Genomic DNA, 56,296 nt, shown 5'->3' with positions numbered 1-56,296 from the left:
TACCCGAGCAATTGAGTGGAATTCTTTCATGGAAATACAGCGTTTTAACGGGAACAGCAGGAACGGGAAAAACAACACTTGTAAGACAATTAAAAGACAGCAAATTAAAAGTAATTTTTACAGCCACAACAGGAAAGGCAGCGAAAAGAATAGATGAGTCAGCTACCACGATACATGATTTGCTTGGATTTGGGCCTAAAGGATTCAGGAAAGACAGAATTAACGCAGACGTTGTGGTTATAGATGAAGCAAGCATGCTTACATGGCAGATTCTTTATCATGCATTAACAAAGATTGACGGGCATATAATTTTTGTTGGTGATCCTGAACAGACTTCCCCTGTACAGGGTTCAGCAGTTTTTCAGGAGTTAATTAATGCAATGCCTGAAGGCTCTGTTAAAAAGCTTAATGTGGTTTACAGAACGCAGAGAAATGAAAGAGTGCTTATGAAATTGAATAAGTACAGTGCTATCCAGAAAATAGTGAGTTTGTCTTCTTACATGGAAAGAAAAAATTACAACTGGCAAATAATTACACCACTTAAAAGGACAGCTTATGACATCAACTTAAGACTTCAACATAAATTCAGAGGGAATGGTGATGATAGTATTTTTAAGGTTGGAGACAGGGTAATGTTTTTAAAAAATCTCAGAGTTGATGGAGAGTTTATAGTCAGCAATGGGCAGGTTGGTACTGTTGCTGGCAGGGATGACGGATATTACGTCGTTAAATTTGGCGATAAACTCGTTAACTGTTTACCTGAAGAAATTGACCTTTCTTATGCGATAACCATCCATAAAGCAACAGGTTCTGAGTATGATTATGTAATCTGTTATATCCCTTATGGTGTAAATGGAGAATTTTTGACTGATGATTTAATAAAAGTTGCTTTAACCCGTTCAAAAGTAAGAACCTACGTAATATGTGAAGATGTCAATACTTTGCAAAAGTTAAAAAACTATCTCAGTTTAGAAAAAAAACTATGTCATGACATAGTTTTTTAAGGGTAATAAAAAGATATGCAAAAGTTTAATTCAAAATTTAAGCACAATTTTTATTCAGGTAGTAGAAATTTTCACAAATACAGGATAGATAATTTTCCAAATCATCATCAGAGTACTATTCACAGTAACAGTCGTGAAAACTATAATGAAGAGGAAATTCAATGGGACAGAATAATTGATGGCGATCACATAAGAAAACAAATAGAAAAAGTTAAAAAAGGGGAGTTATGAATGTAGAACAGGTTTCAGAAATAACATATCAGGAAATTTTTCAGAAAGCATTATCTCTGATAAGTCGCTCTGAAAAGGCAAGGAAAGATTTAATCGTAGCCAACTTTGAACTTGGTGGGCTCGTATCACAAATTCAGGACAATGCTCAATATGGAGATGGTTCGGTAGTTAAACTTGCAGAAGACCTTACGAAAGTTAAAGGTTATCAGGTAACTCCCGTTTTTCTGTGGGAATGTGCAAGAGTTTATAGAACATTTAAGGGGAATTTACAGAGAGTATGGCAACTTGAAAAGGAATTACAGTTAAGAGGAATACAGATAAGCTGGAGATTTCTTGTCAGAAATTGCACTCCTTTACCTGATCCTGAGAAAGTGCTTGAGGCAGAGGCATACTGGGAAAAACAGATGACGGAGTGGGAGACTGCAATAAGTGAAGTTGAAGAAACCATAGAAAAAAAAGATGAAATTATTGAAAAAATGCCACCGAAGGCAAAAGAGGCTTTTGAAAGTTTTGTTATGAGAGTTTCCAGGGGTAATGCAATAAAGGTCAATTTAAATTCCTCTGATAAACTTGAAGAAGCTTTAAAAAGGCTTGAAAAGGCAATAGACATTTTAAGTGAGATAGAGCCTGAAAATTATGATGAGAGAGTAAGAAAAATTCTTTTTGTCATAAAAGAGAAAATTGAAAAAATTATTGAGAAAATTTGACAAAAGAATTAATAATCAAAATTTCTTTCAGTCTGTACTGCATTACCTGTTCAGACACTTGAAAAAAATTGCAAAGACCTTTCATTGATGGGTTTAATTTCAATACCGATTTCAATTTATCTTTAGGTACAAGCAGCTCTGAGGCAAAAATATTGGCTTCTCTTTCAAGTTGAGAGCTGTTCAGAATAAAATCATCACTATCGTATAGAATTTTGAATTTTTTGAAATGATTTAAAAGTATATGCCCGATTTCATGGGCTATTGTGAATCTTCTATGGTAAAATGATTTTTCAACATTAACACCAATTATATATGGAAAATCCTTATGATCTCCCCTCAGTAAAACCCCTGAAATTTTTGGAAGTTTCTGGAAAATGACCATGGCACCTACAATTTCTGCTGCTTTCTTTACATCCACGGGGAAAGAGTTAAGATCATTCTTCTTCAGAAATTTTCTTGCCAGAGCTCTTATGCTTTCTTCTGTCATGTTCGGAAGTTTTCTTTTTGTAAGCCTGAATTATGTTTATTATACCATCCATGAGTTCATCAAGATTTTCATCCGAAAGGTCTTCCAGATTTCTGAGCAGTAATTCAATCTTATTATTTTCAAGTAGTTTTTTTATGTTATCAGGGATGTAATTGGCAAGTAGCAGGTATTCGTAAACAGATTGCCCGAGAGCCTGAGCCAGAGATATAACTTCCTTTCTTGAGAGAATTCCCCTGTAATTCAGTATAGCATTAAGAGATTTTTCTTCAATTCCTGTTTTTTTGATTATATCGTTTAGTTTGACGTTTTGAATATCTTTTTTTAATCTTTCCACAAAAGCAGCAGGCATACTTTCATCTGAGATGTATTTTTCAACTTTGTCCATCTGAAGAAGTAAATCCCTCGCTTCCGGTGGAATTTTTATCAGTGTCCTGTAAGTGAGAAGTTTTTTCAGTATTTCACTTTCCTCTTCAGCATTTGAAGCGAGAGCCCTTGCAAGTTTTCTGATTATATCATCGCTTGGTATTTGAGGTTTTTCGGGATGTTCAATGGCGTAGATATACATATCAGAGACGCCAACAAGCTTTGCAAGCTGTCTCTGGGTTAAACCCTTCTTAAGTCTTAACTCTTTAACCAGATTTTTAAATTCCAGCAAATTTTTCATATAGGTTAATTATAATTTTTTTTTGCTTAATTGTAAATATAAAAATTTTGTTGTAAAAAATTATTGACATAAATATAAATATTATGTTAATATCTCTTTAAACATATTAAAACAAAAAAGTTTTAAAAAGGAGGTAAAGGATGGATCAGATGATTATTGAAATTAACAAAAGTGATGGAAGAATAGAGGAATTGCTGGAAGAGGCAGGAGAAATTGCCCTGAAGTATTTTAAAGAGATGAAGTTCATAATAAACAAAATAATAAACCAGATAAAGAGATACAACAGGGTGTGTGAAGAGGAGGATTACTGGGAAGAGGCATATATTGCGATTCATACGGGAGTAATAAAATATAATAAGTTCAGAAAATTTTCAGTAGAATTTGACGAACAGGAAGATTTTGAGATTTTTCAATTACTTCAAAATAATCCCACCATGAAATTTGAGACGTTTGCTTACTGGTATCTCCAGAAGAGACTTTACAGGCTTGCTGATATGGGAGACGTTGAGTTTGTTGTTGAGAACGAAAACGGAGAAAAAACAATGATAACTGCTGAAGAGTATCATAAAAATCGCAAAAAGTACAATGGAAATGCAAGATCGGTGCAGAAAGTTTATAGTTTTTCAGAGTTATCTTGCTTAAATGGAGGTGAGGAAGAAAGAAAATATGAACCCATAAATTATGATGATTTTATTAACATAAAAAACAACAGAAAGGAGGAATTTGATGCTAACTATTGATGAATTTATAAAAAATAATGGTATGGTCAAAACCAGAGCTGACGTATATTCACTGATAAAACTTGGAGCTCTTAAAACGGTAAAGAAAGGTAAAAAAAGATATATAATCACTGATAATGATACTAATATTAAAAATATTGAAGAAATTAAAGAAAAAAGAAATCGGAATTTTTCTTTTTGCGTTTCTGAAATTCTCTATAAGAAACTTGCTCTAATTGGACATATAAAAAAATGTAATGTAATAGACGTAGCATTAAAGACATTGGAATCTATAATTGAAAGAAATTGTAAAGATACTAATAAGATGACTTTGAGATTTAATAAAGAGCAAATAATGAAAACAATTGAGCTGGAAGAAAAAATAAAAGAAATAGAAAAAACAATGAAAATGGTAAAGACATTTAAAATAGATGGCAAATATATAAAGAGAAACTTTTTCTTTATTTTCTTTTTTTTAATGTGTTTTGCCGATATACTGGAATATGAAAATTTTATTTACGATAAAGAAAATCAAGAAAAAAAAGGAGGAGTAAAAAATGAAAATCATGGAATTAAAACTTGATGAAATTAAGGTTGACAGGCAGGTATTTGAAGAAAATATAGACCTGGAAGCTCTTAAAAAAAGCATTCAGGATGCAGGAATGGTTTATAACCTTGTAGTGGAAGAAGAAAATGGGGAATACTATTTGAGAGATGGTTACGGGAGATATAAAGTTTTAAAAGAACTGGGATATGATAGGGCAAATTGCATAATTATAAGTGATAACATAAAAGCAATTGCTCTGGCGTATGATTTGAATCTACTCAGAAGACACCTTCCAGATGAAAGAATCAGATACTACAAACTTCAAAAGAAAGCGAAAATTCAGGAAAAACTGAATGCACTTAAAGAAAAGATTGCAGAAAAAATTGATTTACAGTCAGACAGTATTGATTTAGAAGAAGATGAGCTTAAAGTTATTTTCAGGCTTTCAGAAAAAGAAACAGAGATTTTCTGGAATGCGGTTGAAAAGATATACAGGAAAAAATATGAAAACGAAATAAACAGCTTGATTTCTCAAAGAGATGAAAAGGAAAGAAAAATAAAAGAACTGGAAAATAAGACTGTTGATATAGAGAAATTACAGAGGATGGTTCAGGAAAAACTTGCAGAAAAAGAAAAAGAACTTGAACAAAAAATCAAAAAACAACTTGCTTCTGAATCTGAACAGGAGAGAATTGCTTACGAAGAAGAGATTGAAAGACTGAAAGAAATCATTGAGTCATACAAAAGTGATATTGCGGAGTTGAACAGAAATCTAATTGAAACAACAAAAATAATTGATCAACTCAAAAAAGAAAAAGAGGCTTTTGAAGAGGAAAAGAGAAAGATACAGGAAAAAGAAAAAATCGCAGAAGATTTTGCGATGAAGTACAGAAGCGAAATTGAGTACCTGAAGAAAATTGAGATTAAGAACTTGCAAAATAAAATTAAACAGCAGGAAGATTTCTTAAAATCCATATCAAGACCCGAATCAATTATTCTGCAACTTAATGCGTCCAAAAACATGATAAATTCTGCTCTGGAAATCGTTGTTAGGATATATGATGCAATACCTGAGGAAGAGAGAAAGAAAATCGTCAAGGAAGTTAGCGAGATTACAGAACTTCTTAAGGTAATTGAAGAAACGATTAAGAACGGTGAACCTGTTGATACAGTTGAAATTGCAAAACAGAATAATTAAAATAAAAAATTTAATTTAATAAAATCCAGAAGGAGGTATTTGTATGCAAAAACCACTATTCAAAGTTTTATCAGTTCTGGTTCTGTTTGTTTTTATGGTTTCTCTTACAGGTTGCGGACAGATGATTAACGCTATTGAGCATTCAGACATGCAGGTAAAACTGAAAATGTCAGATACCATTTTTCTTGACCCTGTCGTAAAAGCAAAAAACAGAACTGTATATGTGGCAGTTAACAACACATCAGACATGCAGGAAGTTGATACGGGGATGCTACAGAACCTGATTGCAAGCAGGCTCACGGCAAAAGGTTATCAGGTAGTAAGTGATCCATCTCAGGCAGGGTACATCATTCAGGCAAATGTTCTTTATATGGATTATTACAGAGAGACTGGAACCAGGGAAGGAGCAGTAGAGGGAGCACTGGTTGGTGCAGGCTCTGGAGCACTGATAGGGCAGAGCAGAGACACGTCCATAGCATTAGGACTTATTGGTGGCCTTGTCGGTGGTGTTGGAGGAGCATTACTTGGCAAAGCACTCAAGGTTGAAACCTATGCAGGCGTGGTTGACGTTCAGATACAGGAAAAAACGGACAAACCTGTAGTAGGACAGATCGTAACGAACGCACAGCAGGGATCATCTACAACAATACAGACAAAGCAAGAAATTAGTTCAAATTATCAGATTTATAGAACTAAGATTGCTTGTACAGCGCAACAAACCAATATTGATAAAAACGAAGCCGCAAGGGCAATATTAGAACGCATTGCTAACCAGATTGGTGGAATGTTCTAATGTAAAGGGAGGGGAGTCCCTCCCTTTTTTTAAATTTTCATCAAAAAAAGGGGAGAAAAAATGAGAATAAATAAGATATTTGTATTATTTCTTTTTAGCGTGTTTTTGCTTTATGGTTGTGGTATTCGTGCAACTCATCAGGTTGGCACGTGGGAAACAGGCAAGGTAGTCAATCTTCAATTTGCAGACAAAGTGGTGGTTGTGCATACACATAATTTTTCAGAGTATTTAAGACATGAATTTGGTTATAAGTTACCGTTTGATGATATAAAAATTGAAGGAGAAGCTTCAACATGTTTGATTGTGGGCTTAAAGGGAATTTTACCGGGCTATGCAATTATAAATGATAGTGAAATTAACAATGTTAACCCTAATGCTAAAGTAGTGGATATAAGTGTTAAGGAATTAATTTTTAAAAAGAATTTCAGTCATACCGGTTATATAGCAAAAATGAAACTTGAAGTTAAGAATGGTGATAAAGTTGAAGAGATTTCCGCAAGTGGTAATGCTCCTTTATTTAGGACGGCAATGGAAAAAGCATGTGAGGAAGCGGGACAAAAAATAGCAGAGTTGATAGAAAAAAGAAAATCTTCTATGTAGGTGAATTAAAAGGGGGAAGCTTTTTAAAGGGCTTCTCCTTTTTTTTGTTTCAATGCAATATTAAGAAGTAATATCAATACATGCTTGATAAAATTCTTGAACTTAACAAGCAAGGCAAAATAAGAAAAACCTCTGAAATTTATCTTGGAGAGGGAGTAAGTTTAAACAGCGACAATTTTGAAGACTTTAAAATAAGAAAAATTTCTATTCCTCACAGCAAAAGAAACCAGCATTTTGGATGCATAGGAACCACCCGTATTGGAAAGTCAAAACTTATATCTCACATGGCATGTCAGGATATTCTTTCTGGTTTCAGCGTTGGAATATTTGATCCAAAGGGGGATGAAGAACTTTTAAGTTACATTATTTCAGCGTGTGTTCAGGCAGGAAGACTTGAGGAGTTTATTTTTATATCGCCGATACATCCTGATTTTTCTTTAAAAATTAACCCATTGCATTACTACTACATAATGGATGAGCTTATTTATCACGTTATAGCAGGCATACAGACAAAGGAAAAGTTCTTTTTTGACGTTGCAAGAGAAATTACGACCGTTATCGTTAGTTATTACGTTTTACAGGCACTTGCAAAAGGTGAAAAGAAAGCCTCTATAAACTTTTTTGACATAAAACAAAAAACAGATTACGAAGCCTTACAGCAGATAGTTGAAAACGTGAAATTTTATAAAAACCATTCCAACCCTGAAGTGAGAGACCTTGCCGAAGAGGTCATAATACACGCCGAAGAGGCATTAAGGTCAGGAACGCAGTATTTCAGCGAAGTTGCAGGTTCTTTAAGAACGGTACTTACATCATTAACTTCATCGGTTACAGGAAGAATAATTGGAAAGGCAAAAACAAATGAAATAATTAAAAAGCTTGAAACCAATCAACCTGTTATTTTTTATGTCTGCACGGGTGATCAGGTAACCCGATTTACTGCACATTCTATTGCAAGGATATTTGTTTCATCAATACAATCAGCGGTTGGTAGAATCCTTTTGAGTGGGAAAAAACTTAATCCCCCTCTTGCTCTTTATTTTGATGAGGGAGACACAATTCTTTACTGGGGGATTGAGTCTTTGTTTAACAAAGGTGGTGGTGCTAACCTCTGGATACATTTCTTCACGCAGAGTTTTTCTCAGATGATAGATGCAATTGGAGAACAAAAAGCAAGGTCAATTATAGATAATATTTCAACGTGGGTTTACATGAGAGTTAATGATAATGCCACAGCTCAATATATAGAGGAAAGTTCGCCTTATAGAATTATCTGGAAAGTAATTCCAAGTGTTGGTGATGCGAAAGCAAGTTTTTCATTGAGGGAAGAGGAAGAACGAGTGGTTCTTGCAGAGAGGGTTAAAAAACTTAAGCCACGTTATTATTATCTCAGATACGAAGGAGAATTTTATAAAGGGATTGTTCCTTTTATGTCTGAACCATTTATAAAAATTCAATTACCAGATGTGAGGGCTGTGTCAAGTGAAAGCCTTGAAAACATGGAATCTGCTGGTTAAAATTATATTTTTACCTGTTATTATTGGAGCAGCATTTTTATTTTACAAGCTCATCTCCAACCCGCATGAATTCTGGCTTTACATTGAGTCAAATAAATTGTTCCCCCGTATTATAGCATGGATTTCTCTTTTATTAGGGCTTTATGGAATAGCAAGCAGAAGATTTGCGGTATCAACTGCTATATTTTTGTTTTCTATTGCGTTTTTCTTTGCCTACATCGGAAGATTTATTTTTAAAAACATGTATTAATAATTTTAAGGGGAGAATGCAATGGGAAAAGATAGCTCTGTAGTAATAGCCCAACCTTCCGATATAAGGGCAAAGGGTTTGCTTCATGCGTTAAGTGAGATTCAACAGTTTTCTGCTGTTGAATACAGAACCAGCCTGCCAGAGGGAGTTGTTCCTATCCAGCCAAGAATGTCATTCTGGAGTCTTGCAGGTAAAGAGGCTTTTGTTTCAACTTTTTATACGTTTGTTACGGCACCATTTAGTTTTGCAGTTTTTGATAAAATACTCCCTGTATTTGGTAGTTATAACCCTAATATTACGGATAAGATTTTTTCCTATTTGCTATCAGCAGCTCCAACTCTTGCTTTAACAATGCTTATCATGTTTATTTTGACCACAAGAACTTATCTTGGCAAAACCACAGAGAATATAGTTACTCATTTTTTGCTCTCTTATATAGTTGTGAAACTAACTGTTACTCTGATTTTAGCAATGACGTTTATGTTGATTTACGAAAGACAACTTATGGAAAAGTTTTTCATAGAGGAGTGTATAAAACTTGTAAAAAGTAGATTTATTTCCCCTGAAACAAAACTGTTAGTTTATAAATTTGTTGATTGGTTATTAGAATTTAGAGAAATTATCCCTAAAGCGATTAAATTTTCTGTTGCATTGCACGTTGGAGTTGCAGTTGTGCTTTATTGTTCCTTTTTAAGGGCAAAATACAATGCTAAGAAATTAGCCAGGTTAAGACGGGAGTGGGAATAATGGAGATGCATTATTTTTATTTTATAATCGCTTTTTTAGTTCTGGTAACAATCATATACCTGCTAAAAGACATTTTGGTAGATAAATTAAAAAAAACTTTTACGGCCAAACAACAATGTCCTGCATTGACAGTTCCTCTTGAATCTCTCTCTCCATTATGGCTTAAGTATAACAAAGAGTTTAAAGATGAATCGGATAATTATACTGTAGATTTGCTTATCAATAGTTCTACTTCAAGCGTTACGTCAGAAAAACAAACAGAAAATACAGAAAATGACGTCAAGGTTGAAGAAAACGAAATTACAACTGCTAAACTTCATATGGTGAATGAATTTGCTCAGATTGATACCATTGGTTCTTTTTACAATGAAGTTATAAAGCCTTATGAGGAAATTTTTAAACAGCAGAACGTTTATGATATTTTGATAAATGTTTTAAAAATGCTTGAAAAACACGGCAATACTCCAAGTGTCGTGATAGACGTAAAGGACAACGAATCAGTTGATTTGATTTCAGTTAGAGAGAATCTTGCTCAAGTAAGTTTAAAAGAACATACTTTAACAGTTACAAGAGTTATGATTGATTTAATCAAGCAGAATTATTCAGAACCTGAAAACTTTGTCCCTCAGGGAGTGATAATAGCACTTGCTCATGATATAGGAAAAATTCCTGAACTCAGGTTGAGTGGAGTTTACAACTCTTATGACCACGCAATAGTGAGTAGCAACTGGCTTGCGGAACAGTTTACAGGAAAAGATGTTTTCTGGATGAAGCAGGCAATAATGGCAGTAAGAGACCATCACTTTAAAAGCAGAGATCCATTAACTCAAATGCTCAGGGATGCAGATAAACAGGCAAGACAGATGGAGCTTGTACAGTTCAGCAAAAACTACAGGATAGAAAGCATTGATAACTGGTTAGATGTGGATAAGTTGCTTGAACTTTTGTTGCCCAAAATCAATTTGACAGCAAAAGGGAAATGGGATGCTTTTACTCATAAAGGAATTATCTATGTTAAACCTGATTTGCTTTACGAATTAAGCAAGGAGTACATGTTTAACGAAAAAATACTTGACGTTACTATGCTTTATGAATCAGAAAAAGAGAGTGTGTTAAAGAAAATAGTTGATAAAATGAGAGAGAAAAATCTTATCCCTGATTTCATTGCACAGGGGTATGTTTCAAGAAAGTTTGAGATAAAATCAAAGATGCAAATAAAAAAGCAACAGATGGTACTTACGGCAATAAAAGCTGAACCTTTCCTTGATAGAATTGACGAAATAGAGAGAAGAAAATCAGGAACTGCACTTGAATTAATTGAAACAGTTGTACCTGTATGAAAAATGTCAAAAACAATGGGTAGTAAGAGAAAAAAATCAAAGAAAAATAACAAAGAAAATTTAAAACAAGAAAAACAATCATTGAAATTTTTTTTGAGTAAAGGTTTTACGCTTAATCTTCCTTATGAAAGTAAAGAGATAGCTAAAAAAGCAGGATTTAAGTATTTCCCTGATTTAAAAGTATGGATGACATGGGATTACAAGAAAGCATATCAGGTTTTCAGTAATGAACCAGAGATAAAAATATCAAAACAGTTATCGAATTTTTTCAACTTTTGGAAAGAAAATCTCTGGAAAAATGTAAGAGTTATACGAAAGGCAATATTTTACTTAAAAGAAAAATGTGATTTTGCTCAGATGAAAGATAGGCATGGTTTTAGTACAGTAGATAAGAAAACGGGATGGGAACTTGCACGCAAAACAAAATGGGATAAAAAAGACCTTGTGCAGGCAGCATGGATTGTTTACACTCATAGAAAGCAAGTGAAGCATATAATTAGATAGAAAGGAGGGATTTTATTATGGTTGAAGGTTTTGTGAGAGACAATTTTTTATTTTTCTATATTGACAAAGAAACAATTGGATTGGAAATGAAACTTCTTAGTCAAATTGTTCAGCAATATGGGGAACCTATAATTCTAGGACCAATGATAGCCTTGAAACCATTGAGTGGTGATCCCCAGGAAATCTTATCTTCTGTTATTAAAGAATTTCAAATTTTGTGGGATGAATATAAAAAGATTCGCAGCAAAATGGATTGGTAACAAAGAGTGAAAATCCTCCACCCCCGCCATCCCCTTTTTTCGGGTTAGGCGGGGGTTTATCCTCTTATATTCAACGAACAGGTGAAGCATAAAGAATAAAAAGGGAAAAATGATAGAAAATAAATGGTTAAGAAGGTTAAGTTAATAAGGTTGATAACAAACTGTCTGTAATTGACCTCAGCGTGAGCGTCTGTATAAGAGTTTGAACCCTGACCAATTCCAAATAAAGTTGATACAAATAAAGCAGCAAAAAGGCTGCTAATTCTTGTTACTTGTGTTTTCATCGTATCCCCTCCTTTATTGTTTATTGTTTTTTTTTGTTTTTATTGTTAAGCAGAGAGCTGGTAGCCAGCCCTCTGCTTTAAAGTTTTAAGCTACAAATTTTAAAAAAATTCTTTTCTTCAACATAGTTATTGTAAAGGTTATAATTTGGAATAAAAAAAGACTTTTTCATAAAAAAATATTAAGTTAAAACCATAAAAAAGGGGGACTGGATTTTCCAGCCCCTTTTGAATTTTTTGAGCTTTATAAAATTTATAAAAAACGCCACCTTACAAACTCGAAAATGCTAATTTTTTCACCATTTTCTTTTTCTATAACTTTTCTTTCGGTAGTCGGTATAGCTATTGGGAATTTATTTCTAATTTTCTGATAAAGTAAATAACAATATGTAAATTCTCCTTGTAACATAATAAATATAGATGCATTTGAATTTTTGTCTGTTATTTCTTTAGCTATTTTGTCAATTTCTAAAAAATTAATCATAGCAATTGTATCCACTTCTTCTGTTGTTGCCTTTGGATCTATACTTGGAAATGGTAAGTCTATTATCTCACTCCAATATTCTTTTTGTTTTTCATCCCATTTCTGAGATGGATGATTGGTATGATTAATAAGTATTCTCATTTTTCCCTCCTTTTTTTGCTTGTTTCTTATTTTTAAACAGAGGACTGATTCTCCAGCCCTCTGTTTAAGTGTGTTATTACGCTACAAGTTTTAATTCCAAATATTTTCTGTCTTTAAACTCTTCTTTTTTTCCTTGATTCCAACTACTCACAGGTCGCAAATAACCTACTACACGAGAATAAACTTCACATTCATTTCCACATTTTGGACAACTTTGATGTTCTCCTTCTATATATCCACATTCAGGGCAAATACTAAATGTGGGAGTAATGCTTATATAAGGAAGTTTATATCTTTCAAAAACTGCCTTTATAAAGTTTTTCAGCCTTTCAGGGTCTGGTTGTTCCCCTAAAAATAGATGAATAACTGTTCCACCTGTATATTTACTCTGAAGTTCATCCTGATGATCAAGAATATAAGTTATTGACTCTGTAAAGTTTACAGGTAACCATGTTGAGTTTGTGTAATAGGGATTTTCCCTGCCCTGTGTAATTATATCAGGATACTTCTGTTTATCAATTTTTGCAAGCCTGTAACTTGTTCCTTCCGCCGGTGTTGCTTCAAGATTGTAAAGGTTACCTGTTTCTTCTTGAAATTTTACTAACATTTCACGCATGAAATCCATTACCTTCAATGCAAATGCTTTCCCTCCCTCTGTCCATATTCCTTTTGAATTTAACCATTTTGCGTTTGCTATGGATTCATTCATCCCAATTATACCTATCGTTGAAAAGTGATTTGCCCAATATTTGCCTGTTTTTTCTTTTACACTTCTTAAATAAAATTTGGCATAAGGATATAATCCATTTTCTGTAAGTCTTTCAATTACTTTGCGTTTAATTTCAAGAGATGTTTTAGCAATATTCATCATTTTTTCAAGTCTTTCAAAGAAGTCTTCTTCAGAACTACTTAAATATCCAATTCTTGGGAGATTTATGGTAACAACGCCTATACTTCCTGTTAAAGCATTTGCACCAAACAGACCCCCTCCTTTTTTAAGTAATTCCTTTTTATTTAAACGAAGCCTGCAACACATACTATATGTATCCTCGGGGTTCATGTCTGAGTTTACGAAGTTTGCAAAATAGAATGTTCCATATTTTGCAGTTAATTTAAGCATTTTCTGAACAACAGGATTTTCCCAATCAAAATCTTTTGTTATATTGATTGTCGGAATAGGAAATGAAAAAACTCTACCAGACGCATCCCCTTCTTCCATTACTTCAAATAATGCTTCGTTAAACATATTTAAATACTCTTGAAACTCTCCATAAGTTTTATCCTGATATTCGCCCCCAATTATTACAGCTTGATCCCTTAAGTGCGGTGGTACTGTTAAATCTAAAGTTATATTTGTAAATGGTACCTGCCCCGCAGTTCTTGTAGGAACATTGATATTAAATAAAAATTCTTGAATACATTGTTTAACCTGTTTATAGTTGAGATTATCATAGTAAATAAAAGGAGCTAATAATGTATCAAAGTTGCTAAAAGCGGATGCTCCTGCGGTCTCGTTCTGTAATGTATATAAGAAATTGACTGCCTGCATAAGTGCTACTCTGAAATGCTTTGGTGGTTTTGACTCCACTCTGCCTTTTAAACCTCTAAAACCTACTCTCAATAAATCTTGCAAATCCCAACCTACACAGTAAGCACTAATTAACCCAAGATCATGGATATGTATATCTCCATTCTTATATGCATCTCTTACTTCTGGTGGATAAATCTTGTTTAGCCAATAGGTTTTGCTTATTTCACTTGATATATAGTTATTAAGTCCCTGTAGAGAATAATGCACATTAGCATTCTCATTAACCCGCCAATCTACTTTACTGAGATAACTATCAATAAGTTCAATACTATTCTGTGATGCTATTTCACGCATTTTTGCATGCTGATCACGATAAATGATATATGCTTTTGCAGTTTTTCTATAAGGGCTACTTAAAAGAATTTCTTCTACAATGTCCTGTATTTCCTCTACATGAGGATCACGATTCTGTATTAATTCCTCAGCAAGAAGTAAAACTTTAATAGTTAGCCTTCTTGCAGTTTCATAGTCAAACTCCCCTGTTGCTGTACCAGCTTTTGATATGGCTATTGTAATTTTTTCAGGGTCAAAAGGAACTATACGACCATCACGCTTTATTATGTTTTTAAACATTTATAACACCTCCTTTATCTATCATCTCCATTACCATGTAATTTGTTTCTCTCTTTTCTTGATAAAAGTTTTTCAATATTTTTTTCTGCTATTTCTTCTAATGAAATTTCAAATTCATAAGCAAGATTTGCAATATACCATAAAACATCTCCTAATTCTTTAATAAGTTCTTCTCTTACTTCAGAACAAGTTTTTCCATCACGAATGTATTTTTTTAATTTTTCCGCCACCTCCCCTGCTTCCCCACAAAGTCCTAAAGCAGGATAAACCCAGCCCTCAGGATAAATAGCAGTTCGTCTCGCTTTTTCTTGATACTCATTAAAAGTCATACTGAACCTCCTTTGTGTAGTTTTTAATTATTGAATTTTTTTTGTTTTTAAATTTTCTGCATTCTTCTTTACTTAACTGCCTTTTTTTGTTACCTACAACTTTGTGTGCTTTACGCATAAAAAGTACAACTTCTACAGGAATTCTTGGTTTGATGATTTTCATGTTACCTCCTTTTGTTGAATATTTTTTTAAAAAGAAATAAAAAAAGGGAGAGTAAAAAACTCTCCCTTTTTTTCGTAATTCTACTGAGGGATCACTTTATATTTATATTACTTTGCAAATCTGAATTTGAAACAGCAGGGAGTCCAAGATGGCTTATAATTCCTCCATCTTGTGTTTTCTTGTAAGGACCGCAACAGGCATTTTTCATGTCAGACTGTATAAAAGCACATCCCTCTTTTTCATTCATTATTTCACAGACAAAAGGATGTATACATTGTTCTGTATTTTTGGGGTACATTATTGTAAATCCATTTTTAGTTAAAAATTCTGCCGTTGTATCTGGAAGGTTTACTATTTGCCCTTGTTGATAAAAACGGGTTTTGTCTTTTATTTTTATGTTAATTGATTTAAGAAATTTTACAATCATAAAACCTCCTATGTTAAAAAAAGCCACCCACAAGGGGTGGCTTTAAATTTTTTAAAAAGGTTCCTGAGTAGTTACTTCCTCAGGCACTTCCACTTCTTCAACATCGAGTTCTGCGATGAATTTATCAAGTAAGGTGAAATCACCTTTGCCAAAAGTGGTTATGATGTTACTTGCATCTTTTATTGATGCAACCTGAGATAAGAAAGTTTCTATTATCCCTTCATCATAACCATTTCTTAATGCGATATTTCTTATCGCATTGAGTTGTACATCTGTTGGTGGTTTTACCTCTGGTGCAGGTTTCTGTACAGGAGATTTTGGTGCTGTTGCAACTTTTTTTGCAGGGACAGGGGTAACAGTTGTTGTTTGAGAATTTTCATTTACTGATTCATCTTCGTTTTCACCATTTTCAACCACCACTACCGCTTCAGGATCATGTTTCGGGTTAATATCCTCAGGTGCAGGTAATGCAAGATTTTCAGTTGCCATGATGATTCTTTTATTATCTTCCCTGAGGGCATTGATGAGATTTATATCTCCCTCAAAAAATATTTGAAGGGGATAATGCGTTCTTAATTTCCCCTCATAAGGGATTTCTTTTGGAACTCTTCTCAATTTTAAGGGAACCATTGCGAATCTACCAATAAGAGCCTCTATGTACTCTAAAGCACTGTTGATATTTATAATCGAGTTGTAAGACCCGACATCTATCTGATAAACCCCACCCATGTTTACTCTGGGAAGAATTACTAACAAATGACCTCTTAACATGCATCCGCCATTGTTACTTAAAATTTCGCATGGACATTCCCTCTCAATCATTTCCCCTGTTTTTTCATCAAGTCTATATGCAATCTGTCCATTGCCTATACACTTCAGTCCCTTGGTGTCTCCGTACCACTTGTAAGCTTGAGGAAATATTACTTCAATGTTATTGATTGGGAACATAATATCAAGCTCTTTTGGTTTTTCACCGTAAACCTTTGCAACTTCCGGTGGAACAACAAAGTAATCAACTTCCTTAGGATATTCGTTCCCTGTTTTTGGATTAATTGCTTTGACTCCAAGACGAATCTTTCCTAATCTTGGGAGTCTTCTTTTCTCTGAAATTCCTGCAACTTTTGTTATTTTTTGTGTTACTATCATAGTTTATACCTCCTTTTTATTTAGTTTTTTATTTTGAGTTTTTATTGTTTTTTAATAGTTAAAGTTTCAAACAATTTTTCCTCATAAATTACAGGGATAAGTTCTGGTGGAATTTTGTCTTTGTTTATTTGCTTTCTCAACTGTATATTTCTCGTAATCGTAAAAGCTCCGATTTTTCCTGCTTTTGCATTTGCATTCAAAAGGATTTTTTTTAATTCTTCCTTTATTTCTTCTAATCTCTGTTCAGCTATTTTCTTTTGTTCATTTAAAACCTCATACTCCTCAAGTAAACTCTGATAGTCTTCAGACAGCTGAATCGCCTCCAGTTGATTGAATTCTTCCTGATAATTTTCATAGCAGATTTCATTGTATGGACAGTAATTACATTGCCAATCGTTTAAAGTGTACTGTCTTGGTGGGAGATCGTTAACATTACAATAATGCTCAATCTGATTCAGTCTTTCAATCGCAGAGTTATAGAGATTTTTAAAAATCGTTCCTTCTCTTCTGTATCCATTTGAGCCACACACTTCAGGTACGTAGAGGATGTCGTTCTTTGAATCGTAATGAAGTCTAAACTCTAAGTACTGCGATGTATTTTTGTTTTTGATCAGTAGAATCCCTTCGTTAATTTCAGGATTCAGTTTTTGTAACCCTACAATGTAAAGACAGCATTGGGTAAGGTAGTCTAACGGATAGTCTTTTTCTAAATATCTTTGAAAACTGAAATGATTTATTGCCTTGTGTTCCAGCAGGTAATCTTTTCCCTGTACGTCTGTAATTATTCCATCAATGTGTCCTTTTAGAGGGAAGTCTCTACCTTTCCATTTTACTGTACCACATTCAATTTCTAATTGTTCGGAATGTACTTTAAATGCGGATTTTCTCAACCAATCTAATGTCAATTCTTCGTGCCAGCTGGAGTCATCAAGAATCAGGTGGAATCTGTCTTCTTTCTTTTTCCCAGGTATTCCTTTGGCCATATAAACAAGCTGTCTCAAGCAGCGTTCTGGTCCTGCAAGGGATGGTCTTGGATAGTATTGACTTCCCTTTGCTTCAAAACCTGCTATTTTTTCGATAATTTCTGCCAGCATAACTCCTCCTTTTCTGCTTTAATTTTTATTAGTTGATATAAATCTTTTACTCCTGCTCTTACATGGTCTTTTTTTATAAAAGTGTCTATCTCATTGGGTATTAGTTCTATTGCTTTTTGTGTGGCAATTTTCCCGGGTTCATCGTTATCTAATGCAAGATGAACAGTTGTAAGATTATATTTGTGAATGACGTCAGGGAGAAGTTTTACGTTGCCCACACCGTTAAGAGCTACAAGCGTTAAGTGATTTCCATAGATTAATTCTCCTGCAAGACAGTCAAAGATTGATTCAGTTACAATAGCTTCTGACGTTCTGTAAAAAACCCAAGGGTACTTGTTGCCAATGGTGCGTTTGATTTTCTTTCCATATTCGTCTCTTACTTCTTCAATATAACCATTAATCGTTTTAATTGCTCTACATTCAAGACTGATAATGTTAGTTTTATCAGGACATGGAAATACTACGAATTGTTCCCCTTTAATGCTTGTGTATTCTGCTACTCCGAATTCTGTGTAAAAAGGTAAACCGAATGTTTTAAAGTATCTTCTTATGAGTATTTCATTTGAAGTTTTAACGATTGTTCTGTAAAAACTTTGAGCATGTTGAGCTTTATCAAGATTGTTTTTCTTTAAAATTTTCTCAACTTTCCGATTTTTCATTTCAGGGACTATTCCAAGAAAATTTTTTAATCTTTCGTAAGCTTCCATGAATGTGCAGTTTTCAAGTTTCTGTACCAGTTTGAATATATCTCCACCTTCTCCAATGCCAAAATCATACCAGAAGTTTTCTTCTGGCATTTTCACAGAGAATGATGGATTGTTTTCAGCCCTCAGAGGGCTTAAACAAAACCATGAGTTACCAACTCTTTTAAATTCACATCCGTATACTGTTTCAAGATAATCTTTGATTGAAATTTGTTTAATTTTGTCTTTTATTTCGTCAAAAAACATAAGTTACCTCCTTTCTTTTGGTATTGTGTTTTTTTTAAGATGAGAAAATTTTCGGTAGGTTCTACTGAACTTTTTCTTAAAGATATATTACTTTTTGGTGAAGCAATGACTTATCTATAACAAAAGTTCAGTTTTGTTATAGATAGCATCTGTTTTGTATCACTTTACATTTTGATTTTTTATTTTTTGTTGACTTATCTATAACATTTCCTTTAGCATAATGTTATGCTTGTGCAAAAAAATAATTTTAACCCTTTACAAAGTGTTTCTATTCAAGAGGAAATATATCATCTTACAGAAGATGAACTTAACAGGCTCACCTTTGAGTTTCAGAAGTGGTTTGAAGAAAAAAGAAGTATCGTAAGAGGTAGATACTGGCTGGTATTTTTATTCTTACGCTACACAGGGGCAAGAGTGTCTGAGGTTTTAAATATTGACGAAACGAGAGACTTAGATTTTAGAAACTCAACAGTAAGACTTATTACACTTAAAAGAAGTGAGAAGAAAAAGAATCAATACAGAATCGTTCCCGTGCCCGATCGGGTTATTTCTGAATACCTGCGTTTTACGAAACTGCATCCTAAAATGGAGGGTAAGGTTTTTAAACTCAAAAGAAACAATTTTTTCGTAGTGTTCAGGCAACTCTGTAAAAAAGCAGGTATTCCTGACGAAATTGCACACCCACATGTTTTAAGGCACACCCGTGCAATAGAACTTCTCCGTGCAGGAATTCCTGTAACTGCGGTCCAGCAATTACTTGGGCATGCATCACTAAATACCACTGCTATGTATTTAAGATACAGCAATATTGAAATTCAGGAAATGTTAAAAACAAAAGGTTTGCTATAAATAATTAAAAGGAGAATGCAAAATAAAAAAAATAGAAACAAAAGACGGTTTATTCTTTTATATATCTCAAAAGAAAGATAGAATTCTGGTTGTATCAAACGAGAAAGATTATCCGTGGGATTGCCTTTACGAACTTTTTACAGAAATAGAATGTTTTCTTAATCAAATGGGAAAACTTTCAGTTGAGGTTATATTTGACTTATCACGCTATCACAATACAAACGAAAACTTTGTATTCAAAATAGTTTATAGAAAAGAAAGCCAGAACAAACATGGAAATTTTGACATTTCCACCCTGGAATTTGTTTTAAAAGAGGAGGTAAATATTGACTAAATCAGATTTTGATAAAGATCAAATGAAACAGATCAGATTAGGATTTGAATACGGTTTATCAGTAGAACAAGTAAAAATTTACGCAAAGCCAGAATTTGATATACTTCAAATGGAACAGATCAGGTTGGGATTTCAAAATGGATTATCCATGGAACAGGTTTTATTCTATGCAAAACCAGAATTTAATGCCTGGCAGATGCACCAAATAAAACTTGGTTTTAGAAATAGTTTGTCCATAGAACAAGTAAAAATCTTTGCAGAACCAAATTTTACCTTGGATCAAATGGAACAAATAAGAAAAGGATTTGAAGATGGATTGACCATGGAACAGGTGTTACTGTACACAAAACCTGAATTTGATAGTAATCAAATGGTAGAAATAAGATCGGGATTTAAATATAAATTATCTATGGAACAAGTAAAATTATATGCAAAATTTGATTTTAACCATAAACAGATGGAGCAAATAAAAAATTTTTTAGTAGAAAACAAAGGCAAGTCAATAGATAAATTGTATAAACAAATAAAAAATAAAACAGACAAAACAAAAGAAGAACATTTATTTATGAAAGCTTACGAATTACATATAAAAGAAAAAATGTGTAAAAAAATCGTAGAAAATATTGAACAAACATTGCCCAAAAGACCAAAAATAAAAATGAAACTATAAAAAGTTTTATTGAATGAATCAACAAACTGTAAGAACTATGTTATTTAACTGTAAGAACTATGTTATTTAAAAAATATTAGAAAATACCTAAAAACATCTAAAGAAACATCTAAAGGAGAAACTCTTATGAAGAAACTTTTATCGGTTTTAATCCTATTCACATTTTTTATCACTGCCTGTGGACAGTTGCAACAGTCTCACTATGAAGGAGCAGGTATAGGTGCAGCCGTTGGTGGGGTTGCAGGAGCGTTGCTTGATAAGAAAAACTCATGGCGTGGTGGAGTTATTGGTGCTACTTTGGGTGCAGTATTTGGTGCAACTTTAGCAGACATATCTCAGCGTGGTTTAAAAGAAGCATATTAGAGTGGAGAGGTAGTTGAATACAGAACCGAAGACGGTAAAGGCTACTACAGAGCAGAGCCTCTGACTGGTAATTATTATGTAGTACCTCATACGAAATGCAAAAAAGTTAACGAAAAAGTATGGGAAGATGGCATTCTTATAAAAAATGTAGTAAAAGAAGTCTGTGAGTCTGAAAAGCAGGAAAAAGTGTATTAAAAAGCACAGAAGGAGGTATAAACTATGCTTAAATCAGTCGTTTGTATTATTTTAGTAACCATTTTGGCTTTTTCTACTCTTGCCTACTCTGAATACATCCCAACACCAACACCTGTAGTAGACTGTAAAGCTACCCTTAAGGCATGGGGTAATCCACCGAACTGTTACTGTCCCTGCGATACATGTCATCCTGTATGTCAGCAACCACAACAACCGCAGCCTCAGCAGTCAGACAAAGAACAGGAGAAGCAGTAATATGTTTAAAAAAGCAATATTTATTTTATTCATCACAGTTGTGTCGTTTTCTTTATCAGAAGCTCAATACATGCAACCGCCTACACCAACGGATTGTTATGGAACCCTTAAAGAATGGGGTAATCCTCCTAATTGCAAGTGTCAATGTTTGACTTGCACGCCTGTTTGCGAGCCACGAGTTAAACCAGAGAAGGAAGAATCAAGACTGTTCAACTGCTATTGGATGGCAGAATGTATTAGTTCCTCAGGGGGTTATGCTATAACTGATGGAACATTTTCAGGGAAATACACATCGCAGTCTCAAGCGGTAGAAGAATGCTTAAGAGATGCTAAACGAAGCACAAGAGGTTGGAAGTGTAGATATAATTGCCATTGTCAATAAATGGTGGAGGGTTTTCAAAATAAAGCAATTTTAGCTATAACAATAATTCTGACAATAATCTTTTTCAGTACTTTTAGCATTGCAGAAGACGATAGTACTAGAATTATTAACCCGATTGGTATTGAGAAACCAATCAAAAATCCAATAGAGAGTAATATGTTGAAAAAATTTTTATCGCCAATGGTTATTGCAATTTATTTTTCAACAACTGTGTTAGCAATGGACCCAGTCTGTTTTTGAAAAATTTTATTCAAATATTAGAGACATAATAAACGCATCATTAAATATAGCTAAAGTAGGGATGACCAGCCTGAATTTATGCCTTTAGAGAGAACCATCAAGGTTTTTCTATAAGAGAGGGCGAACAAATGGAGTCGGTGAAGCAGGAAGCGATGCATGAGATTGTCCCCCCCCCTATAAGCAAGTTACAACAAAAAGGTAATATTTTATCAAAGATATTCAAGTAGACTCACCGAATAAATCATATCTTTAAATCAAACCAAAAAATTTAAAAGGAGGTATTTTATGCGTTTAGCAGGACAAGCAAAGTGTGGGTATTATCCCACACCATGGGAAGTTTTTAAATATTTTGAAAAATTAATGGATTGGGATTTAGGAAGAAAAAAACAAATTTATTTACTTGATCCCTGTTGTGGTGATGGTAGAATATTAGAGTTTTTCAAAACCAATGGTTTTGTAACAAAAAGCTATGGAATTGAACTTGATACAAATAGGGCAAGACAGGCAGGATACTGTGGAAAAGTAATAAATTGCGATATTTTTGACGCTATAATAAGACCTCTGGAAGCTTTTTCAATACTGTATCTTAATCCGCCATACGACAATGACAAAGAAGGTAAAAGAATGGAGATAACTTTTTTTAAACATGCTCACAAATGGCTCAAAGTCGGTGGTTTATTGATTTATATCGTTCCAGAACACATAATGCAGAGAAAAGATTTAAGAACATGGTTATCGTTTCACTATAAGGATATTCAATGTTACAGATTCCCAGAAGGAGAACTTTATAATCAATTTAAGCAAGTTATATTGTTTGGAATCAAAAAAGATAAAAATGATCTAAAATCATCAGAAATCCCTGAGAATTTTGAATACATTGATAAAGTAAAAGAATTTCCCTTCAGATACAATAATCTTCCTGAGTCGGATAAAATAGTTGTATTTGAGGCTCAGGGTTTGTCTGATGAAGAAATTTCAAAATATTTTCCTACAGCAATTCAAAACATTAAAAAATTCACAGGACTTGAAGTTCCTGATGTGCAAAAACATTTTTCTCCGATATTCCCCTTAAGAAAAGGGCATTTACTTGCATATATAACAAGTGGTGCCTTAAATGGTGTTCTAGTCGGAGACAAAGTTCTGAAAGCCTTTACAGTAAGAAACAGAATTCAAATAGAAACAGATGAGGAAATCATAGAAAAAGATATCTATCAAACAGTATTAAGAGTTTTAGACATAACAAAGGAGGAATGGTATGATGTTAAATAACAATAATAAAATTTTTAACATAGAATTTAGTGGATTAACCTTGAAAGGAGACATGGCAATAATAGATGGCGAAAGTATTATACTTTTAAGTTGTTACGGCTCCGAAAGTGCTATTAATAGTTTATTTGCAACTTTAGGGATGGGAAATAAAATAAAAATAGATGGTATAGAAGCTCACAAAACTTATTGGAATCATATAAGATTGAAAAAAACAAGAATAGGATATGGAAAATACCATGGTGTAATTCACATAGAGAATATTCATTGGTATCTAATTGTTTTTCCCGATGAAACGCTGATAGATGGCTATAAGAGATACTTGTATAATAGACCTATTCCTATTCTTGACGAATGGATACCTGAACTTCATCAATACTTTTTAAGCAGAAAGATATTTACCCCAATAAAGACAACAATAAATGTTCAAGCCTATGAGACTAATTTTGATAGTAATTCCATTTGTGATGAAATCGTAAACTATTTAAAATTCAAGAAATTAGCATACCGGCAAGCAAGCAATCAATAATTAGCCTACCTATCATAACAAATTAGGAGGGAATAAATGTCAAATAATAGAGTTATATCTTTAAAAAGTTTTATTGAAGAAAACAGTAAAATTCTTGGAGAAACCATTGAGAAAAATCTTACTCCTGTATGGAATCCCGGCGAAAAAATATATGAAAAAGAAATTGTATCTCTTTTAAGAAAACCTTTTCCTGTTCAAAAAGAATTGATTAAAGGTTTATCAAAAGCACTCTACAAAGAAAACAGGAACAAACTTTTTGTGTGTGGAGAGATGGGAACAGGCAAGACTACCATTGCTCTTTCAGTGGTTGCTTGTTCACCTAAACCAATGAGAACTTTAGTAGTTTGTCCGACCCATCTTGTAGAAAAATGGATAAGGGAAACAAAAATGATAATCCCAAATGTTACTGTAGTTGACCTTGCAGTAAAAGATGCAATAACAATATTGAATTTTCTTAAACATGCACCAAAACCTCAGAAACATGAAGTATGGGTTATAAGCAAGGAAAGGGCAAAACTCAGTTATTCATGGAAACCTGCATATATAACAAAACCTAAAAGTGATTACTTGTATTGTCCAAAATGTGGTAGTGCATTGGTAGATACAATTTCATTTAGACCTTATACAAAAAGTATGCTTGAATCCAGAAAATGCACATGCCCCGTTTGTCGTGAACCTTTGTGGCAGGCAATACCAAAACCAAGGAGATATTCAGTTGCAGAGTATATCAAAAAATATTTTAAGCACAAATTTAATATGCTTATTCTTGATGAAATTCACGACTATAAAGGGGGAGATACTCTTCAAGGGAATGTGATGGGAATGCTTATTGGTACTACAAAGTATTTTCTTGGATTAACAGGCACGCTAAGTGGGGGGGTATGCAACTGATACCTTCTATCTTCTTTACAGGATTGCACCACATGAACTTAAAGAATTTGGCTACAAAGGAGTAGAAAGTTTTTTGAAAAAATATGGAGTGATTGAAACAATCCAAAAACTTGATGAAGATGGGGGGAAATCGTATAGGTATGGTAGAGGTAAAAAAAGGAATGTTATAGTTAAAAAACGACCAGGGATAAGTCCAGAAGCAGTAGGAAAGTATTTGTTGCATCGTAGTTGCTTTATTAGACTTGCAGATGTAATTGATGGTTTACCTCCTTATGATGAGATTGTGATTACTTTCAAAATGGATGATATGCAAAAAGAGTTTTATTTAAATCTTCAGGATTCACTTGCACAGGCAATGAAAACTCATAAAATTAGAGCAATGTCTGCGATGTTACAGAGCCTCTTGTGTTATCCCGATAGTTGTGTGGTATTTCCTGAGAAAGCAGTTATAAGAGTAAAAAATAAGGAAACAGGCGAATACAAAGTTATTGATGTTATTACTGCTCCTATGTTACCAATTGCATTACTGCCCAAAGAACAAGAACTTATAAAACTCTGTCAAGAAGAAAAAAGTCAAGGCAGAAAAGTTTTAGTTTATGTTACCTTTACAGGCAATAGAGATATTAGACTAAGATTGAAAAAAATTTTGGAAGAAAAAGGGTTTAAGGTTGGTATACTGCAAGAAACTATTGAACCAAAAAAGAGAGAAGAATGGATAAACAAACACAGCCATGAGTTTGATGTTCTCATAACAAATCCTGAACTTGTGAAACTTGGTTTAGACTTATATGAGTACCCAACCATAGTTTTCTTTGAGGTTGGATATAACATTTTCACATTAAGACAGGCAGCAAGAAGAAGCTGGAGGATTGGTCAGAAACAGCCTGTTAAAGTTTATTATTTTTGCTACGAAAACACCATGCAGGAGGCAGCCCTTGTTTTAACTGCAAAGAAAGTTGAACAGGCACTTCTTCTTGAGGGTGATCTCCCTGAGGGACTTGCAACAGAGTTTTCTGATTCTGGTTCTATTATAGAAGAAATGGCAAAAGCACTTGTTGAAGGCAGAACCTATTCAGGGGCCGAGACCTCATGGGCTCAAATGAGGAAGAAGGAGATAGAATCAAGTCTTGGACTGAATAGTGATGAAACTATCTTTACAGTATCAGCAGTTGCAGGAAAACAGGATAAAGCAGTAAAACTAAAACCAGAAAAAATCTCCAAAATAGACAATGTTACTATATCCATTGTTACAACTAAAGGCAAGAAAAAATCTGTATCCAGAATGACTGTTAAATATGAAGAAATAGACAATTTAGTTAAAAAGTACGGTTTAGTTCAGTTTGGCATGTTTTAATTTAAGGGAGAGGTTTCCTCTCCCTTTTTTAATCAAAAAAAATAAAAGGAGAAGGAGAATATGATAACAATAACATTGGATAGAAAAAATTTATATGAAAAAATAAAGGGAATACAAGGAGTAGCTTGGATAGATACTCAAGAAAGTTGCCTCATTGATGTAAAACAGGATTTAATAGGGTTTGCATCAACGAATTTGGAACTTTTCATAAAAACATATCTCCCTATAGAAAATAACTGTCAAGATTTTAAAACCTGTGTTAATGCAAAGAAATTTTATGAAATTATTAAAAATTTACCTGATGATACTGTAACACTTGATTTTGATAATGGATATTGTTTAATCCAATCGGGTAAGTCAAAGTTTAAAATCCTAACAGGGAAAGAAGAGTATTTCCCGAAGTTTGAAATGGATGATGGTGGATGTGATTACAGTATTTTTATGCCAGCAGATAAACTAATAAAAGCTCTAGATAAAGTTTTGTATGCTTTAAGTGATCAAGGGAGCATTAATCATGCATTAGATAATCTTCTTATAAAAGATAACCCAATGGCAACAACTTTAGAATTTGTAGCAAGCGATGGTCATAGACTGGCAATATATACGATATACATGCCAAGTTCTAAATATGATTTTGAAACAGACGAGGAAAATGTTTACAGTTATTTAATTACTAAAAAGTCTGCATTGGAGTTGAAAAAATTCATTACATTTAAAAACCACCTACAGATGATTGTTTTTAAAAATACTATCTGCTTTAAAGAGACAGATGAGTTTTATACGAGGCTTGCTAGTGGAACTTATCCTAACTATGAACCAATTATAGCTCAAATTATACAGGGAAATAATAAAGTTGCAGTAGTTGATAAAGAAAGCTTTATCAATGCTGTAAAAAGAGTATCCATTGTGTCTCATGAAATAAATAAAACAGTAATTTTAAAGTTTACTAAAGACCAGCTTGAAATAAAAGCTAATTCAGATATAGGAGATGCAGCAGAAAAACTTGATATTAAGTACAACGATGACGAACTTATAATAGCTTTTAATGCAAAATATCTAATAGAAGGAATCAGTAGATGCGAAAAAAATGAAATTGAGTTAAAACTGGATACTCCAGAATCAGCGTTGTATTTAGAAGAAAAGTATGAAGATGGTAAGTATCAGTACTTTTTAATGCCTATCAGGTTGTAAAAAATTAACCCCTGCTCATCGTAGCAGGGGTTTTTTGTTTTTGCTATATTGATAAAACTAAAAATTGAATTCACAGTTTTTAATGCAAAAAAAAAGAGAGGGACAATGCCCTCTCTAATTAAATTTTCATTTTGCACAGATATAATAAAATGCAATAAGTATACAGCAAAATATGAATAAAAATGGAGTCGCAATTACAAGTAAAACCGTGCATATGTTAAGTACTGTTTCAATTGTGTTCATTAATTGAAATAATTCTGTCATTTCCATTTTTACCTCCTTTTTTAATATTTTAATTTTTATAAAGATTGCAGGTTATTTAAATAGCCTGCAACTAAAAATTCTTAAGATAAGTGTATCCTAGAATGGATTTTTCGGTAAGTCCTACTTAACTTACATCTGTTATTAGATTACTCATTTTTCAGGTAATATTTTTATGGGCATAAAACAAAAACTATGTCATGACATAGTTTTCATCAAGGGAGCAGTATGACTTTGGATGAGTTTCATAGAATTCTTTTGTGCATAGTTTATGGTAGTGGTGAAGTTTTTAACAAAGAATTCACGGTTTATAACATCAACTGTCTGAATTGCCCTTATAAAGAGATTTGCGACAAAGTGGTGGAAATCTATTTTGAAAATAAATCAAGGTTGTTTTTACCATTCACTCCAGAGAAGTAATATCTTTCTATGAAAATTTACTGGGTATGTTTACAGAATACATACAACAAGAGGAAGGAGAACCTCCCACAGGGGTTTGAAATAATTTTTATCTCCCCACAGGGCTCAAACAACCACAGCGAAAAAAATCGTTTCTGCGTTGTTGAATCAGAAAGGTTTGACGATGAAGCTATACGAACAGCTATTGAGCTAAAGGGAGTGCTTTTCTGTGAAAATTTGCAAATAAACAGTTTAAATTTCTCCCTTGTTGAGCATCTTGCTCTCTCCGGTATCCCTGTTTTTTGGCTTATGAGTGATCTCGTCAAATTTTTAGAAATCATCGGAAAGAACAACAAAAATTTTGTAAATTTCATAGTGAACCTTTTCCCTAATTCCAATGGGGATTTTTCTCACGCATTCAAGGTTGGAGAACTATCAGAGTTAATCGCACGAAAACTTGGATGCGATGAGGTCTCAGTATATTGCATAAGAACAGCGGGGATATTGCACGACGTCGGTAAATTCTACTTGCCACACAGTTTTTTGAACTCACCCAAAAGACTTACAGACCTTGAAAAACGCTTTGTATCGTTACACACAGTTCATGGTGTCAATTTTGTAAAAGAGTATCTTTTTCCCCTGTCAGATACTGAACTTTACCGTGTTATTCTGGACGTCGTTCAAAATCATCACGAAAGACTTGACGGTTCAGGATACAGAAAAGGGCTTACAGCCAGAGATATTTCTATCGCCAGTAAGATTGTATCAGTAACGGACGTTTATTCAGCCTTAATGTGTGATAGACCTTACAGAACAGCCTGCGATAAAGATTTAGCATTGAGTTATATCCAGAATAAAACTCCTCAATGGTTTGATTCTGATGTGGTGAAAGTTTTGATTGAAGTGGAAAAAGAAAAAAAGAAATTTAAAACTTTCTCTGAAGAGTGCTATGTCAGACAAAGAACTTAAAGAACTCAAACAAAGCGTTGACGAACTCAAAGAACTCGTAAAAGCCATATACAACCACCTCGTACCCAATCAAACTGTTTCAAATGCTAAAGTGTACCAACTGAAAGAGAGAGCAAGACGCAAAGCACTTGAAATTAAACAAAAGCTTGATGTAGAGTAACCAATATGTCTGTTAGACCCTACAAACCAGAACAGAACAAGTGGCTTATTGACGTTAGACTTGGCAGAAAAAAACGATACTATGAAGTATTTCAGGGAACTTACGATGAGGCTGTTATATACGAACAGGAACTTAAAAAACATCTTTCTAAGAGAGAACAGAAAACCACAAAAACCATATCAGACATTGCCTTTGAATATCTTGACTTTGTAAGAATCCATCAATCAGAAAAGACTTTTAAAGAAAAACAAAGAATACTTATAAAAAATCTTATCCCTTTCTTTGGTAATTTTTCTTTTGAACTTATCACCCCAAAACTTGTTGAAGCCTACAAACTTAAAAGACTTAAACAGATGAAAGAAAAAAGCATTAAAGGATACAGGGCTGTTAACGTTGAACTGAATACTCTATGTGCAATGTCAAGATTTGCTTTCGAACATGGATACACCCTTGAACCACTTAAAAATGTTAAACGACTTCCTCATAGATACAGGCTACCTGAACCGCTTGATTTTCAAACCGCTGTAAATTTTATCAACGCTGCTAAAACAGAACCATTCTACTATGCATTGTTTTTATGTCTTTACCACGCAGGTATGAGAAAGAATGAGGCTTTCAACCTGAGATGGGCAGACATTTTCTTCGAATACAACCTGATAAAAGTTACGAAAGGCAAAGGCAACAAGGAAAGATTTATACCAATGAGCAGTCACCTAAAACAGGCACTCATTACCCTTAAAAGCATTAAAACCGACGCCAATCCCCTTGTATTTCCATCACCTGTTACGGGTAAACCTTTAACTGATATTAGAAAGGCTATTAAGAGAATAGCTAAAAAAGCAGGCATTGACAGACCCATTAAGCCACATCAACTGAGACACACCTTCGCAACCCACCTGTTAGAACAGGGAATAGACATAAGAGCCATACAGGCATTGTTAGGGCACGAACAGATAACAACCACCATGATCTATACAAAAGTGGCTTTACCAGTGCTTCAGAACGCTATTCAAGCTCTTGAGTCTATATGTGGTGAACGTGTGGTTAATGATGTGGTTAATGCAAATTTAAAAACCCTTGAAAATCCTATCGGGGCGAGTGGATTTGAACCACCGACCCCCTGCTCCCAAGGCAGGTGCGCTATCCAAGCTGCGCTACGCCCCGATAACTATTTAATCTAATAAAAAAAATTGAAAAAAGTCAAATTGTGAAGTTCAAACAAAATTTAGTATTATATATCAAATATCTTTTAGGAGGTATAAAATGTTGGAGAATATTAAATGGCTTGGACACGATAGTTTTAAAATCATAGGAGAAAAAGTTATTTACACTGATCCGTTTCAGATTAAAAAACCTGACAGAGCTGACATTATTCTTGTTACTCACGAACATTATGATCACTTCAGCCCTGATGACATTAAAAAACTTTTAACTCCTGATACAGTTGTTGTTCTTCCAGAGGATTGTTCAGGTAAGATCAAGGCAAAGGAAGTTATTGTTAAACCTGGAGACAGAATTACTGTAGAAGGTATAGAAATAGAAGCTGTTCCATCTTACAATACAAACAAAAAGTTTCATCCAAAGGAGAAAGGATGGGTTGGATATATTTTTAAAGTAATGGGTAAAAGAATTTATATTGCTGGAGATACGGATTATATTCCAGAGATGAAAACTTTTAAAGATGTTGATATTGCTTTACTTCCAGTTTCAGGAACCTATGTTATGACTGCAGAGGAAGCTGTTCAGGCTGCACTGGATATTAAGCCTAAAATAGCAATTCCCATGCACTATGGAAGTATTGTTGGTTCTGAAAAAGATGCTCAAGAGTTTGCTAAAAAACTTAAAGGGAAAATAGAAGTAATAATACTTAAACCAGAGGAGTAAGAGCATGGAATTTACAGCTGAAGATCTAAAGAAGTCATTACCTTCTGGATTGGAAATCGGAAAAGAGATTGTGATCTATAATGAGGTTGAATCAACCAATTCTAAGGCAAATGAGCTTTTAAAACAGGGTTATCCTTCTGGAACCGTTGTGGTTGCAGACAGACAAACAAAAGGCAAAGGAAGATTGGGCAGAAAATGGATTTCACCTTCAGGGAAAAATCTTTATATGAGCATTGCTCTGAAACCTGATATCCCTCCAAAATATGCTACACTGCTTACTTTAACAAGTGTTGTGGCTTGTACAACAGCCTTAAGAAGATATACTGACATACCTGTGATGATTAAATGGCCTAATGACATGCTGATTGACGATAAAAAGATTGGCGGGATTCTTACAGAAATGAAGATTGAAGGAGAAAAAATAAAGTCCGCTATTGTTGGTATTGGTATTAATGTAAATATGACAGAAGAAGATATACCAGAAGAGATTAAAGAGATAGCTTCTTCTCTTAAAATATACAGGGGAGAAGATTTTTCAAGGGAGATTCTTACAGTGGAGATAATTAAAGAGTTTGATAAATGGTATCAATTACTTGAAAAAAGACAGAGAAAAACAATTATTGACCGCTGGATGCAACTCAGTGGCACCATCGGAAGACAGGTTAAAATAGTTTTAGCAGATAGAGAAATCGTTGCTACAGCAGAAGCAATAGATGAAGAGGGTAGACTCATAGTAAAACTGAATGATGGAACTTATGAAAAAATCTGTGCAGGAGATGTCACCTTACTCAGGGCAAAGTGAACTCGTGGCGATTAAAATAGGAAATTCCACTGTGAATTTCGCTTTTTTTAGAACGCCTTACAGTTCTGACTTTAATCTGATTTCTTTTGATACAGAGGAAGTATTAAATTGGGAATACGAGAATTTTTCCCATCTATTCAGTAACCATCAAAGTTGTGATTGCATAGTTTGTTCTGTTGTGCCCGAGCTTACAAAGAAAATTTTTTCTTTTTTAAAAAGAGTTTACAATAAAGTAATTGTCATTACCTCCAAAACTCCTTCAGGACTGGCTTTAAGGATTCGTAATCCAGAGTCTTTTGGAGTTGACAGACTTGCTGCTACGGTGGCTGCCTATGAATTATTCAGAAAAAATGTGGCAGTTGTAGATGCTGGAACAGCTACCACAATAACAGTTGTTACTCAGGAAGGAGAAGTTCTTGGAGGAGCAATAATGCCTGGAGTAGGCACGATGAACTATTCTCTTAAAGAAAAAACAGCCAGCTTACCATTGGTGGACCTGGAAAAAGATTTTGATGTTCCTGGAATAGATACTCATTCAGCAATTCTTAGCGGAGTAGTGCTGGGAACAGTGTATGCTATTGAGGGAATAGTAGAGGATATTGAAAAAAAAATAAACCGTCAGCTTGAAATTGTTTTAACCGGTGGATACTCTCAATTACTTTCAAAATACATGCATAAAAAACATTTGTTGAATAAACATCTTGTAATTGAGGGTATGAGATTGATATACTTAAAAAACATTAAAAACTAGGAGGGTATTATGAAATTCCAGAAGATTCTTTTACCAACAGATTTTTCAGATGAGTCCTTGTATGCTCTTTCTTATGCTGTAGACCTTGCAAAAATGTTTAATGCAAAGTTATATCTTCTCCATGTTATCTACGATATTGAGAAAGCATCAAATCTCCACATCCCACATCCATCAATAACAGAGCTTTATAAGGACCTTGAGGCTCATGCTAAAAAGAATCTTGATAGTTTCGGAGCGGATATGCTTGAAGACTTCAAAAATGTTGAAACTGCCGTGTTAAGAGGCATTCCATATGAAGAAATTATCAAATATGCAAAAGAAAACAACATTGATTTAATAATTATCGGAACACTTCCAAGAAGTGGCGTTGAAAGGTTTTTTGTAGGCAGCACTACACAGAGAGTTATCAGAAATGCTCCATGCCCTGTGCTGGTTGTAACCAAAAAGCAATAAAAAACACTGACCTTTGGTTTGACTGAGGGTAAAAAAGAGTATTGATGGAATGCCAAGTTTTGGTTGTCGGTGGAGGACCAGCTGGCAGTACTGCTTCAAGATTACTTGCAGAAAAAGGGATAGAAACTGTCTTAATTGAAAAAAATCTTTCCTTTAATAAGCCCTGTGGAGGAGGAATTCCATCTGCAGGGCTAAAAGAATTTAATATTTTAAATGAAATTCAAAAAGAGGTTGAATTTAACAGAGCAACAAAAGTAAAAATATTTCCTCCCTTTTCAGAACCAATAGAAGTCTCCCTTACAGATGGAGAAATTCTGATTTTTAATCGTCAAAGCTTTGATTCATTCTTAAGAAAACTGTCTGAAACCAGAGGAGTAAAGATTATTGAATCAGAATTGGTAAACATAGAAAATCTTGGCAATAAATTTAAATCAACGGCAAGAGAAAAAACAGGTAAAGTTATAAAAATCTATTCTGAATACATCATTGCTGCCGATGGGGTTAACTCAAAGGTTTGTGCCATTACAGGACTGCCAAAACCTGAGTATTACTGGACAGTAAGCCTCCATATTCCTTCAGATTCACAAACAAAAGATACATGTGAGTTCTGGTTTGGTAATGCTCATGCTTCATTTTTTTACTCATGGGTTTTTCCAGGCACAAACTATTTCTCAGTTGGAACTGGTTCAGAGGATATTAAAAAGCTAAAGAGTCTTATTGAAGGTTTTCTTAAAAAAAGATTTGCCCTGCAGGCAGATTATTTTCAATTGAGAGCGTATAAAATTCCGAGATGGAAGAAAAGAAAATTTTTTATGAATAATATTCTTTTCTGTGGAGATGCTCTGGGCAGTGTAATGCCTGTTTCCTTTGAAGGGATATACTATTCTATGAAGTCTGCGCAGTTTGCCTCAGAAGCAATCATTCAAAGGGATATAAGATTATATGAAAAACTCTGGAATGAGAATTTTTTGAGGCAATTCAGCATGATGAAGAAGTTTCAGGATTTTATGTTTGGCAATGACGAAAGAATGGATCGCTGGCTTAATATTCACAGAGACCCTGCCATTCAGGAGCTTGCAATGGCTTTATGGTTAAGAAAAAAGCAGGGGAAAAAACTTATTCCGCTTTATTTAAAAGCCTTCGGAAGCTTAATTTCAAGAATTGCTCAATTTAAGATAAAATAAAATTGTGAAGAAAGCTTTAATTTATTCCTGTATTTTTCATATTTTGCTGTTTATATTTATCCTGATTTTGCAGGATTATTTTAAACCTGCCAGGTCTCAAGAACCTGTATCAGTGGTAATTGTGCCCTTATCTCAGCAAATGCCTAAAATTTCACCATCTTTAAAAACTCCTCCACCAAAACACCTTGAAAAGCTTCCTCCCATAAGAGAATCAAAACAGCCAAAATATTTAAGTGCTATTCCAAAAGGTAATCAGGGAGAGAGTATTGAAAAACAGAAAGAAACAGCTTCTTTTGGAAGTTTGAAGACAGAAAAACAGTTTAAAGAGTTAACTCCATCTCGGGCTGCAGATATTTTTGATAAAGATGTAATTGCCAGGCTTTCAAGAAAATCTCAAAAAAGTCAGGAGTTAGAACAATCACGAGGATTAAGTTTTTCAGCTAAGGAATTTAATGACTGGGGATATCTTGAAAGGTTAAAGGAAAAAATAGAAAGGGTCTGGCAGTATCCTCCTCAGGCTGCAGAGAGAGGCATATATGGTGATCTTTACATAAGATTTACAATTGACAAAAAAGGCAAACTTAAGGCTATAGAACTTCTAAGAACTTCAGGTTACAGAATGCTTGATGATGCGGCAATAAAGGCGCTGAAAGATGCTGAACCATTCTGGCCCCTGCCTGATGATTGGCAGAAAGACAGCCTTACAATAACAGGACACTTTATCTATACACTGCACGGCTTTTATCTAAGGTAAACTCTGTCTGAATTCTTGGAGCATCAAGCCATAGTCTTTCAAGATCATAAAACCTTCTTGTTTCTTCCAGAAATATATGAACAATTACATCACCATAATCCATTAAAACCCAGTGAGCATAAGAAAATCCTTCTACAGAATAGGGTTTGTATCCCTCAACCTTCATAGTTTCTTCTAAATACTCCGTAAGGGCTTTTACCTGGGTTGTACTTTCAGCAGAACATATGACAAAGTAATCAGTGATTATAGTAAGATCTTTAAGTTCAAGAATTGTAATGTCCTGTGCTTTTTTATCGTAAAGTAATTTTGCTGTTTTTAAAGCCTTTTGTTTTGAATCCATCTGATTAATTATATCACATTTCTACAAGTAAACTTCCATTCAAGTAAAAAACTTACCAGCGAAACTGCTACAATGGAAGCTGTTTCTGCTTTTAAAATTCTTTTACCAAGCGTTGCTATCTTTATGTTCTTTTCCGCTGCCTGAGTGACTTCTTTTTGGGTGAAGCCTCCTTCTGGTCCTATTAATAAAAATACATCCTGGTGAGGATTAATGTCAGATACTATCTGAATTAAGGGAGTTTCTGCTTTTTCCCAGAAAAGAATTCCATTTTTTATTTTTTTTATCAATTCAGAGAAAAATATGACATCATTTATCTCAGGGACAATGCTTCTTTGTGCCTGCTCAGAGGCTTCTTTTGCTATTTTTCTCCATCTTTCAGTTTTACGGGTTTCCTTTATTACACATCTTTCACTTACAAAGGGAATTATTTTTTTTACTCCCAGCTCTGTTGCTTTCTGTATAACCATCTCCATTTTCTCACCTTTAAGAAGTGCCTGACATAAACTCAGGGAAAATGCATCTTCTGTGATAAGTTTTTCCTCTTCAAGAACTTCTATGCTTATGTCATCAATTATTCTTGCCTTAAAGCTTTTTCCTTTACCATCAAAAATTGAAATAATGTCTCCTCTATGACATCTTAAGACGTTGAAAATATATCTTCTGTCTTCCCTTGAAAGCTCTATATTTTTTCCCGGGAAAATCTCAGAATACTGAATGCATAATCTTGGATTGCTCATTGAATAACTTCAGTGCCAACACCTCTTTGAGTAAAAATCTCAAGAAGTAAACTGTGAGGAATTCTTCCGTCTATTATATGAGTTTTTTTAACATCTCCTTTTAAAGCATTAAGACAGGCATAAACTTTGGGAATCATACCTCCTGTAATTACCTGCTGCTGTATCAGTTTTAAAGCTTCTTCCATCTTCAAAGTAGAAAGAAGTTCACTGTTTTCATCAGTTATTCCCTTTACATCAGTAAGTAGTATAAGCTTTTCAGCTTTTACTGCTACTGCAACTGCAGAGGCTACTGTATCAGCGTTTATATTATAACTTTGTCCAGATTTATCAAAGCCTATCGGTGCAACAACAGGAATAAAGCCTTTGTCTTGTAAGGTTTCAAGTACCTCTATACAGACTCTTTCTACCTCACCAACAAATCCAAGATCAACCTCTTCATTGTTTATTTTCAAAAGTTTTTTCTTTGCTCTAAGAAGTCCTCCATCTTTACCCGTAAGTCCAACAGCCTTTCCACCATGAGAATTAATAAGCTGAACAATTTCTTTGTTTATAATTCCTCCGAGAATCATCTCAACAATCTCCATGGTTTCTTTATCAGTAACTCTGTGACCATGTATAAATTGAGGCTCTTTACCAAGACGTTTCATGAGTTCCGTAATCTTAGGACCTCCACCATGAACAACAATTGGCTTTATGCCAATAAAATTGAGAAGGACAATATCCTGAGCAAAGGCATTTTTTAAAAAAGATTCCTTCTGCGCAGCACCTCCGTATTTTATAACAAAGGTTTTACCATAAAACTTTCTTATGTAAGGGAGAGCTTCAACAAGGATGTTTGCTTTTTCAAGAAGAATCTGTTCTATATCAATCATTTAGTTCTTCTTAAAAATTCTTCAATGTCAAATTCAGTACTGACAACTTCTTTTGCTTTCATTGCTTTGTCCTTTTCTCTTATCACAGCTTTACCCATAAGTTTTTCCATTCTGTCAACTGCTGTGAATGTATCCAGAGGGGTAACAATAATTGGAATACCTTTAGCTCTGGCAATTCCTGTTACAGTTTCATTAGCATGCATTCCACCAGTAAGTATCAGGCACTTCGTAGAGGTTTCCATTGCAACAATCTGAATGTCTGTTCTGTGAATCCCTGTTATCACTGCTTTATTAGGAATTCTTAAAAAGTATGAAAGAGCTGTTTCAGGATCCATTGCTCCAATTGAGAGATTTTCAACGAACTCATCAAGTTTATTCTCGCAGCAGACCAAACCACCATTTATTGCTTCCATAAGTCTTCTTACTGTAACTGCTTCAAGAAATTTATCTTTTTTAAAAACTCCCAGAACTTTTATGCCTTTTCCTTCCATGAAGGTAGCTACTTTTTCTTTAACATGATGAAACTGCTCAGGAGGAACTTTATTTATCACTGCACCAATAAATTTTTCACTACTTAGCTGCCTTATGCCAAATATATCATCCATAGCGAGCTCACTATCCCAGTGTTGAATTGCTATAACCTTGCCATCAGTTTCTTTTAATAAGCTTATAGAATCAATTCCAAGAGCAAATCCTTCAAATATGTTATTTGGTCCTACAACAAGCACAAAATCTTTATTGTTTTGCTTTGAAAAAGAATTCATAACTCTTTCTTTTACTTTTAAATCCGCTCCTTCAAAAAGTCTGTACTGTGTTTCATAAGTAAAAACAAAAGGAGATATTACACTTAAAGGCTCTTCAAGCCCTAAAAGTTCCTTTATGAAGACAGCTTCTTCATCAAATATCTCTTCACCCTTTTTAATAGGAATTCTTCCAAGTGGTCTTATATATCCTACTTTAAACCCTCGTTCCTTAAGCGTAAGAGCCAGTCCTAAGGCAAAAAAGTTTTTCCCTGTGAAGGCTCTGTTTGATATTATAAAAATTGGTATCATTTCTCCCTCCTTCTAAACTCCTTCGCTCTTTAAATTATTATTCTTGCATCAAGTCCAATACCACCGTTATTGAATACCATGTATGGATTAATGTCAATTTCTTTAATCATGGGGAAATCCATAACCAGCCTTGAAAGCTTTCTTATGCAGTTTGCTATGTCATTTTTATCATAGGGTTTTTCACCTCTTACCCCATCCAGTATTCTGCTTGCTTTAATTTCATTTATCATGTCAAAGGCTTCCTCTTCTGTAACAGGGACTATTCTGAAAGAAACATCCTTGAGCACCTCAACATAAATTCCTCCAAGTCCGAACATAATCATGTGTCCGAAAGTTCTATCATGGCTTACTCCAAGAATAACTTCTTTACCACCTGAAACCATCTCATAAATCATTACACCCTCTATGTATGCCTCTGGCATAACTCTTTTAACATTTGTTGTTATTTCTACAAAGGCGTTGTAAACAGCTCTATCATTGTTGAGATTTAGTTTTACTCCGCCAACATCTGTTTTATGAAGAATATGGGGTGAGGAAACCTTCATGACCACTGGATAGCCTATTCTTTCTGCAATTGCAACTGCTTCCATAGGAGTTTTTGCAAGAGCTCTCTCAGGGAAAGAAAATCCGTAAAGTGAGAGTATTTGCATTGCCTCTTCTCCACCAATCTCAGAAATTCCCTGAGACTGCATATTTTGAAGAATCTGTCTTGCTTTTTCAATGTTTTCAGATGATATCTGTATTTGAGTTTCATCGGATATCTTTTTCTTTCTAAGTTCTACAAAATCAATGAGTTTTCTATAAGCATTAACAGCTACAGCAGGGTCACTAAAAGAAGGAATTCTTGACTGTTTTAACTTGTTCACTGCATTTCTTACTCTCTGTCCTCCAATAAATGTGGTAAAAACAGGTTTATCTGTGTTGTTTGCTGAAGAAATTACGACATCAGCAATGTTGTCAACATCTGTCATTGCCTGAGGAGTAAGAATTACGCAGATTCCTTCTACAGCTTCATCTTTAATAGCCTGTTCAAGAACAACTTTATATCTTTCTGAGGTTGCATCTCCAATTATGTCAACAGGGTTGTAAAGAGAGGCAGTTGGAGGCAGTTTTTCAGCTATTGCATCTATTGATGCTCTGGTCATTGGATCAAGTTTTATCCTGAGGTTATCTGCAGCATCTGCTGCAATGATGCCAGGTCCTCCAGCATTTGTGATAATTAAAAGCCTTCTACCTCTGGGAGTTTTTCTTGAAATAAACATTTCAGCTGTATCAAATAATTCCTGAATCCCTGAAGCTCTGATGATACCTGTTTTTCTGAAAGCCTCTGTAAAAGCTCTATCAGAACCAGCAAGGGCTCCTGTATGACTGGATGCAGCACGAGCACCTGCTTCTGTGGCACCTGATTTTATCAGTATTACAGGCTTGATTTTTGTGACTTCTTTAGCTACCTGAAGAAATCTTTTGCCATCCACAACATCTTCAATATATCCAAGAATTACATCAGTATCAGGGTCTTTTGCAAAGTATTCAAGAAAATCAGTTTCATTAAGGTCAGCTTTATTGCCAAAGCTCACAAATTTTGAAAAACCAAAATTATTTTCTATTGCCCAGTCTATAATTGCGACTCCTAAGGCTCCTGATTGAGAAAAGAAAGCAACTCTTCCTGATGGGGGTAGCTCAGCTGCAAAAGAAGCATTCATTTTATTTTTAGTGTTCATCACACCAAGGCAATTTGGACCAACCATTCTCATTCCTGAAGTTCTTACAATCTCTACAATTTCTTTTTCTCTTGCTACACCATCACCACCAATTTCTTTAAAACCTGCAGTTATTACAACAACTCCTTTGACTCCTGCACGGGCACAATCTTTTAAAGCTTCTGCTACTGCCTTAGCTGGAATTACTATTATGGCAAGATCAACTCTATTCTGTATGGCTGATACAGAAGGATAACAGGGCAGTGAAAGTATCTCAGTTCTTGAAGGGTTTACAGGATATATTTTGCCAGTATATCCATTAATAAGGTTTTTAAGGACAGCATTCCCTACTTTTTTTTCTTCAGAAGAGGCACCCACAACAGCTATAGAGTCTGGATTAAAAATAAAATCAATCATGTGATAATTTACCATAAAAAGATGTTCAAATAAAAGAAATTTTTATTCAATTTTTACAAAATTTTCTTTTGCCTTTATAAGATTTGTAATCGTTTCATTCACAGGAACTGATATATTGCATTCCTTTGCAATTCTTACAACTGCTCCGTTTAATGCATCTATCTCGGTTTTTTTACCATTTTTTATATCATAATACATTGATGGATAATGCTTTGCTGTAGGAGGAACGAGTTTTTCATAAAAATGATGAAGATATTCTCTGTAGTCTTTCCAGTTAAGTTTTATTTTCTTTATTTTTGCAACATTGAAGATCTCTTCAACAATTTTATCCATTATCTTTCTTGTTTCCTCATGCTCTGCAAGAGTACCGTAACTGCATTCAAGAATTGCGCCCAGAGGATTTAATGCAGAGTTATAAAGAATTTTATCCCACAGTATTGCATAAACATCCTGAGATACCCTTGTAGGAAGCCCTGCCTCATTGAAAAATTTTGCAATTTCAACTAATTTTTCTTCAGGAATCGCATTGTCAGGCTGTCCAATAACTATATCATCGGCAAAAACAGTTACTTCAGCCATTCCTGTTTCAACAATTTTTGCACCAAAGATTATTCTTGAAAGAATTACTCTTTCTTTACCTAAGATAGAGCTCGCTATTTCATAATTTCCATATCCATTTTGAGCAAGTAAAACAAGCGTGTTCTGTCCGATTATTGGTTTAATCTGATTAATTGCTGTTTGAGTATCGTAGGCTTTAACTGAGACAATGATGAGGTCTAAATCTCTATCCTGAATTTGTTCAATATTTGTAAAGATTTCATCTAATTGAGCTTCTTTTTCTCCAAAAAGTCCCTTTATTTTTAATCTTTTATCTTTGAGCTCATTGATATACTTATCTTTTGTTAGTCCAAAAACAGTATGCCCCCTTGATTTAAGGCAGGTAGCAAAAACTGTTCCTAAAGCTCCAAGCCCAAAAATCACTATTTTCATATTAAACTCCTTTTATCTTGGCATAATGTTAATTGTTTGATTATTAGAATCTTTCTGGACTTCAGGATTTTTTGAGCTTTCTCTGGATTCCTGAGTAGATGCAGGCAAAGTAAAATCTCGTATTTCTTTATTAGCCAGAGCTTCTTTCATGAATTGAGCCCATATTGGAGCAGAAACCCTTCCACCTGCTTCTCCAGCTCCAAGACTTTTTCTCATATCATCATAGCCAACCCAGACTCCAGCAACAAGTTGTGGTGTGTATCCAATAAACCATGCATCTTTAAAATCATTACTCGTTCCTGTTTTGCCTGCTACGGGTCTTCCAATGTTCGCTCTTGTTCCTGTTCCATAAGCGACAACATCCCTGAGCATGTCCGTAATGGTGTAAGCAACTTCAGGTGAGATTGCCTCCTCAAGCTGAGGCTCATTCTGAAGTAAAATTTTGCCAGAGGCATCAGTTACATATTTTATTGCTATTGGCTTAATTCTTTTACCTCCATTGGCAAATACAGCAAAGGCTGAAGTTAACTCCAAAGGAGAAACACTAAGGCTACCAAGGGCAAGAGTTAGATCTGCTGGCATTTCTGAGTTAATTCCTGCTCTTCTGGCAAGATTTATTATTGAATCAACTCCGAGCATTTCTGCCAATCTAACTGTAGGAACATTTCTTGAGAAAGCCAGCGCTCTTCTTAGGGTTATCTCCCCCCAGAATTCACCATCATAGTTGGATGGTGCCCATTCTTTTAGCCCTGTTCTGTAACTGATTGGCTCATCAAGAATGGTGCTTTCTGGTGTAAATCCTTTTTCTATTGCAGTGGCATAAACAAATGGTTTAAAACTGCTTCCCGGCTGTCTGCGAGCATAAACTGCTCTATTGAACTCTCCTCTCTGAAAACTGTATCCACCCACCATTGCTCTTATATATCCTGATTGCGGATCCAATGCGACCAGAGCTCCCTCTATTTCTGGTTCCTGCTCAAGGGAAAAGAGAATTTCCCTGCCAATTGATTTGAACCTAACCATTATTACATCGCCTGGATGTAAGACGTCTGTAAGATGAAAGTTTTTTATGATTTTAACTTTCCCCGAATGGTCAACTATTTTGCTTGCCCATAAAGCATCCTGTAAATTCAGTTTGCCTTTCAATCCTCTTGCTTTCACAACTGCCTGATTTGGTGAAACAGAAACAACAATACCTTTTGCAATATCTCCAACTGCTGGGCTAAAGGCAGTTTTTTCTTCCTTTTCTTCATTATTTTTTATAGAAACCTTACTAATTGGACCTCGCCAGCCAATCCTTTTATCCACATCTCTAAGTCCTTCCTGCAGAGCTCTCTGCGCTGCCCGCTGGGCATGGGGGTCAAGGGTTGTATAAACTCTTAAATTCCCCTTGTATATTCTCTCAATATCAAAGTTTTCCTCAAGCTGTTTTCTTACATACTCAAGGAAGTAGTTATAGTTTTCAGTGGAAATTCTCAATGAACTCAGATGAAGAGGCTGTGAAGATGCTCTTTTTCTTTCCTGTGGAGTAATCAACTCTTCCTTTTCCATTCTTTCAAGCACTGTCTCCTGACGCTGTTTTGCTTTAACAAGATCATTGTATGGAGAGTATGTATTTGGTGCTCTTATTAATCCTGCCAGTAAGGCTGCTTCAGGCAGGGTAATCTTTTGTACTGATTTGCCAAAATATATTCTTGAAGCCATTTCCACACCATAGGCTCCGTGTCCAAAATAAACATTATTTAGATAAAGCTCAAGTATTTTTTCTTTGCTTAATTCCTTTTCAATTTTCATTGCAAGATAGGCTTCCTTTATTTTTCTTGAAAGAGTTTTCTCTGGAGTAAGAAACATTATTTTTGCAAGCTGCTGAGTAATTGTGCTTCCACCTTCTTTAAGACTCATATGTAGAATATCAGTGATTAATGCTCTTCCTATTCCAATATAGTCAATTCCTTTATGCTTCCAGAAGCGATTATCCTCTGTAGCAACCACAGCATCTATAAGATGCTTTGGAATAAGACTCAGCGGAATGTATATGCCCTTTTGAATTTTAAACTCGCCAATTAGTGTTCCATCCTCTGCGTAGACTTTTGTGCCCTGAGTTGGTTTTACCTTTTCAAAGTCTTTTATTGAGGGTATATCTCTGAATAAGGCAAATCCTGCACCTGCAAGAAATGCAATGAGCACAACAACTGTAATCAGGATAAGTTTGATTTTCATATCAACTATTATTATAACACCAGATTTGACATATTAAAAAGAGATAACTTAAAGTAATTCTAAAATAATTTTCTTTTAAATGGAGGAAACTATGAAAAAGTACAAATGCAGTGTATGTGGCTATGTTTATGATCCAGCACAGGGAGACCCTGATAACGGTATTCCAGCAGGAACAGCCTTTGAAAATTTGCCTGATACATGGAGTTGTCCTGTTTGCGGTGCAACAAAAGATATGTTTGAACCAGAAGATTAATTATGGAGGATTTTATGAAATCCATTGAAGTTGCTTTAAAAATGGAAACAGATGCTGTAAAGTTTTACACTGAAGCAGCAGAGAAAATTTCCCATCCTGTGGGCAAAAAAATGTTTCTGACTATAGCTGAGGATGAAAAAAATCACATTAAGATGATTGAGGAAGTTCTTAAAGGACTTGAGCTTACAGTTCGAGAATCAAATCCTGTTAAAACAGTTAAAACAATCTTTGAAGAAATGAAAGACCAGATGATGGAAAGAATAAAAGCTCAGACTGATGACCTTGAAGCATTCAGAATAGCGATGCAGATGGAAAAAGAAGGTATAGAATTTTATAAAAAAGTAAAAGAGGAGGTAGCTACTGAAAAGGAAAAGAAGCTTTTTGAAAGACTAATTTACGAGGAACAACAGCATCACAGAATCTTTTCTGAAACCTATAATTTTTTGAGTGATACAGGTAACTGGTTCATGTGGAAAGAATTCTCAATTGTTGAAGGCTGAGCAGACAACAGAAGTAAAAATTTTTTTTGACGGCAACCTTAGAAATCTCAGCGCATAGTTTATCCTGTGAGCAAATTGTGGTATATTATAACTATGTTTAACACTAAAGCCTTCGGTGATTCAAAGTTCAGATTTCAAAGTTTAACTTTAGTATTTTATCTAATTGGTTTTGTAGTTGTATTAGCTGAAACCATCTTCCATATTTATGGTAAGAGTCTTTGCTTGGCAGAGGGATGCCGGATTGTTGAAAGTTTTGTTAAAGGAGGAGACCTTATTCTTCTTATTGCAGGTTTAGTCTTATTTGGAGTCTTAATCTTTCTCTCTTCTTATAAATTTCCTGAGAAGATTAAACCATTAATTGAATATATTCATTCAGGGATTCTCATTGCAGCCTTATCAGTAGAAGGTTATTTACTTGGTTTCCAACTGTTTATAATTAAAGAACTATGCATCTTTTGTCTTACCGTCTTTGGAATTCTTTTTATAAGCATCTGTTTAAGACTATTTAAAAAACGGTTGGAAATGGTTTATGCGTTTGCTGGTTTTGTTTGCCTGATTTTAATAACCTACTTCGTAAATCCTGAGATTAACCTGATACCTTCTTCCAGGTATGTTCTTGTTTACTCCAGAGGATGTCCCCATTGTGAAGAGGTAATACAGTTCTGTAAAACTCATTCAATTTCAGTTCAGACTATTGAGGCAAAAGAAATTTCAGGTATTCTTAGAACTCTGAAAATAGAGCATGTCCCTGTTCTTTTTTGTGATGAAGGCACAACGAAAAAATTTATTGTTGGACAGGCTGAGATTAAAGAATATCTGCTCAGCCAAGCTCCTCAAACAACTACTCAGGAAGGAGTATGCCCTATTTTTGAGAAGGAGAAATGTCAGTGAGAATCTCTTTAAGCCTCAATGCATTTTTCACAGCGTATCCCAGAAAGTCGTTGTCAAAGTAAATATAAGCAGGCTTATTCCATATTTTAAGCTTTTGAGCCCACATTCTTAATTCCTCATCTGTATATTCTGAGGCATAAAGCCTTTGTGATCCATGCAGTCTCACATAAACAAAGTCTGCTGTAATGGCTTCATAGTAAGGAAATCTTCCAGCGGAATCTGCTATACAGAAAGCAATGTTATTCTGTTTTAGAATACTAAAAAAGTCGTCATCAATGAAGGTTTTATTCCTGACTTCAATAGTATATTTATATTTTTTGTCCAGCAAAGAAACGAAATCATCAACTACTTTTGCATCAAATTTTAATCCTGGTGGAAGTTGAATCAGAATAATGCCTAATTTTTCTTTTAAAGTAGCATATTTTTCAATAAAGCTGGTGATTGAATCTTTATTCACTTTAAGTCTTTTAAAATGCGTTATTTGCCTTGAAAGTTTTACCGAGAAAAGGAAATCTTCTGGCGTCAGATTATACCATTTTTGAAATGTTGATGCTCTTACATCTCTGTAAAAAGTAACATTAATTTCCACAGTTGAAAAATGCCTGCAGTAATAAGACAACCATTTTGAATATTGTAATTCTTCAGGATAAAAAACGCCTTTCCAGTGTCCATACTGCCAGCCTGATGTGCCGATATAGTAGTTTAATCTTCCCTGTATAGCCTGCTCCATAAATCTTCATAATAAAAAAGCTTTTTGAAAAGCCATGTTCTGTTGTTTAAATTCCACTCTATTGTAGATTTTAATCCAGATTCAAACTTTGTTGCAGGAGCCCAGCCTGTTCTGTTTTTGATTTTTTCACTACATATGGCAAATCTCTTTTCATGTCCGGGGCGATCTGGAACGAACTTTATCAGGCTTTCAGGTTTTTCAAGAATTTTTAGTATTTGTTTTACGATGTCAATAACTTGAAACCTCTCTCCACTTCCCACATTATATACTTCTCCTGGTTTACCCTTTTCCAGAACTGCAAAAATTGCCCTTATACAATCACAAAGATATAGCCATTCACGAATTATGTCCCCTGTTCCATAAACCGGGATATAATCATTTCGCAAAGCCTTAAGTATGGTCATTGGTATAAGTCTTTCAGGATTTTGCCAGGGACCATAAATACTGCAAAGTCTTAAAGTAATAACAGGAACTTTCAATGCTCTCCAGTAAACCTGTCCAAGCATATCTGCTGATGCTTTGCTCACAGCATAGGGAGAACGAGGATTCAGAGGACAGTCTTCATCCCTTTCTCCCTCTTTAATATCGCCATATTCTTCATAAGAGGTAATGTTTATAAACTTTTCTACCTCAAACTCTTTAACAAGCTCAAGAAGATATATAGTTCCTATGATGTTCGTTTCCATGAAAATACTCGGCTCTATAACTGATCTGTCTATATTTGTTTCAGCTGCAAAATGTAATACTACTTTGGGTTTATGTTTTTCAAATATTTTTCTTAATTCTTCTTTGTTAAGGATGTCTACATTGTAAAAATCTATTCTGTCTTGAATTGGTTTGAGTCTCTCCATATCACCAGCATAAGTCAATTTATCAACAACAGTAACTTTACAGCCTTTTCTTGCAGCTAATCTTACAAAATCACTTCCTATAAAACCGGCTCCACCAGTTACAAGAACTTTCATGTCTGAAGCCTCCTTAAAAAATTTTACTTAATTATACCAAAATATACCAAAAATGGCTAAGAATGTTTTAAAATAAAATTTATCAATATCTTTATAAGGAGGGGTGCAGTCAGATGCCAATTTATGAATATGAATGTATGAAATGCCACAAAGTTCACGAAGTTATTCAGAAATTCAGCGAAGAACCTTTAAAAAATTGTCCTGTCTGCGGAGGAGAGCTTAAAAAACTTATATCCCACTCTTCTTTTATTTTAAAGGGAAGTGGCTGGTATGTGACAGACTATGCAAGAAAAAATAACTCAGGGAATGGTTCTTCCAATTCAGACAAAACTTCCAAAAAATCAGAGGAAAAATCCACTTAGATGGAAAACATACATATCCATGTACCATATAACAAAATTTATGATTACATTGATATCATTCAAAAAGAAAAACTTAACCTTGAAATATATTTTGACTCTCAATCCCTTGACCGTATTACTACAAAGGATATAGAAAAACTTAAAAAAACTCTATCCTATGAGCCTTGTTTATCTTTCCATGCACCATTTATGGATTTATCTCCCGGTGCAGTTGATTCAAAGGTAAGAGAGATTACAGTTGAAAGATTTAATCAGGTTTTTGACATTGCTGAAATCCTAAGCCCAAAATCAATAGTTTTTCACTCAGGCTATGAAAAATGGAAGTATGCCTTTAAAGTAAAAGTGTGGCTGGAGGCAAGTCTTAAAACATGGGAAAAAATTTTACCAAGAGGGGAAAATTTAAAGATTAAAATTGCCATAGAAAACATTTTTGAAGAAGACCCAGAAAATCTGCAAATGCTTATGGAAAAAATTCGCTCCCCTTATTTTGGAATATGTTTTGATACAGGGCATTTTAATCTCTTTTCAAAAAAAAGCATTGAAGAATGGCTTTATTCGTTGAATGATTATATAATTGAGCTTCACCTCCATGACAACAACAAACAGTTTGATGAACATCTCTGTATTGGAAGTGGTTGCTTTGATTTTGAAAAATTTTTTAGATTATTTAAAAATGAAAATTGTTTACATACAATTGAAGCTCATACTCCTGAAGATGTGTTTAAAAGCATAAAAATGCTTGAAAAATTGATTAAATAGAGACAGTTATGGTATTTTATTTTTCAAAACTTATAAAATAAGGGTATAGCCATGGCAAAAATGAAAGGTGCAGAAATTTTAATTGAATGTTTGAAAAGGGAGGGAGTAAAACACATTTTTGGTTACCCCGGAGGAGTAATTCTTGACATCTTTGACCTTCTTTACGATGATCCAGATATAAAGCTAATTCTTACAAGACATGAACAGGGAGCTACCCACGCTGCTGATGGATATGCAAGGGTCAGTGGAAAACCAGGCGTTGTTCTGGTTACAAGTGGTCCAGGAGCAACTAATACTGTAACAGGAATAGCGACTGCGTACATGGATTCTGTTCCACTTGTTATCTTTACAGGTCAGGTTCCCACATTTCTTATTGGAAATGATGCCTTTCAGGAAGCAGATATTGTAGGAATTACAAGACCTTGCACCAAATACAATATCCTCGTAAAGGATGTAAAAGATTTAGCAAAACAGGTAAGAGAAGCTTTCTATATTGCCACTACAGGTAGACCAGGTCCTGTGCTTGTTGATCTTCCTAAGGATGTTACTCAGGGTAAGACAGAGTTTGTCTGGCCAGAAAAAGTTCATATAAGAAGTTACAATCCGACCTATGAGGGTAATATTTACATGATAAAAAAAGCAGCACAGGAAATAGCCAGGGCAAAAAAACCTGTCATCATTGCCGGTGGTGGATGTATTATTTCCAATGCACATGAATATCTTAAAGAACTTGCAGAAATTACTCAGATTCCAGTTGCCAATACTCTTATGGGGCTTGGCAGTTTCCCTCGCACCCATGAACTTTCACTTGGAATGCTTGGAATGCATGGAACATATTATGCTAATATGGCAGTTCAGAATTCCGATTTAATCATCGCAATTGGAATGAGATTTGACGACAGAGTAACAGGGAAAGCAGATGCGTTTGCTCCTCAGGCAAAGATTATCCACATAGATATTGATCCTACATCAATTCGTAAGAATGTGAGAGTTGATATCCCAATAGTTGGAGATGTAAGCAGGGTTCTTCAGGTGCTCAATAAAATCATAAAAGAAGAAATTAAGCCTCAGTGGGAGGAGATCAGAAAGGCTTGGCTTAAACAGATAAATCAATGGAAAAAGGAAAGACCGCTTACATATGAATTTGATCCAGAAGTTATAAAGCCCCAGTATGTTATTGAAAAAATATATGAAATTACAAAAGGGGATGCAATTATTACAACAGAAGTTGGACAGAATCAGATGTGGGCAGCTCAGTTTTACAAATTTGACAAACCTCGCAGGCTTGTAACCTCAGGTGGACTTGGAACAATGGGATATGGATTTCCGGCAGCAATTGGTGCGCAGCTTGCCTTTCCTGATATGACAGTTATTGACATAGCAGGTGATGGAAGTATCCAGATGAATATTCAAGAACTTGCAACAGCAGTGGTTTATGATTTACCTGTAAAGGTGGCAATAATTAATAACAGTTATCTTGGAATGGTCAGACAATGGCAAGAACTCTTTTACAATGAAAGATATTCACATACCTATTTAAGCACAGCACCTGATTTTGTAAAAGTCGCAGAATCTTATGGAGCTGTTGGATTGAGAGCAACCAAACCAAGTGAGGTTGAACCTGTAATAAAAGAAGCTTTATCAATAAGAAAGCCTGTATTTATGGATTTTGTTGTTGACTGGAAAGAAAAAGTTTATCCTATGGTGCCGCCAGGAGCTCCAATTGATCAGATGATTTTTGAAGAGAAGAAAAAAGAGCGAAAACTGAAAGCGGTTAAATAGGAGGAAACAGTGAGACACACAATCTCTGTTTTAGTAGAAAACAAATTCGGAGTTTTAGCAAGAATTGCAGGACTGTTCAGCGGCAGGGGTTACAACATAGAAAGTCTTTCAGTGGGAGAAACAATTGATCCAAATATATCAATTATGACAATTGTAACAACAGGCGATGATAGAGTTATTGAACAGATTACAAAGCAACTTAACCGACTTGTTGATGTTATCAAAGTTGTTGATTTAACCGAGATAGACCATGTGGAAAGAGAAATGGTTTTAATTAAAGTTGCACCAAGAAAGGAAAACAGACTTGAGTTATTGAAAACAGTTGAAATATTTCGTGGAAGAGTTGTTGACTCAGGTCCTACAACCTATACAATAGAAGTCACAGGAGATGAAAAAAAGATTCAAGCTTTTATAGAACTTATGAAACCCTTAGGAATAAAAGAGTTTGTGAGAACCGGTAAAGTAGCCATTCCAAGAGAAATATCTCAAAGAAAATAACAACAAATTTATAAAAGGAGGAAAAATGGCAAATATGGGAAAAGTTTATCTTATTGATGTAACAAATAGAGATGGGGTTCAGACTTCAAGAATACTTCTACCAAAACTTTCAAAGACAATGCTCAATTTATATCTTGATGAGATGGGCGTTTATCAGAGTGAAATTGGATTTCCTACCCTGAAACATGAAGTTAATTACATTAATGCGAATCTTGAACTTGCTGAGATGGGCGTCTTTAAAAGAATTCATCTTGAAGGATGGGCAAGAGCCATTCCTGAAGATGTTGAGCTTGCATTTAAAAACTGTCCTAAAATTAAACACTTGAATCTCTCCGTCTCAACATCTGAAATTATGATTCAGGGTAAGTTTCAGGGCAGAAAAACATGGGATGACATTGTAAAAGGAATGTATAATGCTGTAAAACTTGCCAAGGAATTAGGAGCAGAAACAGTAGGCTTCAATGCAGAAGATGCATCCAGAACAGAACTCAGCAGACTCATTGAATTCATTCTTGCAGGAAAAGAGGCAGGTGGAGATAGATTCCGTTACTGTGATACACTTGGATGTGAAGACCCGATTACAATTTATGAAAGAATTCATACACTTGCGCTGGCTACAAAATTTCCCATTGAAATGCATTGTCACAATGACCTTGGCATGGCAGAGGCAGTATCTGTTGCAGGAGCTCAGGGTACAATAGAGGCAGGAGTTGACAGTTACATAAATACAACGGTTAATGGATATGGTGAAAGAGCTGGAAATGCTGATCTGGTATCCACAATCTTAGCCCTTAAGTTTTCTCATGGACTGAAGGAAAAATGTCCACTTGATGAACATGTAAATCTTAAAATGGCATGGAAAATTGCCAAATACGCCTCATACGCTTTCAATATCCCCATCCCTATAAATCAGCCAGGTGTTGGTGCAAATGCTTTTGCCCATGAATCAGGAATCCATGCTGATGGAGTTTTAAAAGACAGAGCTAATTATGAACTGTACTCTCCAGAAGATGTTGGTCGTGGAGAACCAGAACTTCTTGAAACAGGAAGAATTATAACAACTGGAGAGTATGGTGGAATAAAAGGATTCAGATATGTATACAGCAAACTTGGAATAGAATTTCACGATGACAATGAAGCAAGAAAAATACTTGAACTTGTTCAGTATGCAAATTTACATACCCAGAAACCTCTTACTGATGATGAACTTAGATTTATAGCACAGTATCCTGACATTGTCAGGCAGATTCTAACAGTAACACCTTAGGAGGAAATATAAAAATGTACAATATCACGCTTATTCCAGGAGATGGAATTGGACCTGAAATCTCTGAGGCAATGAAAAAAGTTGTTGAAGCAACAGGAGTAAAGATCAACTGGGAAATTCAGAATGCAGGAGAAGACGTTTATTTAAAAGAGGGGAATCCTCTTCCTGAAAGGGTGATAGATTCAATCAAAAAAAATAAAATTGCCATAAAAGGACCAATAACAACACCTGTTGGAACAGGTTTCAGAAGCGTAAATGTCACTCTCAGACAGGCTCTTGACCTTTATGCATGTGTAAGACCCTGCAAGAGCTTTAAAGGTGCAAGAACAAAATATGAAAATATTGATCTTGTTATAGTAAGAGAAAACACAGAAGACCTTTATGCTGGAGTGGAGTTTAAAAAAGGTGAGCCTGAAACACTGGATTTGATAAAATTTATTGAAGAAAAAACGACCAAAAAAATCAGGCAGGACTCTGGAATAAGTATTAAACCAATCTCAGTTTTCGGAACAGAAAGAATTGTCCGTTTTGCCTTTGAGTATGCAAGAAAAAATGGTAGAAAGAAGGTTACCGCTGTTCATAAAGCAAATATCATGAAGTACAGTGATGGGCTTTTTCTTGAAGTGGCAAGAGATGTGGCAGCCCGATATCCAGACATAGAGTTTGAGGACAAGATTGTTGACAACATGTGTATGCAGCTTGTTCAGAAGCCTGAGCTTTATGATGTTCTTGTACTACCAAATCTCTACGGTGACATAATAAGCGATCTTGCAGCAGGGCTTATTGGTGGACTTGGACTGGCACCGGGAGCAAACATTGGTGATGAATATGCGGTATTTGAGCCAACCCATGGAAGCGCACCAAAATACAAGGGATTGAACAAAGTAAATCCCTTTGCAATAATATTGAGTGCAGTTATGATGCTGAGACATTTAGGTGAATTTGATGCTGCAAATAAAATAGAAAAAGCTGTAGCTGAAATTATAGAAGAGGGAAAGTTTGTAACCTATGATATGAAAACACCAGATGATCCAAATCCACCTGTGGGAACACAGGAGGTAGCAGAGGCGCTTGTTAAGAAAATTAAATCCTGATTATGAATGAGATTTTTTTAATAATTCTTCTTATCATTTTGAATGGCCTCTTTGCTGCCAGTGAAATCGGAGTTGTTACATTAAGAAGATCAAAGCTTAAACAGCTTATTGAAGAAAAAAATCCAAATGCTGAAATAGTTCAAAAATTCAAGGAAAATCCTGATAAATTCTTAGCAACTATTCAGGTTGGAATTACTCTAATAGGAAGCCTGGCCTCAGCTCTGGCAGGTGCATATGCAGTAAAAAACATAAAGCCTTTGATTGAGGCATTACCATTCAGTTTCCTTAGAGTTTCTGCAGAAGCAATATCTATCGCTGTAGTTGTAATTCTGGTTACATATTTTATGGTAATAGTGGGTGAACTAATTCCAAAATCCATTGCTCTTTACCATCCTGACTGGATAAGCTTAAAAACTGCAAAATTTATTGATAGATTCTCAAAGTTAACCTTTATTTTTGTAAAAATTCTAACAGTGAGCACAAACTTTCTTCTTAAACCATTTGGACTTAAGGCATTCTCTGAGAGAGGATTTGTTTCACAGGAAGAGTTAAAACTTTTAATTGAAGAAGGAGAACAAAAGGGTATATTTGAACCTGAAGAACGACAGCTTATCCATAGTGCATTCAGCTTCAGTGAAATAACAGTTAAAGAAATAATGGTTCCAGCTCCTCAAATGGTTACTGTTAGCATTTACATGAGCATTGATGAAATTAAAGAAATTATTATGGATGAAAAGTTTTCAAGATATCCTGCTCTTGGTAAGGATCTCAATGACATTAGAGGAATACTTCATGCAAAGGATTTCTATAATGCACTCATTAAAAATTCTGAAACCATAGATATAAAAAGACTTCTTAAACCTCCCATGTTTGTGCCTGAAACGATGAAAATAAACATACTGCTTAAAGAAATGCAGAAAAAAAGAGTTCACATGGCAGTGGTTGTTGATGAATACGGTGTTGTAACAGGGCTCGTAACACTTGAAGACATTCTTGAAGAGCTTGTAGGTGAGATAAGGGATGAATATGATACTGAAATGCCTGTAATTACACTTCCCGATGGTTCAATGCTTATTGATGCTACAATTTCCATAAGAGATTTAAAAGAAGACTACGGAATTGAAATTGAAGAATCAGAAGATTACGATACTCTTGGAGGATTTATTCTTACCGCTCTTCAAAGAATTCCCCGTGTTGGTGACACTGTAAATGTTGATGGTAAAACTTTTAAAGTTGTTGAAATGATTGGACAGAGAATATCAAAAATAAGATATGAAAAAATTTTTACGAAAGAATAGCCATTCTCCTTACAATGAATCTGTAAAACAGAATTATTAAGATGACCACTCCTGAGGAAAGTGCCACTTCCATCCAAGTAGGATAGTATTTCTCAGAAAGAGGAATGTACCAGTTGTAGGCAATCAGGCTTACATTAAAACGATTAAGTATTACTCCAAAAGCAATTCCAAAGGCTGTTACTCTAACTATTTTCGCATTTTTTGTTTTTATTGCATTTATTAGAACTAAAGCAGGAAGCAATACAAAGCCACAAACTTCAAAAAGATACCAGTAGCCATAACCAGTAATTAAATAATGCCAGTTATCATAATGGGCAAGGTCAAGAATTTTAAGAATTAAATATACAAAAAGCGATACAACCAGAGCCTTAGCAAGCCCCAGTGTTTTTCTATTAAACTCCTCTTCATCAAAATTTTTTATGTGTTCTTTAAAAACTCTATGAGAAATGGTGCTTTCAATTATAACCATTGAAATTCCAGCAAAGACTGCAGAGATGAGGAAAAACAACGGCAGTAATGCCGAATACCAGAGAGGATGCACTTTTGTTGGTGCAATAAGAAACAATCCTCCAAGAGCTGACTGATGTCCACCAGCAATGATTACACCGAATACAGTTGCCCAGATTCCAAGCTTTGAGAAAAATTCTCTCAATTTCTCCCTGCCAATCCATTCAAAAAATGCAGGAAACCACTCAATAAGGCAAATGATAATATACAAGAAAAAATGCCATGCAATGAGAAACAGTATTGAATTTAATCCCCATGACCAGCCAATTACATAGGGAACACGGTAGTATCTACCAAGATCAAACATCAAGGCAAAGACTGCAAAAACATAACCAAGCAGGCTTGAAAGAATTGCAGCTCTGGCAAAGTGTTTATAGTCTTTTAATCCAAAAAGATAGACTGCTGTGCCCACTGTAAGTCCCGGTGCAGCAAGAGCAATTCCTGCAAGAATGTCAAAGCTAATCCACAATCCCCATGGATATGTATCAGAAAGGTTTGTTGCAGGACCAAGTCCATAAAGAAGCCTGTAAACCATTGAATAAAAAGAAAAGGCAAGAATTAAAAAGGCAATGAAAAATGGCAGTGTAGCATGTTTTGAAACATACTCTTTAAAGCTCATGCCCAGAAATATTTTTTCTCTAAACCAGCTATTGTTTCTCATTGCTCTGCACATCCTGTGATTCTTTTTTCTTTCTGTTTTTTGAAATCATGTAATAGGCTCCCCATACAAGGGGTGCTGCAGCAACAATCTCAAGCACCTTTACTGTAAAAAGAAAGTTTTTACTGTAGTCCGGGATAGGTCTTTTATCAAGCTTCGGAAATCCGAGTTTTTCAAAGGGAACTCCTGAAATGTAAAGCCAATTTGTTCCACCTGCTTCATGCTCTCCATAAACATGAGGTAGATATCTTTCAGGATTGTTATTTATTCTCTCATAGGCAAGTTTTAGCATCTCACTTCTTGGTCCAAATCTTAAAGCATCAGCTGAACATATTTCTACACAGGCAGGAACCTGAGACTCTGTTATTCTATCAAAGCACATTGTGCATTTTGTAATCTGTGGTGTAATTGGATCGTAGTATTCATAAGCAGGAACATCAAAGGGACAGGCAATCATACAGTAACGACAGCCCACGCATAAAGAAGGATTATAAAGCACTGCTCCATGAGAAGTCTTCTTAAAGGCATCAACAAAACATGCGTTAAGACAGGCAGGTTCAGCGCAATGCATGCATTGTTTTTTTACATAAACAGGTTTTCCTCCATCGTAAAATCTGTTTACAACAGTAAACTGTCCAGCATGGGTTCTACGAATTCTGTCAAAAACTGATGGAGCTTTATCCTTTGATTCCTCAAACTCTTTAATGGGCCTGTTGGGATTTTTATTCCATTCATTGCATGCCCATTCACATCTTCTGCACCCAATACATTTCGTAATGTCAACAAGCACAGCGTAGGGCTCTGTTGGAAGTTTTCTGCTTTTTACTGCTTCGTATTTTAACCAATTCTTTCTGTTTGCAGTGTTACCCGTTGATTTCACAGTATCCTGAGACAAATTAGAAGAATCTCCTCCATAAACTTTTTTCCCACCTATAAAACTAATTCCAGCTACTGTCAATGCTTTTTTCAAAAACTCTCTTCTATTCATTTGTCCCTCAACAAATTAATATCTTCTCCTTTCTCTTAACATTCCCACAATAACAATAAACGCAAAAATTGAAAGCACAGCAATGACATACTCAGCTCCGTGATGAGAAAAAAGCTGTTCAAGTATGTACATTTTTATATCCCCCTCTTTCTTTCATGACAGTCAGTGCAGGTTTTTGGTTTCTGTAGCGCCATGTTTTCATGACACTTAATGCACATTGTATGATATGCAGCCTGTAGTCTCGGTCTTCCCATTGCTTGAGAATCAAAGGAGACACTATGACAACTTGTACAGACTGGTGGATTGTCCTTTTTTGCCTCTGCTTCTTCCTTACTTTTATGATGACAACCCTTGCACATTGTATTTAAATCTTTGTGAAAATATGTTGCAAGCCTGCTTTGATTTGACATATCAGTCAGCTTTTTCACAATTTTATAATGAGGCATTTTGACAGGCTCAAAATCCTTTTCAATGTGTTTTATTGTTACTTCTTCTTTAATCTTTTGAGTTGAAACATCCAATAGAGCAAACTT

66 protein-coding genes, 1 tRNA gene and 1 pseudogene (2 of these 68 only partly in view) are annotated in these 56,296 nt (G+C 34.7%); 44 read left to right on the top strand and 24 right to left on the bottom strand.

From position 1 onward, the window contains the following. The 3 genes in view from V4D30_RS00890 to V4D30_RS00880 are tightly spaced (at most 15 nt apart) and all read left to right on the top strand, a layout consistent with a single transcriptional unit that may run on beyond the window. Positions 1–1,004 carry the 3' portion of an ATP-dependent RecD-like DNA helicase gene (locus V4D30_RS00890; RefSeq protein ID WP_353684371.1) on the top strand. It extends 745 nt beyond the left edge of the window, so the window shows 1,004 of its 1,749 coding nt (coding positions 746–1,749); the start codon falls outside the window, past its left edge; it ends in the stop codon at positions 1,002–1,004. Between the two features lie 15 nt (positions 1,005–1,019). After that, positions 1,020–1,235 carry a hypothetical protein gene (locus V4D30_RS00885; protein ID WP_353684370.1) on the top strand — a complete coding sequence of 72 codons (216 nt, stop codon included), beginning with the start codon at positions 1,020–1,022 and terminating at the stop codon, positions 1,233–1,235. Continuing rightward, entirely contained in the window at positions 1,232–1,942 is a 711-nt protein-coding gene (locus V4D30_RS00880; RefSeq protein WP_353684369.1) for a hypothetical protein, read from the top strand. Before V4D30_RS00885 ends, V4D30_RS00880 begins: the two co-directional genes overlap by 4 nt. Here V4D30_RS00880 and V4D30_RS00875 read toward each other — a convergent pair. Together V4D30_RS00875 and V4D30_RS00870 are read right to left on the bottom strand one after the other, a co-directional pair. Continuing rightward, positions 1,926–2,429 (bottom strand): ImmA/IrrE family metallo-endopeptidase, encoded by a 504-nt coding sequence (locus tag V4D30_RS00875; RefSeq protein ID WP_353684368.1) that lies wholly within the window; start codon positions 2,427–2,429, stop codon positions 1,926–1,928. The genes V4D30_RS00880 and V4D30_RS00875 overlap by 17 nt on opposite strands. After that, positions 2,377–3,093, bottom strand: a complete 717-nt coding sequence (locus tag V4D30_RS00870; RefSeq protein ID WP_353684367.1) for a helix-turn-helix transcriptional regulator — start codon at positions 3,091–3,093, stop codon at positions 2,377–2,379. The genes V4D30_RS00875 and V4D30_RS00870 overlap by 53 nt, the downstream gene beginning before the upstream one ends. A gap of 140 nt (positions 3,094–3,233) precedes the next feature. On the opposite strand from V4D30_RS00870, the gene V4D30_RS00865 reads away from it, so the two are divergent. The 11 genes from V4D30_RS00865 (at position 3,234) to V4D30_RS00815 (ending at position 11,568) form a co-directional block, all read left to right on the top strand. Continuing rightward, positions 3,234–3,833: a hypothetical protein gene (locus V4D30_RS00865; RefSeq protein ID WP_353684366.1), complete on the top strand. Its 600-nt coding sequence runs from the start codon at positions 3,234–3,236 to the stop codon at positions 3,831–3,833. Further along, positions 3,820–4,395: a hypothetical protein gene (locus tag V4D30_RS00860; RefSeq protein ID WP_353684365.1), complete on the top strand. Its 576-nt coding sequence runs from the start codon at positions 3,820–3,822 to the stop codon at positions 4,393–4,395. Before V4D30_RS00865 ends, V4D30_RS00860 begins: the two co-directional genes overlap by 14 nt. Beyond that, on the top strand, positions 4,370–5,557 hold the full coding sequence (locus V4D30_RS00855) for a ParB N-terminal domain-containing protein (protein ID WP_353684364.1): 1,188 nt from the start codon (positions 4,370–4,372) through the stop codon (positions 5,555–5,557). The genes V4D30_RS00860 and V4D30_RS00855 overlap by 26 nt, the downstream gene beginning before the upstream one ends. 43 nt (positions 5,558–5,600) lie before the next feature. Beyond that, positions 5,601–6,350 (top strand): complement resistance protein TraT, encoded by a 750-nt coding sequence (locus V4D30_RS00850; protein ID WP_353684363.1) that lies wholly within the window; start codon positions 5,601–5,603, stop codon positions 6,348–6,350. 60 nt (positions 6,351–6,410) lie between these two features. Then, entirely contained in the window at positions 6,411–6,950 is a 540-nt protein-coding gene (locus V4D30_RS00845) for a hypothetical protein (protein ID WP_353684362.1), read from the top strand. 80 nt (positions 6,951–7,030) lie between these two features. Next, positions 7,031–8,467 carry a TraM recognition domain-containing protein gene (locus V4D30_RS00840; protein ID WP_353684361.1) on the top strand — a complete coding sequence of 479 codons (1,437 nt, stop codon included), beginning with the start codon at positions 7,031–7,033 and terminating at the stop codon, positions 8,465–8,467. Next, complete coding sequence (locus tag V4D30_RS00835; protein WP_353684360.1) at positions 8,433–8,717, top strand: hypothetical protein; 285 nt, start codon at positions 8,433–8,435, stop codon at positions 8,715–8,717. The genes V4D30_RS00840 and V4D30_RS00835 overlap by 35 nt, the downstream gene beginning before the upstream one ends. A gap of 21 nt (positions 8,718–8,738) precedes the next feature. After that, positions 8,739–9,464: a hypothetical protein gene (locus V4D30_RS00830; RefSeq protein ID WP_353684359.1), complete on the top strand. Its 726-nt coding sequence runs from the start codon at positions 8,739–8,741 to the stop codon at positions 9,462–9,464. A gap of 5 nt (positions 9,465–9,469) precedes the next feature. Further along, positions 9,470–10,804, top strand: a complete 1,335-nt coding sequence (locus tag V4D30_RS00825; protein ID WP_353684358.1) for a hypothetical protein — start codon at positions 9,470–9,472, stop codon at positions 10,802–10,804. Positions 10,805–10,807: 3 nt separating this feature from the next. Continuing rightward, complete coding sequence (locus tag V4D30_RS00820) at positions 10,808–11,308, top strand: hypothetical protein (protein ID WP_353684357.1); 501 nt, start codon at positions 10,808–10,810, stop codon at positions 11,306–11,308. Positions 11,309–11,325: 17 nt separating this feature from the next. Beyond that, the gene (locus V4D30_RS00815) at positions 11,326–11,568 is read left to right on the top strand and encodes a hypothetical protein (protein ID WP_353684356.1); all 243 of its coding nucleotides are present in this window, start codon (positions 11,326–11,328) and stop codon (positions 11,566–11,568) included. 56 nt (positions 11,569–11,624) lie between these two features. Here V4D30_RS00815 and V4D30_RS00810 read toward each other — a convergent pair whose 3' ends face one another. The 9 genes from V4D30_RS00810 to V4D30_RS00770 form a co-directional block, all read right to left on the bottom strand. Next, positions 11,625–11,852 carry a hypothetical protein gene (locus V4D30_RS00810; RefSeq protein ID WP_353684355.1) on the bottom strand — a complete coding sequence of 76 codons (228 nt, stop codon included), beginning with the start codon at positions 11,850–11,852 and terminating at the stop codon, positions 11,625–11,627. Between the two features lie 250 nt (positions 11,853–12,102). After that, positions 12,103–12,474 (bottom strand): hypothetical protein, encoded by a 372-nt coding sequence (locus V4D30_RS00805; RefSeq protein WP_353684354.1) that lies wholly within the window; start codon positions 12,472–12,474, stop codon positions 12,103–12,105. A 76-nt stretch (positions 12,475–12,550) separates the two neighbouring features. Further along, the gene (locus tag V4D30_RS00800; protein WP_353684353.1) at positions 12,551–14,638 is read right to left on the bottom strand and encodes a ribonucleoside triphosphate reductase; all 2,088 of its coding nucleotides are present in this window, start codon (positions 14,636–14,638) and stop codon (positions 12,551–12,553) included. 14 nt (positions 14,639–14,652) lie between these two features. Then, complete coding sequence (locus tag V4D30_RS00795; protein WP_353684352.1) at positions 14,653–14,967, bottom strand: nucleoside triphosphate pyrophosphohydrolase family protein; 315 nt, start codon at positions 14,965–14,967, stop codon at positions 14,653–14,655. Continuing rightward, complete coding sequence (locus V4D30_RS00790) at positions 14,957–15,130, bottom strand: hypothetical protein (protein WP_353684351.1); 174 nt, start codon at positions 15,128–15,130, stop codon at positions 14,957–14,959. The genes V4D30_RS00795 and V4D30_RS00790 overlap by 11 nt, the downstream gene beginning before the upstream one ends. A gap of 91 nt (positions 15,131–15,221) precedes the next feature. Then, complete coding sequence (locus V4D30_RS00785; protein ID WP_353684350.1) at positions 15,222–15,557, bottom strand: hypothetical protein; 336 nt, start codon at positions 15,555–15,557, stop codon at positions 15,222–15,224. A 51-nt stretch (positions 15,558–15,608) separates the two neighbouring features. After that, positions 15,609–16,703, bottom strand: a complete 1,095-nt coding sequence (locus tag V4D30_RS00780) for a hypothetical protein (RefSeq protein ID WP_353684349.1) — start codon at positions 16,701–16,703, stop codon at positions 15,609–15,611. Positions 16,704–16,744: 41 nt separating this feature from the next. Then, on the bottom strand, positions 16,745–17,797 hold the full coding sequence (locus V4D30_RS00775) for a PD-(D/E)XK nuclease family protein (RefSeq protein ID WP_353684348.1): 1,053 nt from the start codon (positions 17,795–17,797) through the stop codon (positions 16,745–16,747). Then, positions 17,770–18,747 carry a CHC2 zinc finger domain-containing protein gene (locus tag V4D30_RS00770; RefSeq protein WP_353684347.1) on the bottom strand — a complete coding sequence of 326 codons (978 nt, stop codon included), beginning with the start codon at positions 18,745–18,747 and terminating at the stop codon, positions 17,770–17,772. Before V4D30_RS00770 ends, V4D30_RS00775 begins: the two co-directional genes overlap by 28 nt. 225 nt (positions 18,748–18,972) lie before the next feature. Here V4D30_RS00770 and V4D30_RS00765 point away from each other — a divergent pair, with 225 nt between their 5' ends. From V4D30_RS00765 to V4D30_RS00700, 14 genes and pseudogenes are all read left to right on the top strand, one after another. After that, positions 18,973–19,596 (top strand): site-specific integrase, encoded by a 624-nt coding sequence (locus tag V4D30_RS00765; protein WP_353684346.1) that lies wholly within the window; start codon positions 18,973–18,975, stop codon positions 19,594–19,596. Positions 19,597–19,762: 166 nt separating this feature from the next. After that, positions 19,763–19,930, top strand: a complete 168-nt coding sequence (locus V4D30_RS00760; protein WP_353684345.1) for a hypothetical protein — start codon at positions 19,763–19,765, stop codon at positions 19,928–19,930. Further along, the gene (locus V4D30_RS00755) at positions 19,923–20,600 is read left to right on the top strand and encodes a hypothetical protein (RefSeq protein WP_353684344.1); all 678 of its coding nucleotides are present in this window, start codon (positions 19,923–19,925) and stop codon (positions 20,598–20,600) included. The genes V4D30_RS00760 and V4D30_RS00755 overlap by 8 nt, the downstream gene beginning before the upstream one ends. A gap of 126 nt (positions 20,601–20,726) precedes the next feature. After that, a complete protein-coding gene (locus V4D30_RS00750; RefSeq protein ID WP_353684343.1) occupies positions 20,727–20,963 on the top strand; it encodes a glycine zipper 2TM domain-containing protein in 237 nt (78 codons plus the stop codon). Between the two features lie 219 nt (positions 20,964–21,182). Continuing rightward, positions 21,183–21,413, top strand: a complete 231-nt coding sequence (locus tag V4D30_RS00745) for a hypothetical protein (RefSeq protein WP_353684342.1) — start codon at positions 21,183–21,185, stop codon at positions 21,411–21,413. 907 nt (positions 21,414–22,320) lie between these two features. Next, complete coding sequence (locus V4D30_RS00740; RefSeq protein WP_353684341.1) at positions 22,321–23,304, top strand: DUF6094 domain-containing protein; 984 nt, start codon at positions 22,321–22,323, stop codon at positions 23,302–23,304. Continuing rightward, positions 23,291–23,830: a hypothetical protein gene (locus tag V4D30_RS00735; protein ID WP_353684340.1), complete on the top strand. Its 540-nt coding sequence runs from the start codon at positions 23,291–23,293 to the stop codon at positions 23,828–23,830. The genes V4D30_RS00740 and V4D30_RS00735 overlap by 14 nt, the downstream gene beginning before the upstream one ends. Before the next feature lie 36 nt (positions 23,831–23,866). After that, positions 23,867–24,721, top strand: a complete 855-nt coding sequence (locus V4D30_RS00730; RefSeq protein ID WP_353684339.1) for a DEAD/DEAH box helicase family protein — start codon at positions 23,867–23,869, stop codon at positions 24,719–24,721. After that, positions 24,702–26,075 carry a DEAD/DEAH box helicase gene (locus tag V4D30_RS00725; protein ID WP_353684338.1) on the top strand — a complete coding sequence of 458 codons (1,374 nt, stop codon included), beginning with the start codon at positions 24,702–24,704 and terminating at the stop codon, positions 26,073–26,075. The genes V4D30_RS00730 and V4D30_RS00725 overlap by 20 nt, the downstream gene beginning before the upstream one ends. 60 nt (positions 26,076–26,135) lie before the next feature. Beyond that, positions 26,136–27,266 (top strand): DNA polymerase III subunit beta, encoded by a 1,131-nt coding sequence (dnaN, locus tag V4D30_RS00720; RefSeq protein WP_353684337.1) that lies wholly within the window; start codon positions 26,136–26,138, stop codon positions 27,264–27,266. Between the two features lie 495 nt (positions 27,267–27,761). After that, positions 27,762–27,947 carry a hypothetical protein gene (locus V4D30_RS00715; protein WP_353684336.1) on the top strand — a complete coding sequence of 62 codons (186 nt, stop codon included), beginning with the start codon at positions 27,762–27,764 and terminating at the stop codon, positions 27,945–27,947. Between the two features lie 9 nt (positions 27,948–27,956). After that, positions 27,957–28,895 (top strand): HD domain-containing phosphohydrolase, encoded by a 939-nt coding sequence (locus V4D30_RS00710; RefSeq protein ID WP_353684335.1) that lies wholly within the window; start codon positions 27,957–27,959, stop codon positions 28,893–28,895. Next, entirely contained in the window at positions 28,876–29,055 is a 180-nt protein-coding gene (locus V4D30_RS00705; RefSeq protein ID WP_353684334.1) for a hypothetical protein, read from the top strand. Before V4D30_RS00710 ends, V4D30_RS00705 begins: the two co-directional genes overlap by 20 nt. 5 nt (positions 29,056–29,060) lie before the next feature. After that, positions 29,061–30,029, top strand: a pseudogene (locus V4D30_RS00700) (site-specific integrase); the annotation flags it as partial. A gap of 115 nt (positions 30,030–30,144) precedes the next feature. On the opposite strand, the gene V4D30_RS00695 reads toward V4D30_RS00700, so the two are convergent. Further along, positions 30,145–30,219 (bottom strand) — tRNA-Pro (locus tag V4D30_RS00695). A gap of 99 nt (positions 30,220–30,318) precedes the next feature. Here V4D30_RS00695 and V4D30_RS00690 point away from each other — a divergent pair. The 6 genes from V4D30_RS00690 to V4D30_RS00665 are packed head-to-tail and all read left to right on the top strand — an operon-like array spanning position 30,319 to position 34,883. Beyond that, positions 30,319–30,939 carry an MBL fold metallo-hydrolase gene (locus tag V4D30_RS00690; RefSeq protein ID WP_353684333.1) on the top strand — a complete coding sequence of 207 codons (621 nt, stop codon included), beginning with the start codon at positions 30,319–30,321 and terminating at the stop codon, positions 30,937–30,939. 4 nt (positions 30,940–30,943) lie between these two features. After that, on the top strand, positions 30,944–31,741 hold the full coding sequence (locus V4D30_RS00685; protein ID WP_353684332.1) for a biotin--[acetyl-CoA-carboxylase] ligase: 798 nt from the start codon (positions 30,944–30,946) through the stop codon (positions 31,739–31,741). Then, positions 31,695–32,492 carry a type III pantothenate kinase gene (locus V4D30_RS00680; protein WP_353684331.1) on the top strand — a complete coding sequence of 266 codons (798 nt, stop codon included), beginning with the start codon at positions 31,695–31,697 and terminating at the stop codon, positions 32,490–32,492. Before V4D30_RS00685 ends, V4D30_RS00680 begins: the two co-directional genes overlap by 47 nt. A gap of 9 nt (positions 32,493–32,501) precedes the next feature. Next, positions 32,502–32,945 (top strand): universal stress protein, encoded by a 444-nt coding sequence (locus tag V4D30_RS00675; protein WP_353684330.1) that lies wholly within the window; start codon positions 32,502–32,504, stop codon positions 32,943–32,945. A 44-nt stretch (positions 32,946–32,989) separates the two neighbouring features. Beyond that, a complete protein-coding gene (locus tag V4D30_RS00670; RefSeq protein WP_353684329.1) occupies positions 32,990–34,129 on the top strand; it encodes an NAD(P)/FAD-dependent oxidoreductase in 1,140 nt (379 codons plus the stop codon). A gap of 4 nt (positions 34,130–34,133) precedes the next feature. Further along, positions 34,134–34,883 carry an energy transducer TonB gene (locus V4D30_RS00665; RefSeq protein WP_353684328.1) on the top strand — a complete coding sequence of 250 codons (750 nt, stop codon included), beginning with the start codon at positions 34,134–34,136 and terminating at the stop codon, positions 34,881–34,883. Here the strand turns inward: V4D30_RS00665 and rsfS are convergent. The 7 genes from rsfS to V4D30_RS00630 are packed head-to-tail and all read right to left on the bottom strand — an operon-like array spanning position 34,849 to position 43,211. After that, entirely contained in the window at positions 34,849–35,223 is a 375-nt protein-coding gene (gene rsfS / locus V4D30_RS00660; protein WP_353684327.1) for a ribosome silencing factor, read from the bottom strand. The two genes, V4D30_RS00665 and rsfS, sit on opposite strands and share 35 nt — an antisense overlap. A gap of 8 nt (positions 35,224–35,231) precedes the next feature. After that, entirely contained in the window at positions 35,232–35,960 is a 729-nt protein-coding gene (locus tag V4D30_RS00655; RefSeq protein ID WP_353684326.1) for a 16S rRNA (uracil(1498)-N(3))-methyltransferase, read from the bottom strand. Continuing rightward, entirely contained in the window at positions 35,957–36,832 is an 876-nt protein-coding gene (gene argB / locus V4D30_RS00650) for an acetylglutamate kinase (protein WP_353684325.1), read from the bottom strand. Before argB ends, V4D30_RS00655 begins: the two co-directional genes overlap by 4 nt. Next, positions 36,829–37,884: a DRTGG domain-containing protein gene (locus tag V4D30_RS00645; protein WP_353684324.1), complete on the bottom strand. Its 1,056-nt coding sequence runs from the start codon at positions 37,882–37,884 to the stop codon at positions 36,829–36,831. Before V4D30_RS00645 ends, argB begins: the two co-directional genes overlap by 4 nt. Positions 37,885–37,913: 29 nt before the next feature. Further along, positions 37,914–40,001: an acetate--CoA ligase alpha subunit gene (acs, locus tag V4D30_RS00640; protein WP_353684323.1), complete on the bottom strand. Its 2,088-nt coding sequence runs from the start codon at positions 39,999–40,001 to the stop codon at positions 37,914–37,916. Positions 40,002–40,043: 42 nt separating this feature from the next. Beyond that, complete coding sequence (locus tag V4D30_RS00635; RefSeq protein ID WP_353684322.1) at positions 40,044–40,991, bottom strand: ketopantoate reductase family protein; 948 nt, start codon at positions 40,989–40,991, stop codon at positions 40,044–40,046. Positions 40,992–41,003: 12 nt separating this feature from the next. Then, the gene (locus V4D30_RS00630) at positions 41,004–43,211 is read right to left on the bottom strand and encodes a PBP1A family penicillin-binding protein (RefSeq protein WP_353684321.1); all 2,208 of its coding nucleotides are present in this window, start codon (positions 43,209–43,211) and stop codon (positions 41,004–41,006) included. A gap of 91 nt (positions 43,212–43,302) precedes the next feature. On the opposite strand from V4D30_RS00630, the gene rd reads away from it, so the two are divergent. The 3 genes from rd (at position 43,303) to V4D30_RS00615 (ending at position 44,855) form a co-directional block, all read left to right on the top strand. Continuing rightward, positions 43,303–43,464 carry a rubredoxin gene (gene rd, locus V4D30_RS00625; RefSeq protein ID WP_353684320.1) on the top strand — a complete coding sequence of 54 codons (162 nt, stop codon included), beginning with the start codon at positions 43,303–43,305 and terminating at the stop codon, positions 43,462–43,464. Between the two features lie 14 nt (positions 43,465–43,478). Beyond that, positions 43,479–43,964, top strand: a complete 486-nt coding sequence (locus V4D30_RS00620) for a ferritin family protein (RefSeq protein ID WP_353684319.1) — start codon at positions 43,479–43,481, stop codon at positions 43,962–43,964. Positions 43,965–44,057: 93 nt separating this feature from the next. Next, positions 44,058–44,855, top strand: coding sequence for a hypothetical protein (locus tag V4D30_RS00615; protein WP_353684318.1), 798 nt, complete (start codon positions 44,058–44,060; stop codon positions 44,853–44,855). Here V4D30_RS00615 and V4D30_RS00610 read toward each other — a convergent pair. Next, entirely contained in the window at positions 44,827–45,585 is a 759-nt protein-coding gene (locus V4D30_RS00610; protein ID WP_353684317.1) for a DUF72 domain-containing protein, read from the bottom strand. The two genes, V4D30_RS00615 and V4D30_RS00610, sit on opposite strands and share 29 nt — an antisense overlap. Beyond that, positions 45,558–46,550: a dTDP-glucose 4,6-dehydratase gene (locus tag V4D30_RS00605; RefSeq protein WP_353684316.1), complete on the bottom strand. Its 993-nt coding sequence runs from the start codon at positions 46,548–46,550 to the stop codon at positions 45,558–45,560. Before V4D30_RS00605 ends, V4D30_RS00610 begins: the two co-directional genes overlap by 28 nt. Before the next feature lie 113 nt (positions 46,551–46,663). Between V4D30_RS00605 and V4D30_RS00600 the strand changes: the two genes are divergently transcribed. From V4D30_RS00600 to V4D30_RS00570, 7 genes are read left to right on the top strand one after another with little or no spacing between them, the layout of a single operon-like run. Beyond that, positions 46,664–46,912, top strand: coding sequence for a zinc ribbon domain-containing protein (locus V4D30_RS00600; RefSeq protein ID WP_353684315.1), 249 nt, complete (start codon positions 46,664–46,666; stop codon positions 46,910–46,912). Next, positions 46,913–47,671 (top strand): sugar phosphate isomerase/epimerase family protein, encoded by a 759-nt coding sequence (locus V4D30_RS00595; protein WP_353684314.1) that lies wholly within the window; start codon positions 46,913–46,915, stop codon positions 47,669–47,671. Between the two features lie 51 nt (positions 47,672–47,722). After that, positions 47,723–49,453 carry a biosynthetic-type acetolactate synthase large subunit gene (ilvB, locus tag V4D30_RS00590; protein ID WP_353684313.1) on the top strand — a complete coding sequence of 577 codons (1,731 nt, stop codon included), beginning with the start codon at positions 47,723–47,725 and terminating at the stop codon, positions 49,451–49,453. A 9-nt stretch (positions 49,454–49,462) separates the two neighbouring features. Next, a complete protein-coding gene (gene ilvN / locus V4D30_RS00585) occupies positions 49,463–49,951 on the top strand; it encodes an acetolactate synthase small subunit (RefSeq protein ID WP_353684312.1) in 489 nt (162 codons plus the stop codon). A gap of 34 nt (positions 49,952–49,985) precedes the next feature. After that, positions 49,986–51,218, top strand: a complete 1,233-nt coding sequence (locus V4D30_RS00580; RefSeq protein ID WP_353684311.1) for a homocitrate synthase — start codon at positions 49,986–49,988, stop codon at positions 51,216–51,218. A gap of 14 nt (positions 51,219–51,232) precedes the next feature. Next, positions 51,233–52,312: an isocitrate/isopropylmalate dehydrogenase family protein gene (locus V4D30_RS00575; protein ID WP_353684310.1), complete on the top strand. Its 1,080-nt coding sequence runs from the start codon at positions 51,233–51,235 to the stop codon at positions 52,310–52,312. 2 nt (positions 52,313–52,314) lie between these two features. Further along, on the top strand, positions 52,315–53,610 hold the full coding sequence (locus V4D30_RS00570) for a hemolysin family protein (protein WP_353684309.1): 1,296 nt from the start codon (positions 52,315–52,317) through the stop codon (positions 53,608–53,610). On the opposite strand, the gene nrfD is transcribed toward V4D30_RS00570, so the two are convergent. The 3 genes from nrfD to hmcA all read right to left on the bottom strand — a co-directional run. Beyond that, positions 53,597–54,778 (bottom strand): NrfD/PsrC family molybdoenzyme membrane anchor subunit, encoded by a 1,182-nt coding sequence (nrfD, locus tag V4D30_RS00565; RefSeq protein WP_353684308.1) that lies wholly within the window; start codon positions 54,776–54,778, stop codon positions 53,597–53,599. The genes V4D30_RS00570 and nrfD overlap by 14 nt on opposite strands. After that, positions 54,765–55,763 (bottom strand): 4Fe-4S dicluster domain-containing protein, encoded by a 999-nt coding sequence (locus tag V4D30_RS00560; RefSeq protein WP_353684307.1) that lies wholly within the window; start codon positions 55,761–55,763, stop codon positions 54,765–54,767. The genes nrfD and V4D30_RS00560 overlap by 14 nt, the downstream gene beginning before the upstream one ends. A gap of 134 nt (positions 55,764–55,897) precedes the next feature. Beyond that, positions 55,898–56,296, bottom strand: partial view of a sulfate respiration complex hexadecaheme cytochrome HmcA gene (gene hmcA, locus V4D30_RS00555; protein WP_353684306.1) — the 3' portion only. Its footprint extends 1,182 nt past the window's final position; the window shows 399 of its 1,581 coding nt (coding positions 1,183–1,581); the start codon falls outside the window, past its right edge — the gene reads right to left on this strand; its stop codon occupies positions 55,898–55,900.

Source organism: Thermodesulfovibrio sp. 3907-1M (assembly GCF_040450955.1).
Lineage (GTDB): Bacteria > Nitrospirota > Thermodesulfovibrionia > Thermodesulfovibrionales > Thermodesulfovibrionaceae > Thermodesulfovibrio > Thermodesulfovibrio autotrophicus.
Note: the sequence above shows the minus strand (reverse complement) of the source record. Positions and strands in the feature narration are given on the sequence as shown.

Bases quoted from the DNA above. Each gene is read 5' to 3' on its own strand.
- V4D30_RS00885 (WP_353684370.1), top strand. From the start codon at position 1,020: ATGCAAAAGTTTAATTCAAAATTTAAGCACAATTTTTATTCAGGTAGT.
- V4D30_RS00880 (WP_353684369.1), top strand. From the start codon at position 1,232: ATGAATGTAGAACAGGTTTCAGAAATAACATATCAGGAAATTTTTCAG.
- V4D30_RS00875 (WP_353684368.1), bottom strand. From the start codon at position 2,429: ATGACAGAAGAAAGCATAAGAGCTCTGGCAAGAAAATTTCTGAAGAAG.
- V4D30_RS00870 (WP_353684367.1), bottom strand. From the start codon at position 3,093: ATGAAAAATTTGCTGGAATTTAAAAATCTGGTTAAAGAGTTAAGACTT.
- V4D30_RS00865 (WP_353684366.1), top strand. From the start codon at position 3,234: ATGGATCAGATGATTATTGAAATTAACAAAAGTGATGGAAGAATAGAG.
- V4D30_RS00860 (WP_353684365.1), top strand. From the start codon at position 3,820: ATGCTAACTATTGATGAATTTATAAAAAATAATGGTATGGTCAAAACC.
- V4D30_RS00855 (WP_353684364.1), top strand. From the start codon at position 4,370: ATGAAAATCATGGAATTAAAACTTGATGAAATTAAGGTTGACAGGCAG.
- V4D30_RS00850 (WP_353684363.1), top strand. From the start codon at position 5,601: ATGCAAAAACCACTATTCAAAGTTTTATCAGTTCTGGTTCTGTTTGTT.
- V4D30_RS00845 (WP_353684362.1), top strand. From the start codon at position 6,411: ATGAGAATAAATAAGATATTTGTATTATTTCTTTTTAGCGTGTTTTTG.
- V4D30_RS00840 (WP_353684361.1), top strand. From the start codon at position 7,031: ATGCTTGATAAAATTCTTGAACTTAACAAGCAAGGCAAAATAAGAAAA.
- V4D30_RS00830 (WP_353684359.1), top strand. From the start codon at position 8,739: ATGGGAAAAGATAGCTCTGTAGTAATAGCCCAACCTTCCGATATAAGG.
- V4D30_RS00825 (WP_353684358.1), top strand. From the start codon at position 9,470: ATGCATTATTTTTATTTTATAATCGCTTTTTTAGTTCTGGTAACAATC.
- V4D30_RS00820 (WP_353684357.1), top strand. From the start codon at position 10,808: ATGTCAAAAACAATGGGTAGTAAGAGAAAAAAATCAAAGAAAAATAAC.
- V4D30_RS00815 (WP_353684356.1), top strand. From the start codon at position 11,326: ATGGTTGAAGGTTTTGTGAGAGACAATTTTTTATTTTTCTATATTGAC.
- V4D30_RS00810 (WP_353684355.1), bottom strand. From the start codon at position 11,852: ATGAAAACACAAGTAACAAGAATTAGCAGCCTTTTTGCTGCTTTATTT.
- V4D30_RS00805 (WP_353684354.1), bottom strand. From the start codon at position 12,474: ATGAGAATACTTATTAATCATACCAATCATCCATCTCAGAAATGGGAT.
- V4D30_RS00800 (WP_353684353.1), bottom strand. From the start codon at position 14,638: ATGTTTAAAAACATAATAAAGCGTGATGGTCGTATAGTTCCTTTTGAC.
- V4D30_RS00795 (WP_353684352.1), bottom strand. From the start codon at position 14,967: ATGACTTTTAATGAGTATCAAGAAAAAGCGAGACGAACTGCTATTTAT.
- V4D30_RS00790 (WP_353684351.1), bottom strand. From the start codon at position 15,130: ATGAAAATCATCAAACCAAGAATTCCTGTAGAAGTTGTACTTTTTATG.
- V4D30_RS00785 (WP_353684350.1), bottom strand. From the start codon at position 15,557: ATGATTGTAAAATTTCTTAAATCAATTAACATAAAAATAAAAGACAAA.
- V4D30_RS00780 (WP_353684349.1), bottom strand. From the start codon at position 16,703: ATGATAGTAACACAAAAAATAACAAAAGTTGCAGGAATTTCAGAGAAA.
- V4D30_RS00775 (WP_353684348.1), bottom strand. From the start codon at position 17,797: ATGCTGGCAGAAATTATCGAAAAAATAGCAGGTTTTGAAGCAAAGGGA.
- V4D30_RS00770 (WP_353684347.1), bottom strand. From the start codon at position 18,747: ATGTTTTTTGACGAAATAAAAGACAAAATTAAACAAATTTCAATCAAA.
- V4D30_RS00765 (WP_353684346.1), top strand. From the start codon at position 18,973: ATGCTTGTGCAAAAAAATAATTTTAACCCTTTACAAAGTGTTTCTATT.
- V4D30_RS00760 (WP_353684345.1), top strand. From the start codon at position 19,763: ATGGGAAAACTTTCAGTTGAGGTTATATTTGACTTATCACGCTATCAC.
- V4D30_RS00750 (WP_353684343.1), top strand. From the start codon at position 20,727: ATGAAGAAACTTTTATCGGTTTTAATCCTATTCACATTTTTTATCACT.
- V4D30_RS00745 (WP_353684342.1), top strand. From the start codon at position 21,183: ATGCTTAAATCAGTCGTTTGTATTATTTTAGTAACCATTTTGGCTTTT.
- V4D30_RS00740 (WP_353684341.1), top strand. From the start codon at position 22,321: ATGCGTTTAGCAGGACAAGCAAAGTGTGGGTATTATCCCACACCATGG.
- V4D30_RS00735 (WP_353684340.1), top strand. From the start codon at position 23,291: ATGATGTTAAATAACAATAATAAAATTTTTAACATAGAATTTAGTGGA.
- V4D30_RS00730 (WP_353684339.1), top strand. From the start codon at position 23,867: ATGTCAAATAATAGAGTTATATCTTTAAAAAGTTTTATTGAAGAAAAC.
- dnaN (WP_353684337.1), top strand. From the start codon at position 26,136: ATGATAACAATAACATTGGATAGAAAAAATTTATATGAAAAAATAAAG.
- V4D30_RS00710 (WP_353684335.1), top strand. From the start codon at position 27,957: ATGAAAATTTACTGGGTATGTTTACAGAATACATACAACAAGAGGAAG.
- V4D30_RS00705 (WP_353684334.1), top strand. From the start codon at position 28,876: ATGTCAGACAAAGAACTTAAAGAACTCAAACAAAGCGTTGACGAACTC.
- V4D30_RS00690 (WP_353684333.1), top strand. From the start codon at position 30,319: ATGTTGGAGAATATTAAATGGCTTGGACACGATAGTTTTAAAATCATA.
- V4D30_RS00685 (WP_353684332.1), top strand. From the start codon at position 30,944: ATGGAATTTACAGCTGAAGATCTAAAGAAGTCATTACCTTCTGGATTG.
- V4D30_RS00680 (WP_353684331.1), top strand. From the start codon at position 31,695: ATGAAAAAATCTGTGCAGGAGATGTCACCTTACTCAGGGCAAAGTGAA.
- V4D30_RS00675 (WP_353684330.1), top strand. From the start codon at position 32,502: ATGAAATTCCAGAAGATTCTTTTACCAACAGATTTTTCAGATGAGTCC.
- V4D30_RS00670 (WP_353684329.1), top strand. From the start codon at position 32,990: ATGGAATGCCAAGTTTTGGTTGTCGGTGGAGGACCAGCTGGCAGTACT.
- rsfS (WP_353684327.1), bottom strand. From the start codon at position 35,223: ATGGATTCAAAACAAAAGGCTTTAAAAACAGCAAAATTACTTTACGAT.
- V4D30_RS00655 (WP_353684326.1), bottom strand. From the start codon at position 35,960: ATGAGCAATCCAAGATTATGCATTCAGTATTCTGAGATTTTCCCGGGA.
- argB (WP_353684325.1), bottom strand. From the start codon at position 36,832: ATGATTGATATAGAACAGATTCTTCTTGAAAAAGCAAACATCCTTGTT.
- V4D30_RS00645 (WP_353684324.1), bottom strand. From the start codon at position 37,884: ATGATACCAATTTTTATAATATCAAACAGAGCCTTCACAGGGAAAAAC.
- acs (WP_353684323.1), bottom strand. From the start codon at position 40,001: ATGATTGATTTTATTTTTAATCCAGACTCTATAGCTGTTGTGGGTGCC.
- V4D30_RS00635 (WP_353684322.1), bottom strand. From the start codon at position 40,991: ATGAAAATAGTGATTTTTGGGCTTGGAGCTTTAGGAACAGTTTTTGCT.
- V4D30_RS00630 (WP_353684321.1), bottom strand. From the start codon at position 43,211: ATGAAAATCAAACTTATCCTGATTACAGTTGTTGTGCTCATTGCATTT.
- rd (WP_353684320.1), top strand. From the start codon at position 43,303: ATGAAAAAGTACAAATGCAGTGTATGTGGCTATGTTTATGATCCAGCA.
- V4D30_RS00620 (WP_353684319.1), top strand. From the start codon at position 43,479: ATGAAATCCATTGAAGTTGCTTTAAAAATGGAAACAGATGCTGTAAAG.
- V4D30_RS00615 (WP_353684318.1), top strand. From the start codon at position 44,058: ATGTTTAACACTAAAGCCTTCGGTGATTCAAAGTTCAGATTTCAAAGT.
- V4D30_RS00610 (WP_353684317.1), bottom strand. From the start codon at position 45,585: ATGGAGCAGGCTATACAGGGAAGATTAAACTACTATATCGGCACATCA.
- V4D30_RS00605 (WP_353684316.1), bottom strand. From the start codon at position 46,550: ATGAAAGTTCTTGTAACTGGTGGAGCCGGTTTTATAGGAAGTGATTTT.
- V4D30_RS00600 (WP_353684315.1), top strand. From the start codon at position 46,664: ATGCCAATTTATGAATATGAATGTATGAAATGCCACAAAGTTCACGAA.
- V4D30_RS00595 (WP_353684314.1), top strand. From the start codon at position 46,913: ATGGAAAACATACATATCCATGTACCATATAACAAAATTTATGATTAC.
- ilvB (WP_353684313.1), top strand. From the start codon at position 47,723: ATGGCAAAAATGAAAGGTGCAGAAATTTTAATTGAATGTTTGAAAAGG.
- V4D30_RS00580 (WP_353684311.1), top strand. From the start codon at position 49,986: ATGGGAAAAGTTTATCTTATTGATGTAACAAATAGAGATGGGGTTCAG.
- V4D30_RS00575 (WP_353684310.1), top strand. From the start codon at position 51,233: ATGTACAATATCACGCTTATTCCAGGAGATGGAATTGGACCTGAAATC.
- V4D30_RS00570 (WP_353684309.1), top strand. From the start codon at position 52,315: ATGAATGAGATTTTTTTAATAATTCTTCTTATCATTTTGAATGGCCTC.
- nrfD (WP_353684308.1), bottom strand. From the start codon at position 54,778: ATGAGAAACAATAGCTGGTTTAGAGAAAAAATATTTCTGGGCATGAGC.
- V4D30_RS00560 (WP_353684307.1), bottom strand. From the start codon at position 55,763: ATGAATAGAAGAGAGTTTTTGAAAAAAGCATTGACAGTAGCTGGAATT.